The 57,671-nt window shown below is 53.8% G+C and carries 50 protein-coding genes and 1 riboswitch (2 of these 51 cut by a window edge); of the genes, 22 read left to right on the top strand and 28 right to left on the bottom strand.

Translation table 11 applies throughout. The annotated features are described in order from the left end of the window. The 4 genes in view from ccsB to G491_RS0110125 are tightly spaced (at most 43 nt apart) and all read right to left on the bottom strand, a layout consistent with a single transcriptional unit that may run on beyond the window. On the bottom strand, nt 1–690 hold the 5' portion of the coding sequence (gene ccsB / locus G491_RS0110110) for a c-type cytochrome biogenesis protein CcsB (protein ID WP_028314513.1). It extends 123 nt beyond the left edge of the window; only the first 690 of its 813 coding nucleotides appear in the window; its start codon is at nt 688–690; its stop codon lies off the left edge, out of view. A gap of 43 nt (nt 691–733) precedes the next feature. Continuing rightward, the gene (locus tag G491_RS33675) at nt 734–1,546 is read right to left on the bottom strand and encodes a retropepsin-like aspartic protease family protein (RefSeq protein ID WP_051327157.1); all 813 of its coding nucleotides are present in this window, start codon (nt 1,544–1,546) and stop codon (nt 734–736) included. After that, nucleotides 1,543–2,235, bottom strand: a complete 693-nt coding sequence (locus G491_RS0110120; protein ID WP_028314514.1) for a precorrin-2 dehydrogenase/sirohydrochlorin ferrochelatase family protein — start codon at nt 2,233–2,235, stop codon at nt 1,543–1,545. The genes G491_RS33675 and G491_RS0110120 overlap by 4 nt, the downstream gene beginning before the upstream one ends. Next, a complete protein-coding gene (locus tag G491_RS0110125) occupies nt 2,235–2,996 on the bottom strand; it encodes an MBL fold metallo-hydrolase (protein WP_028314515.1) in 762 nt (253 codons plus the stop codon). Before G491_RS0110125 ends, G491_RS0110120 begins: the two co-directional genes overlap by 1 nt. A gap of 187 nt (nt 2,997–3,183) precedes the next feature. Here G491_RS0110125 and clpB point away from each other — a divergent pair, with 187 nt between their 5' ends. The 3 genes from clpB to G491_RS30215 all read left to right on the top strand — a co-directional run bounded on the left by clpB (nt 3,184) and on the right by G491_RS30215 (nt 7,489). Further along, on the top strand, nt 3,184–5,772 hold the full coding sequence (gene clpB, locus G491_RS0110130; RefSeq protein WP_028314516.1) for an ATP-dependent chaperone ClpB: 2,589 nt from the start codon (nt 3,184–3,186) through the stop codon (nt 5,770–5,772). A gap of 134 nt (nt 5,773–5,906) precedes the next feature. Beyond that, the gene (locus tag G491_RS30210) at nt 5,907–6,248 is read left to right on the top strand and encodes a helix-turn-helix domain-containing protein (protein WP_028314517.1); all 342 of its coding nucleotides are present in this window, start codon (nt 5,907–5,909) and stop codon (nt 6,246–6,248) included. Between the two features lie 2 nt (nt 6,249–6,250). Beyond that, nucleotides 6,251–7,489, top strand: coding sequence for a type II toxin-antitoxin system HipA family toxin (locus G491_RS30215; RefSeq protein ID WP_051327159.1), 1,239 nt, complete (start codon nt 6,251–6,253; stop codon nt 7,487–7,489). A 15-nt stretch (nt 7,490–7,504) separates the two neighbouring features. On the opposite strand, the gene G491_RS0110145 is transcribed toward G491_RS30215, so the two are convergent. From G491_RS0110145 to cutA, 3 genes are all read right to left on the bottom strand, one after another. Further along, entirely contained in the window at nt 7,505–8,359 is an 855-nt protein-coding gene (locus tag G491_RS0110145; protein WP_157468160.1) for an alpha/beta fold hydrolase, read from the bottom strand. 150 nt (nt 8,360–8,509) lie between these two features. Continuing rightward, a complete protein-coding gene (locus G491_RS0110150) occupies nt 8,510–9,397 on the bottom strand; it encodes an alpha/beta hydrolase (RefSeq protein ID WP_028314519.1) in 888 nt (295 codons plus the stop codon). Nucleotides 9,398–9,484: 87 nt separating this feature from the next. Beyond that, nucleotides 9,485–9,799, bottom strand: coding sequence for a divalent-cation tolerance protein CutA (gene cutA, locus G491_RS0110155; protein ID WP_028314520.1), 315 nt, complete (start codon nt 9,797–9,799; stop codon nt 9,485–9,487). A 258-nt stretch (nt 9,800–10,057) separates the two neighbouring features. Between cutA and G491_RS0110160 the strand changes: the two genes are divergently transcribed. Together G491_RS0110160 and G491_RS0110165 are read left to right on the top strand one after the other, a co-directional pair. Further along, entirely contained in the window at nt 10,058–10,813 is a 756-nt protein-coding gene (locus G491_RS0110160; RefSeq protein WP_035218429.1) for a tetratricopeptide repeat protein, read from the top strand. Nucleotides 10,814–10,866: 53 nt separating this feature from the next. After that, entirely contained in the window at nt 10,867–11,169 is a 303-nt protein-coding gene (locus G491_RS0110165) for a hypothetical protein (RefSeq protein ID WP_028314522.1), read from the top strand. Between the two features lie 302 nt (nt 11,170–11,471). Here the strand turns inward: G491_RS0110165 and G491_RS36705 are convergent, their stop codons facing one another. The 6 genes from G491_RS36705 to G491_RS36090 all read right to left on the bottom strand — a co-directional run bounded on the left by G491_RS36705 (nt 11,472) and on the right by G491_RS36090 (nt 19,196). Continuing rightward, entirely contained in the window at nt 11,472–14,438 is a 2,967-nt protein-coding gene (locus G491_RS36705; protein WP_157468163.1) for an RCC1 domain-containing protein, read from the bottom strand. Between the two features lie 184 nt (nt 14,439–14,622). Continuing rightward, nucleotides 14,623–15,000, bottom strand: a complete 378-nt coding sequence (locus G491_RS33680; protein ID WP_028314523.1) for a hypothetical protein — start codon at nt 14,998–15,000, stop codon at nt 14,623–14,625. 289 nt (nt 15,001–15,289) lie between these two features. After that, nucleotides 15,290–15,961, bottom strand: a complete 672-nt coding sequence (locus tag G491_RS33685; protein ID WP_051327161.1) for a LutC/YkgG family protein — start codon at nt 15,959–15,961, stop codon at nt 15,290–15,292. Nucleotides 15,962–15,975: 14 nt separating this feature from the next. Then, nucleotides 15,976–17,412 carry a lactate utilization protein B gene (locus tag G491_RS30235; RefSeq protein WP_051327162.1) on the bottom strand — a complete coding sequence of 479 codons (1,437 nt, stop codon included), beginning with the start codon at nt 17,410–17,412 and terminating at the stop codon, nt 15,976–15,978. Between the two features lie 11 nt (nt 17,413–17,423). Further along, nucleotides 17,424–18,155, bottom strand: coding sequence for a (Fe-S)-binding protein (locus G491_RS0110190; protein ID WP_028314524.1), 732 nt, complete (start codon nt 18,153–18,155; stop codon nt 17,424–17,426). 177 nt (nt 18,156–18,332) lie between these two features. Beyond that, a complete protein-coding gene (locus tag G491_RS36090; RefSeq protein WP_051327163.1) occupies nt 18,333–19,196 on the bottom strand; it encodes a LuxR C-terminal-related transcriptional regulator in 864 nt (287 codons plus the stop codon). A 462-nt stretch (nt 19,197–19,658) separates the two neighbouring features. On the opposite strand from G491_RS36090, the gene fusA reads away from it, so the two are divergent. Both fusA and G491_RS0110210 read left to right on the top strand, forming a co-directional pair. Next, nucleotides 19,659–21,752 carry an elongation factor G gene (gene fusA / locus G491_RS0110205; RefSeq protein ID WP_028314526.1) on the top strand — a complete coding sequence of 698 codons (2,094 nt, stop codon included), beginning with the start codon at nt 19,659–19,661 and terminating at the stop codon, nt 21,750–21,752. A 125-nt stretch (nt 21,753–21,877) separates the two neighbouring features. Next, nucleotides 21,878–22,567, top strand: coding sequence for an AAA family ATPase (locus tag G491_RS0110210; protein WP_248635363.1), 690 nt, complete (start codon nt 21,878–21,880; stop codon nt 22,565–22,567). 37 nt (nt 22,568–22,604) lie between these two features. Here G491_RS0110210 and G491_RS0110215 read toward each other — a convergent pair whose 3' ends face one another. Beyond that, nucleotides 22,605–23,744, bottom strand: a complete 1,140-nt coding sequence (locus G491_RS0110215) for an MFS transporter (protein WP_015948163.1) — start codon at nt 23,742–23,744, stop codon at nt 22,605–22,607. 273 nt (nt 23,745–24,017) lie between these two features. Between G491_RS0110215 and G491_RS33695 the strand changes: the two genes are divergently transcribed. Genes G491_RS33695 through G491_RS0110235 form a run of 4 tightly spaced genes read left to right on the top strand, consistent with a single transcriptional unit; the run spans nt 24,018 to nt 30,652 of the window. Next, entirely contained in the window at nt 24,018–24,578 is a 561-nt protein-coding gene (locus G491_RS33695; RefSeq protein WP_084511475.1) for a MarR family winged helix-turn-helix transcriptional regulator, read from the top strand. Between the two features lie 57 nt (nt 24,579–24,635). Then, nucleotides 24,636–25,985, top strand: coding sequence for an efflux RND transporter periplasmic adaptor subunit (locus tag G491_RS0110225; protein WP_084511476.1), 1,350 nt, complete (start codon nt 24,636–24,638; stop codon nt 25,983–25,985). Continuing rightward, nucleotides 25,982–29,260 (top strand): efflux RND transporter permease subunit, encoded by a 3,279-nt coding sequence (locus G491_RS0110230; RefSeq protein WP_028314529.1) that lies wholly within the window; start codon nt 25,982–25,984, stop codon nt 29,258–29,260. The genes G491_RS0110225 and G491_RS0110230 overlap by 4 nt, the downstream gene beginning before the upstream one ends. 15 nt (nt 29,261–29,275) lie before the next feature. Further along, nucleotides 29,276–30,652, top strand: coding sequence for a TolC family protein (locus tag G491_RS0110235; protein ID WP_028314530.1), 1,377 nt, complete (start codon nt 29,276–29,278; stop codon nt 30,650–30,652). Nucleotides 30,653–30,794: 142 nt separating this feature from the next. On the opposite strand, the gene G491_RS0110240 is transcribed toward G491_RS0110235, so the two are convergent. Beyond that, nucleotides 30,795–31,637 (bottom strand): PDC sensor domain-containing protein, encoded by an 843-nt coding sequence (locus G491_RS0110240; RefSeq protein ID WP_157468166.1) that lies wholly within the window; start codon nt 31,635–31,637, stop codon nt 30,795–30,797. A gap of 175 nt (nt 31,638–31,812) precedes the next feature. Further along, nucleotides 31,813–31,963, top strand: a riboswitch (FMN riboswitch). Nucleotides 31,964–32,159: 196 nt separating this feature from the next. Between G491_RS0110240 and ribB the strand changes: the two genes are divergently transcribed. Both ribB and G491_RS0110250 read left to right on the top strand, forming a co-directional pair. Next, complete coding sequence (ribB, locus tag G491_RS0110245; RefSeq protein WP_015948157.1) at nt 32,160–32,807, top strand: 3,4-dihydroxy-2-butanone-4-phosphate synthase; 648 nt, start codon at nt 32,160–32,162, stop codon at nt 32,805–32,807. A 365-nt stretch (nt 32,808–33,172) separates the two neighbouring features. Further along, nucleotides 33,173–34,486, top strand: coding sequence for an EAL domain-containing protein (locus tag G491_RS0110250; protein ID WP_028314532.1), 1,314 nt, complete (start codon nt 33,173–33,175; stop codon nt 34,484–34,486). Here G491_RS0110250 and G491_RS30255 read toward each other — a convergent pair. The 12 genes from G491_RS30255 to G491_RS0110315 form a co-directional block, all read right to left on the bottom strand. Continuing rightward, nucleotides 34,483–35,313, bottom strand: a complete 831-nt coding sequence (locus tag G491_RS30255; protein ID WP_051327165.1) for an ATP-grasp domain-containing protein — start codon at nt 35,311–35,313, stop codon at nt 34,483–34,485. The two genes, G491_RS0110250 and G491_RS30255, sit on opposite strands and share 4 nt — an antisense overlap. Continuing rightward, nucleotides 35,310–36,203, bottom strand: a complete 894-nt coding sequence (gene era, locus G491_RS0110260) for a GTPase Era (RefSeq protein ID WP_028314533.1) — start codon at nt 36,201–36,203, stop codon at nt 35,310–35,312. Before era ends, G491_RS30255 begins: the two co-directional genes overlap by 4 nt. Then, nucleotides 36,196–36,813, bottom strand: a complete 618-nt coding sequence (gene yihA / locus G491_RS0110265) for a ribosome biogenesis GTP-binding protein YihA/YsxC (RefSeq protein WP_015948153.1) — start codon at nt 36,811–36,813, stop codon at nt 36,196–36,198. The genes era and yihA overlap by 8 nt, the downstream gene beginning before the upstream one ends. Nucleotides 36,814–36,892: 79 nt before the next feature. Then, a complete protein-coding gene (locus G491_RS0110270) occupies nt 36,893–38,035 on the bottom strand; it encodes a pyridoxal phosphate-dependent aminotransferase (RefSeq protein ID WP_015948152.1) in 1,143 nt (380 codons plus the stop codon). A gap of 41 nt (nt 38,036–38,076) precedes the next feature. After that, nucleotides 38,077–38,955 (bottom strand): ATP phosphoribosyltransferase, encoded by an 879-nt coding sequence (gene hisG / locus G491_RS0110275; RefSeq protein WP_028314534.1) that lies wholly within the window; start codon nt 38,953–38,955, stop codon nt 38,077–38,079. 66 nt (nt 38,956–39,021) lie between these two features. Then, nucleotides 39,022–39,441 carry a phosphoribosyl-AMP cyclohydrolase gene (gene hisI, locus G491_RS0110280; RefSeq protein ID WP_226992378.1) on the bottom strand — a complete coding sequence of 140 codons (420 nt, stop codon included), beginning with the start codon at nt 39,439–39,441 and terminating at the stop codon, nt 39,022–39,024. A 19-nt stretch (nt 39,442–39,460) separates the two neighbouring features. Next, nucleotides 39,461–40,399 carry a UDP-glucuronic acid decarboxylase family protein gene (locus G491_RS0110285; protein ID WP_157468169.1) on the bottom strand — a complete coding sequence of 313 codons (939 nt, stop codon included), beginning with the start codon at nt 40,397–40,399 and terminating at the stop codon, nt 39,461–39,463. A gap of 185 nt (nt 40,400–40,584) precedes the next feature. Continuing rightward, a complete protein-coding gene (gene folD, locus G491_RS0110290; protein WP_015948148.1) occupies nt 40,585–41,493 on the bottom strand; it encodes a bifunctional methylenetetrahydrofolate dehydrogenase/methenyltetrahydrofolate cyclohydrolase FolD in 909 nt (302 codons plus the stop codon). A gap of 322 nt (nt 41,494–41,815) precedes the next feature. Next, complete coding sequence (locus tag G491_RS33700) at nt 41,816–44,560, bottom strand: response regulator (RefSeq protein ID WP_051327166.1); 2,745 nt, start codon at nt 44,558–44,560, stop codon at nt 41,816–41,818. A 12-nt stretch (nt 44,561–44,572) separates the two neighbouring features. After that, complete coding sequence (locus tag G491_RS0110305) at nt 44,573–45,004, bottom strand: response regulator (RefSeq protein ID WP_028314536.1); 432 nt, start codon at nt 45,002–45,004, stop codon at nt 44,573–44,575. Further along, a complete protein-coding gene (locus G491_RS33705) occupies nt 44,988–46,856 on the bottom strand; it encodes a sensor histidine kinase (RefSeq protein WP_051327167.1) in 1,869 nt (622 codons plus the stop codon). The genes G491_RS0110305 and G491_RS33705 overlap by 17 nt, the downstream gene beginning before the upstream one ends. Continuing rightward, complete coding sequence (locus G491_RS0110315) at nt 46,853–47,857, bottom strand: ABC transporter substrate-binding protein (protein ID WP_028314537.1); 1,005 nt, start codon at nt 47,855–47,857, stop codon at nt 46,853–46,855. The genes G491_RS33705 and G491_RS0110315 overlap by 4 nt, the downstream gene beginning before the upstream one ends. Nucleotides 47,858–48,066: 209 nt before the next feature. Between G491_RS0110315 and G491_RS0110320 the strand changes: the two genes are divergently transcribed. The 3 genes from G491_RS0110320 to G491_RS0110330 all read left to right on the top strand — a co-directional run bounded on the left by G491_RS0110320 (nt 48,067) and on the right by G491_RS0110330 (nt 50,706). Continuing rightward, on the top strand, nt 48,067–48,822 hold the full coding sequence (locus G491_RS0110320) for a DUF362 domain-containing protein (protein WP_248635365.1): 756 nt from the start codon (nt 48,067–48,069) through the stop codon (nt 48,820–48,822). A 143-nt stretch (nt 48,823–48,965) separates the two neighbouring features. After that, nucleotides 48,966–50,267 carry a PhoH family protein gene (locus G491_RS0110325; RefSeq protein ID WP_028314539.1) on the top strand — a complete coding sequence of 434 codons (1,302 nt, stop codon included), beginning with the start codon at nt 48,966–48,968 and terminating at the stop codon, nt 50,265–50,267. A 145-nt stretch (nt 50,268–50,412) separates the two neighbouring features. Continuing rightward, complete coding sequence (locus G491_RS0110330) at nt 50,413–50,706, top strand: hypothetical protein (RefSeq protein WP_028314540.1); 294 nt, start codon at nt 50,413–50,415, stop codon at nt 50,704–50,706. 292 nt (nt 50,707–50,998) lie between these two features. Here the strand turns inward: G491_RS0110330 and G491_RS35405 are convergent, their stop codons facing one another. Beyond that, nucleotides 50,999–52,177, bottom strand: coding sequence for an SPL family radical SAM protein (locus G491_RS35405; RefSeq protein ID WP_157468172.1), 1,179 nt, complete (start codon nt 52,175–52,177; stop codon nt 50,999–51,001). An 853-nt stretch (nt 52,178–53,030) separates the two neighbouring features. Between G491_RS35405 and G491_RS36280 the strand changes: the two genes are divergently transcribed. From G491_RS36280 to hflC, 6 genes are all read left to right on the top strand, one after another. Then, nucleotides 53,031–53,294: a DUF4372 domain-containing protein gene (locus G491_RS36280; RefSeq protein ID WP_028314544.1), complete on the top strand. Its 264-nt coding sequence runs from the start codon at nt 53,031–53,033 to the stop codon at nt 53,292–53,294. A gap of 622 nt (nt 53,295–53,916) precedes the next feature. Then, nucleotides 53,917–54,219 (top strand): hypothetical protein, encoded by a 303-nt coding sequence (locus G491_RS0110365; protein WP_028314545.1) that lies wholly within the window; start codon nt 53,917–53,919, stop codon nt 54,217–54,219. Nucleotides 54,220–54,254: 35 nt separating this feature from the next. Beyond that, a complete protein-coding gene (locus tag G491_RS0110370; protein ID WP_028314546.1) occupies nt 54,255–54,581 on the top strand; it encodes a putative quinol monooxygenase in 327 nt (108 codons plus the stop codon). Further along, nucleotides 54,497–56,092, top strand: coding sequence for a B12-binding domain-containing radical SAM protein (locus tag G491_RS0110375; protein ID WP_248635367.1), 1,596 nt, complete (start codon nt 54,497–54,499; stop codon nt 56,090–56,092). Before G491_RS0110370 ends, G491_RS0110375 begins: the two co-directional genes overlap by 85 nt. Nucleotides 56,093–56,193: 101 nt before the next feature. Continuing rightward, entirely contained in the window at nt 56,194–57,243 is a 1,050-nt protein-coding gene (hflK, locus tag G491_RS0110380) for an FtsH protease activity modulator HflK (protein ID WP_028314548.1), read from the top strand. Next, nucleotides 57,240–57,671, top strand: the start of a protein-coding gene (hflC, locus tag G491_RS30270) for a protease modulator HflC (protein ID WP_035218435.1). The gene runs 546 nt beyond the window's last position; 432 of the gene's 978 nt are visible here — the first part of the coding sequence; it begins with the start codon at nt 57,240–57,242; its stop codon lies beyond the right edge, outside the window. The genes hflK and hflC overlap by 4 nt, the downstream gene beginning before the upstream one ends.

Consider the following 57,671-nt stretch of genomic DNA (forward strand, 5'->3'; position numbering starts at 1 on the left):
AAGGCGCTCGTGAAGCAGGGCTGCGTAAAACAGCCACGTCACCACGGACCAAAGCTCCTTGGGGTCCCAACTCCACCATTTGCCCCAAACCGACTGGGCGTAGATAAAGCCGGCTATCATGCCGAAGGTGAGCATGGGAAACCCAAAGGCCACGCATGCATACCCCATCTTGTCCAGAACTTCCAGGGAAGGAAGCCTGTGATATATAAAACCATGCTGCTTTTTCTTGATGGCTCTTTCCTGCATGAGATAGATAATCCCCACGCAGGCGGCCAGGATAAAGGCTCCGTCGCCCAAAAATATGGCCGTGATGTGCACAAATGTCCACACGCCTTTTAACAAATCCGGAGACACGGCGGACGAGCCTGAAAACAGGGAGGAGGCTATCATGATTCCGCAAACCAGAGGCGCCACAAAGGCGCCTAAAACCATCAAGCGGAAACGCAGATTAAAGCCCACGTAAATCAAGGCTATGGCCCAGGCCGTAAAGCACAGCGTTTCCCGCAGGTTCTCCACCGGCATGATCCCGGTAACCATAAAACTGGATAGAAGCACAAAGGTTTGAATGCCCAGCCCCAGGACAAAAAAGTAATGCCCGACTTTGTGGTAAATCTCCTGATGAAAAATCAGGTATCCCAGGTATCCGAAAAAACCCGTTACATAGGCTGATAAAGCAAGAACAAACAGCATATAAAAATCGCCTCCGTTAAACCGGAATAAACAACCTTAGCACTCAGGGCTGTCTTTCGCCGCGCCACCTTATGGTGAGAGCGTCGCCCTCCACCTCATATCCTTCCAGGCGGGAGAAAAAATTCATGCCGAGCAAAGACTCGTCCAACTCGGAATCATTAACATAGGCCGGCAGATTATCCAGGACAAAACCCGCAACCCGCAGTTCGTCCAACTCAATCCTGGCGGTGTCAACCAGCCCGTTGGCCGTTGAGGCCTGCCTGTCGTAAATCAAGTTATCCGTATCAAAACCGGCCCTTTCCGCGTCCCTTTTGGCCAGAACCACGTTCGTGGCGCCCGTATCCGCCAAAAAAATGACCGGAACCCCGTTCACCTGCCCCTGAAGATAAAAGTGACCGTTGCTGGCCTTTTTATAAACATGGGAGTTTTCAGAAACCGCCATGCCCTGGTCGGGAACCAGCACGGAAACCACCCTGTCTTTCACGGCGCCCAATTCCGCTTTATAGGCGTATAGGGTCACGCAGGCCAATATAATGCCAAACCAGGTCAGCGCCTGTTTGGCGTATGTTCTCAGCCCATTACCCGATAGAGACCGAACCCAGAATGCAATGAAAATTGTCATGGCGCCCGCCCAGACAACATCGCCCTTGTCAAAGCCTGTAACCGCACCCCGGGTTTTCGTGAAGAAAAAAATCAGCCCGAATCCAAAAATAAGCGTAACCACGAAAGCAATGGATCCTGAGCGGGAGGATTCCGGTTTTTCAGAATCCTCTATGGGCTCGGAAACGCCGGAATCCGTATACTTCGCCCAAGGGTTGGCGTCATCCCGGTTCTGTCTTTTGGGCGTCTGGCTCACTCAGCCTCCGTGCATTCAAATCTGTCGTTCAGACCTCCCACCAACTCGCGAATGGAATAGCCCGCTCCTAAAACTTGCTCCAACAGTGCGTCAGCCCCGTCTTCGTCCCGGGCGGCCAGAAGATCCAAAAGGCCGCCGCCGATCAACCGGTTGAACAGGCCTTTATGCTCCTCCGGGGCGTGGGATTGGGCCAGCAGCTTTTTTCTGACGGCGCCCATGAGTTCCAGGAAGACGCCGTACTCCGCCCCGAACATGCATTGCAGATCCTGGCGGATTTTCTTTGCAAAAGCCGGACTTTGCCCGCACGTGGATATAGCTATCACCAAATCCTTTTGATTGACAATGGACGGCAAAATAAAATTGCAGTCCCCGGGCCGGTCGGCAATATTGCATAACAGATTGTTTTGATGCGCGTCCCGGCTGATTTTTTCGTTTAAATCCGCGTCGTCCGTGGCGCCGATCAATAAAAAAGCCCCGTCCAGATCCGCGCTTTTGTACCCCCTGGCATGCAGGATGATTTCCCCCTGAGCGGCCAGGTCCACAAGGGAATCATGGGCCTGGGGGCTGATTACCGTAACCCTGGCCCCGCATTCCAGCAAGGTTTTCACCTTGCGGGCGCCCACGGCGCCGCCTCCGATCACCACGCATTTTTTGTCCGTGACGTCCAGCATCACCGGATAATAACGCATCAGATTAGGATCTCCATCAGGTCTTGAGCCAGGTCCAAAGGGCCGCTCCAGGTCTTTCGGCATTGGTCGAAAACGGGCGCCTCGTCGCATTCCGGGTAGAAATGCGTAAGAACCAGCTTTTTCACTTCCGCCAGGGCGGCGATTTCTCCCGCCTGGGAGGGCGTCAAATGCCCCGGAACCTTATTCTCGTCAGGCAGTGCGCACTCGCACAGCAAAAGGTCTGCGCCCCGGGCCAGATCGATCAGGTCCTGGCAATAATCCGTATCCCCGGAATACACAAAGGACTTGCTTCCGGCGTTGATTCGGAAGCCCACGCTTTGATCCGTATGCTCCATGGGCCGCGTTTCCACGGTAAAATCCGCAAAGTCCCGCCGATCCGGCCCGTCAGCGTCCACTTCCAGGATTTCCATGATTCCCGGATCCAGGACTATCCAGTCGCCAAATGCGCTTTGCAGGTTTTTGTAAAACTCTTTGAATCCCCTGGCGGCGATTATGGAAAAAGGCGTCCGCCGGCCGTATTCCCTCGGGTACTTGGTCGAAAATAAAAAGGGAACGAATTCCCCCACATGGTCCGGGTGCAAATGGCTGTAGAATATATGAGTCACGTCAAGGATCGTATGCCCCGTCTCCAATAGGCGGCGTATGGTTCCGGCCCCGGAATCGAAAAGCAGGCGGCTGCCCCCCACGCTGACCAGGGCGGAGCACGTGCTTCTCTCTAAGGACGGTACGCAGGTTCCTGATCCTAATATACTGATTTTCATAGACTTTATTCCAGTCATACGACCCATTTTGTTTTTGCGCACGAAATCCCCATGGAAAAACGCCTTTTTTACCACTTTACCCCTTATCGCGATTTGACAAGGAAACGCAAGTGATTATTTTTTGATGAAAGAAAGATAACTATCCGGTAACTTGGGATATTTCCATTTTATATAAGGAGTCGCACAAATGCGTTTTGACAAATTCACCATTAAGTCCCAGGAATTATTGGGCGAGGCCCAAAACCTGGCCGTTACCAAGGGACACCAGCAAATAGAGCCCGAGCATTTTGTCTCGGCCATGCTTATGGAAGACAAAGGCATGGCCCGGTCCATGTTTCGGAAAATGGGCGTTTCCCCCGACGGCGTAGCCAATGAGTTCGCCGCGTTGATAGAAAGGATGCCCAGAGTAAGCGGCGCCGGGGCGGGCGAAAGCTATTTGTCCCCCAGGTCCAAGCAGGTCCTTCAAAACGCCATGGCCGAAGCCAGCAAAATGAAGGACGAATACGTAAGCCTGGAGCACATTCTCCTGGCCATAGCCGACGAAAAGCATGGAGACGCTTCCCGCACTCTGGCGTCCCACGGCATTACCAAAGACACCCTTTTAAAAGTGCTCCAGAACATCCGAGGCTCCCAAAGGGTTACGGACCAGAACCCGGAAGAAAAATATCAGGCCCTGGAAAAATACTCCCGGGATCTGACCGAACTGGCCCGCATGGGCAAGCTGGATCCGGTCATCGGACGTGACGACGAAATCCGCCGCATTGTCCAGGTGCTAAGCCGCCGCACCAAAAACAACCCGGTGCTCATCGGCGAGCCCGGCGTGGGCAAGACCGCCATTGTGGAAGGCCTGGCTCAGCGGATTGTACGGGGCGACGTTTCCGAATCCCTGAAAAACCGCCGCCTCGTCGCCCTGGACATGGGTTCCCTGATCGCAGGCGCCAAGTACCGCGGCGAGTTTGAAGACCGGCTGAAAGCCGTGCTCAAGGAAGTCGAGGACGCCGAAGGCGAAGTCATCCTCTTTATTGACGAAATGCACACCCTGGTGGGTGCGGGCGCAACCGAAGGCGCCATGGACGCCTCCAACATGCTCAAGCCGGCCCTGGCCAGGGGCAGCCTGCGGTGCGTGGGCGCAACCACCCTGAACGAGTACCGCAAGTACATCGAAAAGGACGCAGCGCTGGAACGGCGATTCGCCCCGGTTTTCGCCGCCGAACCCACGGTGCAGGACACCATTTCCATCCTGCGCGGGCTGAAGGAAAAATACGAAGTGCACCACGGCGTGCGCATTACCGACGCCGCTATCGTGGCCGCAGCCACGCTTTCGGACCGGTACATTTCAGATCGGTTCCTGCCGGATAAGGCCATTGACCTGGTGGACGAATGCGCCTCCAAACTGCGCATCGAAATCGACAGCATGCCCCAGGAAATCGACGAGGTGCAACGCAGGATCACCCAGGCTCAGATCGAGCGTCAGGCTTTGAAAAAAGAAAAGGACGCCGCCAGCAAGGAGCGTCTGGCCAAGCTGGAACTGGAAATCTCGGAGATGGAAGAATCCATGCGCGAGATGAAATACCACTGGCAAAACGAGAAGGACGCCATCGACGAGATTACCAAGATCAAGGAAGCCCAGGAGCGCCTCAGCATCGAGGAGGAGCAGGCCGAGCGCCAGGGCGATTTGAATCGGGTGGCGGAACTCCGCTACGGAAAGGCCAACGAGCTCAAGCAGGCCATGGAGCGGGCCCACGCCAAACTGGCGGACCTTCAGAAGGACCGCAAAATGCTCAAGGAAGAGGTGGACGACGAGGACGTGGCCGAGGTCGTGTCCCGCTGGACCGGCATTCCGGTTTCCAAAATGCTGGAAAGCGAAAAGGAAAAGCTCGTCCGCATGGAAAGCCGTCTGGAAAAACGGGTGATCGGCCAGCATGACGCCATCGTGGCCGTTTCCAATGCCGTGCGTCGCGCCCGGTCCGGGCTCCAGGACCCCAATCGCCCCATAGGCTCCTTTATTTTCATGGGCCCCACGGGCGTGGGCAAGACCGAATTGGCCAAAGCCCTGGCCGAGTTCATCTTTGACGACGATCAGGCCATTGTCCGCGTGGACATGAGCGAATACATGGAAAAGCACTCGGTGTCGCGCCTCATCGGCGCCCCTCCAGGCTACGTGGGTTACGACGAAGGCGGATACCTGACCGAAGCCGTCCGCCGCAGGCCCTATTCCGTCATCCTGTTTGACGAAATCGAAAAGGCGCACCCGGACGTATTCAACGTGCTCCTGCAAATTCTCGACGACGGACGCATGACCGACGGACACGGCAAGACAGTGGACTTCAAGAACACCATCATCATCATGACGTCCAACGTGGGCAGCCAGTTCATCCAGGATCTGGGATCCAGCAATCCCGAGGAAATGCGCCGGCGGGTCATGGACGCCTTACGCGCCACCTTCCGCCCCGAGTTCCTGAACAGGGTGGACGAAACCGTGATATTCAACAGCCTGAGCGTGGAAGACCTGGCCCAGGTGGTCAGAATTCAGACCGACCGCCTGATCAAACGCCTCACCGACCAGCACGTGAACCTGGTCATCACGGAAGAGGCTTTGGTCCTCCTGGGGCAAAAGGGCTACGACCCCGCTTACGGCGCCAGGCCGCTCAAGAGGGTCATCCAACGGAGCCTGGAAAACCAGCTCGCCCTCCTGATCCTGGAAGGCAAAATCCACCCGGACTCCACCGTCACCGTGGACGCCCAGGGCGACGACATTGTCTTCAACTTCGGCTAACCCGCCGACAAAAATCCCGGGGGCTTCGGCCTCCGGGATTTGTCCTTTCATTCCCCGGTGATGCCTGCCATATATTCTTGACCACAGTAAAAATATAATATATTTTATACATAAAAGGATTTAATGTATAAAATATGAAACATTCACAGATCGCAAAAACCAGCCTTTCTCCTCGGGCCGCAGAGAATATTCAAACTTTGGGAGAACGCATTCGAATCGCTAGAAAGCGCCGAGGATGGACCATGGAGCAAATGGCGTCCAAGATGTACGTCTCAAGGCTCACCCTTGCCCGGCTGGAAAAGGGAGAGCCTGGCGTGTCTTTGGCGGTGCTCGCCTCGGCGCTTTGGGTGTTAGGCCTGGAAGATGATTTACTGAATGTCTCAGTCCCAGAGAAGGACGCCGTGGGCGTCTATCACGAGCGCCGCCGCCTGCCAAAGCGTGTGCGGGCGGCGCATACGGACGAATTGGATTTTTAATCATGGCGGAAAGAAAAACCACGGTTTTTGTTTATCTTCCGGGAGAGACGCAGGCCGTCCCGGCCGGAATCTTCACCCATAATGAAAGCATAGGGATAGGCGGTTTCGCATATGGGAGAAAATACAGGGAGCTGTCCAAAGCGGTTTCCGTGGACCCTATAGCACTTAGCCTTGCCGCTCCCATCAGGGAAGTTCGCACCAATAAAGGATTATATGGAGCGTTCCGGGATGCCGCTCCCGACCTTTGGGGCCGTCTTATCATTGCCAAGGGGCTGAAGGTTCCACCGGAGGCTCTTACCGAAATGGACTTCCTGATGGAAGCAAACGCTACCCGGGTGGGGGCCCTGGATTTCCGTCCATCTCCCGAAAGTCCGGAACCTGTGATGGAACTCCCCAATTTCAGCGTTTTGGAGGACATACAGGATGCGGCCCGATTAATGCAGGAAGGCAAAACGATTCAGGCCGACCTGCTGAATCTTATGCGGCAGGGCAGCAGTATAGGCGGGGCGAGGCCCAAATGCACGGTGGAATGGAACGATGCACTTTGGATAGCCAAGTTTTCCTCCGTCGGAGATACGATAAATTTGCCTCGTATAGAGTATGCGACAATGAAGCTGGCTGAAAAATGCGGGATTCGAGTCCCCCCCATGCAAGTGAAGGCAGTGGGAGGAAAAGACGTTTTTTTGATCAAGCGTTTTGATCGGACGAAAAGCGGCTCAGGCTGGCTTCGACAGGGCTTTTTAAGCGCTCTTTCATTCATGCAGTGGGATGAAACGGACTACCATTTGTGGAGCTATGGGGCCTTGGCGCAAACTATGAGAAAGCACGTTTCCATAAATGATATTAAAGAGTTGTTCAGCCGAATGGTTTTCAATATCCTGGTTCGCAACACGGACGATCACCCTAGAAATCATGGCTTTTTATGGAATGGAGATCAGGCCTTCCTTTCCCCCGCGTATGATATTACTCCGTCCTTGGCGCGGGAGGGAGTCAATACGGAATTCGGCCTTGTTATGCATGTGGGCAGCCAGGGAAAAATGGCGGACCTTAATAACGCGGTTTCCCAATGCGAAGGATTTGGCCTGTCCAAAGAAGAGGCTGTTATTATAATTGATCGATTACAAGGTATAGTTAAAGGATGGCTGGATGTCTTTTCTGAGTCGGGCGTTACTGAAAATGAAATATCGGCCCTGGCGCCGTCATTCACCCGCTGCTTCGACCCTCTTCCGGAAATAAAATAGCTTCCTAAAAACGCTCTATCCTCCAAATTTCAACAATTTTTCCACCATAAGCCGGCCGGCCTTGGCGCTGTGGGCGTCCTTGTTGGAGGCCATGAGGGCCAACTCTCCCTGAGGCAAAAGATCCACGGTTTTTTCCAGGGTGTCCAGGCCGTGGAGGCTGTCCGTTTCCGTGCCGATGATCACCACCGGGGCTTGTACCTTGGGCAATTTTTCCCACAGGCTGTAGTTCCGCAGCGCTAAAGCGTTGGCCTTGAGCCGGGCGGGTTCTGCGGCGTCCAATGTTCCGTAATACTTGGCGATCTGCTCGGGTTCCTTTTTTCTGTCCACGCGAAAGTACTTCAAATACCATTTGATGATGGGCTTGACCACAAGGTACAGGGAGGGATGAAAATACCGGATGACGGGTACGCCCCATGCCGGATACTGGAACTGGGGCACTGGTCCGACCAGTAGCCCAGTTGCCGGCTGCCGAAAATCCTGGCTCATAAGGTCCAGCACCACGGTGGAGCCCAAGGAACTTCCCCCATAGGCGAAGGCGCGATCCTCAGGGATCATTTCATCCACCACTTCAGCCACGTCCTTTGCCATGCGTTCAATGGAGAACTCCAGGTTTTTGAAATCGGGCAGTTCGGCGCTGATTTTTTCGCGCGTTTCAACGTATAAGGTGCGAAATTGAGGGGTTAGCTCCTGCAAGACTTCGGCCCAGCCTTTGATCATGGATATCCAGCCGGCCACAAAGACCATGATGGGCAGGGATTTATCTTCGTCCGGCGGGATGAATTCCACAACCTTCAGAGTCGCCCCGTCTGAAACCTTGACATATTCCTCCCGAAAGCTCACTCCAGGGACCGTATAAGGACTGTATGGCATGACCGCGCCTCGTTTATATGTCTCATTATTTTAAAAGGTTGGATCAGTTTTAAAAAGGCCGATTGATCAAAATAAAAACCGGGGCGGGGATGCATGCTTCCTCCCGCGCCCCGGCTGAAATCAATGGCGATCGCCGTATCCCGGACCGGCTTATGCCAGGTTTTTCTCCAGGAAGTCGGCTTCCGCAGCGGAGACCTTGTCAAACAGGTCGCCCAGATACAAGTCAAAATGGCCGCATTCCAAGGTCATGATTTCGCTGTACAGAGAGGCCTTGGCGAATCGTTTGGCCGAGTCGTAAGGGCACAGATTGTCTTCAGTTGCCAGCACAAACAGGGACGGGCAGGGCAGTTCGGCGGCTGCAAAGCCCGGGCGGTACTTTGCGGCTTCCAGCAGGCTGCGGGCGGTGACCTTGTTTTCCCATTCCGAGTCTTCGGGAATGATGGCCATGTAGCCTTCCAGGTTTCCTGGCTGGTTCAGGGCGGCCACTCTGCCGACTTCGCCCACTGCGGGAATGTAAATGGGATCGCCGAAGCTCACAACAGACCAAAGATCCTTGGAAATTGCCTTGGTGGCCTTTGCAAGAAACTGGGGCCCTAACATGCTTAAGGTGTCGAAACCGTCCGTAAAGGGCACCTGGGAGACCACGGCGCGGACGGCGCGGTCTTCGGCCGCCACTTTCAGGACGTGGCCGCCGGAAAAGGAAGATCCCCAAAGGGCGATTTTGTGGGGATTGACCAGGCCGGACTTGCGCACGTGCTCCAGGGCGGCGTGCCAGTCCTGGACGTGTTTTTTTGGGCTGGCGTGATGGCGCGGAAAACCGTCGCTTTTGCCGAACCCGCGGTAGTCGAACAGGAAGGCGGCGATGCCGCGTTCCAGGAAAACTTGCGCGAAATCATAGAGCCTAAAGGCTTTTTCAGCGCAAAAGCCGTGAGCCATAACCACCACGGGCGGATTTTCAACGCCCTGGGGCAGCAAAAATTCGCCGTCGCAGGTTACGTTTTGGGACCTGAAATTTGATTGTTCGGTTTTATACTTCATGCTTCCTCCAGTGCTTTATTGATAATCTTGGCCAATATTCAAAACGCGGGCCCGCCCGGCATTGGCTTCCGGCGGCCGGATTCATTCCTATAGGGTTTCCTCGCCGATCCAGGCTAAAAATTCCGAATTGCCTCCTGTGATGGGCATGGTTACGACGCAGGGGACTTCGTAGCTGTGCAGTTCCAGGACTCGTGCATTCAGCTTTTCCGCCAGGGAGGCCTTGGTTTTGGCGATGACCACCACCTCTGCGTCGTTTTCAATCTTGCCCTTCCATTGATAGACCGATTCCATCTGAGGCAGGATGTTGGCGCAGGCCGCCAGCCTCTCCTCTACTAAAGCCGAGGCGATTTTCCGGGCTTCATCCATGCTTCCGACTGTCATGTAAACCAGGACCGCTTCCACTTCACTCCTCCTGATCTTCCCGAAAAACTGCGCCGGGAAGAAAAAATCGGGCCTGAGGACGCCCATTATCTGCCGCAAGGTATAACATTACATCATGGCAGGCTTTACCACAAAGAGCCTTGGTGTCAAGTCATTTGGACGGCCGCCGCGCCGAAAATCCGTGAATTTTCCTGGTTTTCTTGCAGGAGAGCCTTGTCTTTGGTATTAGTCCATAAGCATTTGAATCTTCCTTTGAGAGTGCAGGAGGCCTTGCTTGTCATGCTCGAAATTTTGGTCACATTAAAAAAAAAAACGGCAAGATGCCTATTGGCCGCCGTCATTTGCGTATGGACGGCGTCCTGCGCATCCGGTCCGGCGAAGGACGGTCCCATACCCGGCGCATCCTATTTTGACCGCGCCATTTTTTCCGAGAGCAAGGGCCGCCATTTGGCCGCCATCGAGCAATACACGCGGTACCTGGAATTGAACCAAAATTCCCCGGAATACGCGGCGCCTGCGCTGAATAATCGTGGAACTTTGTACTGGGTGATCGGGCGTTATGACGAAGCGCTTCAGGATTTTGACAAGGCCGTGGATATGCAGCCCGACGCGGCTCTGAATTACATCAACAGGGGCAACGTATACGCGGACATGGGGGACGTCGAGCGCGCCATTGAAGATTATAACCAGGCTATCACTCTGGACCCCAAAAACGGCCTGGCCTATTCCAACCGGGGGCTTGCCTGGAGTTCGTTAAAACGGTTTGACCAGGCCATTCCTGACCTGGATAAGGCCATAGAATTTGGGCACGAGGGCTTGTACAAAAGCCTCATGAAGCGCGGGGTGATCCGATACGGAACCAAGGATTACAACGGGGCTGTGGAGGATTTTTCCCAAGTCATTGAGATGCATCCCGGATTGATCGAGGCCTATTATTTTCGCGGCCTGGCCCATCAGCAATTGAACGAAGCGGAAAAAGCGCAGACCGACCTCCAAACTGCCATGGACTTGCAAAAGGCCCTTGAAAAACAATAGGATGGATAAAAAACTGCGCCATGAAGGCGCTGCAGCCATTAAGGGAGTGTAGCATGGCCTTTGAAGAAGAAATGACCTGTTGCGAAAAGACCATTCTTTCCGAACTGCAGGGCGCCTGGGGCCTCTTGCGGGACGCCGTGGCCGAATCCCAGGACTTCCCTGAAGGGCGGCGGGCTCTGTTCCAGATTGACGAAGCCATGAGTTGGGAGATCGTGCGGGATTTAAGGCGCATGCCGCCGTTTCTTCTGGTGATCCGTAATATCTGCACCATGGGGGACGCTCCCCAGGAGGTCATGGATTACATCCGGTACGTGGACGAAATCCTGACCGAGGTTTTGGAAGAGTATCCCCAATAAGGCCTTGCCCTGCTGTTTTTTTATGCGGCCGGGAGAGATTGTTGAAATCGGGAAAGACCGACGGGTCTATGGAGTTGATTGGATTCTTGTTTTGTATGGTTTTACATGGACCGTTCGTTCGCACGGCATAATGGGTTTTAATGGTCATACAGGCCGCACCTACTGCGCTGGCGCGCCCAGGAAAGGAACTGCTTTGCCTGGGCCGCCCTGCAAAACCCAACGAAAAAGTCGCGGAATCCGCCTCGAAAAATTCGACCTGCCAGGTCTCAAACGTCAAACGTAGATTTGACCCCATTTTTTGACTACCTCAACCCAGCCACGCTCTGAATGATGAACAGGGCCTCTTCCATATCAAAGACTCCGTCTGTTCCCAGGGCGTTGTCCCGTCTGACGGTCCCCTGGTAGACATCCACCGCGATTTGCAGGCAAATGATGGCGTCCTCCAGGTTTACCGTTCCGTTGTTGTTGACGTCGCTGGAGTTCCTGCCCAAGCAGCGGTCGCCTATGCCGTCGTTGTTGTAGTCAGCCTGATCGACGTTGGGAGTGAACGGGCAATTGTCGCATGGGTCGCCAAAGCCGTCCCCGTCGGAGTCATCGTTGTTTGTTGCGATAAAACCGGGGCAATTGTCGCAGGCATCGCCCACGCCGTCGCCGTCCGCGTCCTCCTGGGCCGGATTATAAAGGGAAGGGCAATTGTCATACAGTTCGTCATCCGCCCCGTCAGCGTCCACGTCGAAATAAAGGTGAAAAACTTCACCGGATTGGAGCACTCGAACCGGATTGTCGATATAGTCGATAGCCTCTTCAGCGGCTATCTGGCCGGCTTCATTATTCCCCCAGGCCCACAGGGCGCCGTCCTCTGTCAAGGCAATAGAGTGACCGCTTCCTGCACTAAGCCCAACCACGTTGGAAATGACTATCACTTTTTGCGGCGTGTTTTCATCAGCCAGAGAGCCGCTTGTCCCAATCCCAAGCTGGCTGTCGAAATTATAACCCCAGGCCCATGCAAGGCCATCCTCTGATATGGCGATGGAGTGGTTACGTCCTGCAGCAATTGCTTTTATGTTGGAAATGGCTGCCACTGGCTGCGGCGTGTTTCTGTCATCATTGTCTCCCAGCCCAAGCTGACCCCGGGTATTATTTCCCCAGGACCACACAGACCCGTCCCGGGTCAGGGCCAGGGAATGTCTATATCCGGCAGCCATTGCAACCACATTGGAAATGGCGTTTACTTTCCGGGGCGTGTTTCTGTCATCATTATCTCCCAGCCCAAGCTGACCATAGGTATTATACCCCCAGGACCACAACGAGCCGTCTCTGGTCACAGCCAGGGAATGTCTATATCCAGCAGCCATTGCAACCACATTGGAAAGGGCGTTTACTTTCCGCGGCGTGGTTTTAGAAACATTGTCTCCCAGCCCAAGCTGACCATAGTAATTATACCCCCAGGACCACAACGAGCCGTCCCTGGCCAGAGCCAGGGAGTGACTGCCCCCGCCGGCAATGGCAGCCACGTTGGATATGGCGGTTATTTTCTGCGGCCTGTTTTCGGTTGAAAAGGTTCCACCGGTCCCCAGCCCGAGTTGGCCGGAGCTATTGGCTCCCCAGGACCATACCGAACCGTCCGGAGCCAGGGCCAGGGCATGAGAATTTCCAGCGGCTATTGAAGCCGTAGAAGGAAGGGCGTCCACCTTGGTAGGCGTGAATACATCATCATTCTCCCCCAGCCCCAGCCCGAGTTGGCCAGGGCCGTTGTCTCCCCAGGACCACACCGAACCGTCGGTTTTCAGGGCCAGGGAAAAATTCCCGCCCGCTGCAACCATGGGGTTGGGATTGCCGCAGCCGGAGAGTCCCGGCTGGATTTTGAAAAAATCCCCGGGACAGCCGTCGCAAAAATCTCCGGTTCCGTCGCCGTCCGCGTCCTCCTGGCCGGGATTGGAAACCCACGGGCAGTTGTCCGATTCGTCCAAAAATCCGTCAAAGTCCGTATCGTAAAACAGGTGAAAGTCCTCGCCCGAATAGAGCGTATGAACCGGCGTGAGCGTGGATTCAGGCGTCAGGCTTTCCACGCCCAACTGGCCGTAAGCGTTCCCTCCCCAGGACCAGACCGATCCGTCGGCGGCAAGGGCCAGGGAATGCCGTTGCCCCCCGGCAAAAGAGACGATGCCGGATATGATGGACACCTGAGCCGGCAGGCTTTGATCGCTGGTTGCATCAGTCCCCAGGCGGCCATCGCCATTATTCCCCCACGCCCAAAGAACGCCGTCACCGGTAAGCGCCAGGGAATGAAACCACCCGGCGGCGATTGCCGTAACGTCAGCCAGGGAGGAGACGCGCCCCGGCGCCTTGGGGGTTTCAAAATCCCCAAACCCAAGCTGACCGGAACCGTTGGCGCCCCAGGCCCACACTGAGCCGTCTTCCGCCAGGGCCATGGCGTGCCGCCTTCCCGCCGCGATGGCGACGATATTGGAAAGGGCCGTAATGGAAGCCGGTGTTGCCACGGCCTCCCCGGCGGCGCCGGTTCCCAACTGGGCGGATTCGTTGTTTCCCCATGCCCAGACCGTGCCGTCATTTTTCAAAGCCAGGGAGAAAAATTCTCCCGCGGCCACAGCCGAGACGCCAGTTAGCCCGGCGACCTGAACAGGCGTATTCGTGTTATCGCCGGTAAAGCCTAACTGGCCATAGTCGTTTCGGCCCCAGGCCCAGACCTCGCCGCTTCGCGTTACGGCCAGGGTATGAAAATCGCCCCCGGCAATAGCAGCGACATTAGATAGCCCCGGGATTTTGCAAGGAGTCAGGCGGTTATCATTGTCCCCCATACCCAATTGTCCGTAATAATTGTCCCCCCAGGACCACAAGGAGCCGTCCGAAGCCAGGGCCAGGGAAAAATACTTGCCCGCTGCTATGGAGACGATGTTGGAAACCACGGGCGCCTGTTCCGGCGCCATCCGGTTAATATCGTCGCCCAAACCAAGCTGGTTGTTGTCGTTACGGCCCCAGACCCAGACTGTGCCGTCGCCTTTCAAGGCCAGGGAGTGATCAAGCCTGGACGCAACCATGGGCTCGGCGTTGCCGCAGCCCGTAAAGCCCGGTTCGGTCTTGAAAAAATTGTCCGGGCAGCCGTCCAGGGAGTCTTCCACGCCGTCGCCGTCAGAATCCGCGGCAAAGACGGCGCCTGGGGCGATAATAAAAATGGCCGGCAGGAAAAAGATCAGAAAAAGGGCGAAAAAAACAGGACGGACGCGGACGGATGAAGCAAACAAACGCATGACAAAAACCTTTTCGGTCCGGAGAGCCGGGAACGCCTCCGGGCTGCAAACAAATATTTGGGCATATTGAGTATTGTTAATAATCCAGGGAGTTTTGGCAGGAACTCCACCCAAGCCGATATTTTTCAGTAGCAAATATCCACCTCAGAGGCTCAATACCATTAAAAATGAAACAGTTCAATCGTCATTTTATCAGGTTTTTGCCTGTTGTTGGATGAATTGCCTTGGGGATGGATAATATGGGGTTACATAGCCTGCGGCGCCTTAGAGAAGCGTAAAACACACCATTATCAGGGCAAGCCTTCCCCTGGGGCAGGGCAAGCCCTGAAACTACATTGTTTTGGAAAGAGCATTGGGATTGGGAGTGGGGATTGGCTTTGGAGTCCCTTTCGTCGGCATTGGGACGGCTATTGTTTGATTTGGCCATGCTTCCAGGAAAGAACAAAATGCCGTGGACATGATTGGGCATGATTATGAAGGCTTCCAGATTCACGCGGGAAAAACGCTCCGGCAGCCTGTTCCAAACGTCCAAAACCAGTTGTCCCGCCTGGTTCAGAATCATGGACGTTTCCGTAATGCGTCCGAAAATGCTTTTCCTATCCTGTACACAAATCGTTACGAAATACGCCCCCTGCGCTTGAATAGTCGTATCCTCTTAGACGCAACGGTCGAAAAGCCGGCTTGATATTCCTCTTAGCCATGTTGCTTGTCCTCAAATGCGTCAAATGGCTAAATTTATGCTCAAAACCTGTTCTACTTCCAATGCTGTGTTGCTTCAGGGCTTGCCCTGTTTTGTGGGCGATTGGCTTATTACAATTGTATTCATTGGGCCGGAAAAGGCCGCAATCCTCTTATCCCTCTCTTAAAATCACAAACAATTTTTGGGGGCCGTGCATGCCTTTGAAGGGCGTTGCCTGGATGTCGGCTGTCATGCTGGGGCCTGTGATGAATATGGTCTGGGACGGCGGGGCCTGGCCCTGGAAAACCTCGCGGACCATATGTTCGTAGGTGGGCTTTAAACGATCCAGGGGCAGTACGGCTATGTGAAAGATGGGGGCCAGAGAGGTCAGTCTTGGCATGTCCTCCCTGGCCAGCAGGCACAGGGTTCCGGTTTCCGAAAATCCGTAATCGGCGCCCGTAATTCCCGCCTGGACGGCTTCAAAGGCGGCTTTCTTGAAGTCATCCCGGGAGGAATAGTCCTTTTGGGTGGTTATTTCAAACCCTTTTCCCTTGCCCCATGCAGTCAGATCCAGGTCGGAGACGGCTTGGTCCGTGGAGGCCAGTGCATGGGTGACGCCTTCCTCCTTCAGGATTCCTGCCAGGGCTTCCAGGGCCTGATCCTTATCCTTCACTCGATGGAGCACCCCGGTCTGGGCTTCCAGCAGGGTTTTGAACTTTTCCACCATTTGCTCCTGGTCCATGTTTTCGTCGGGCATGAACACGGAACAGGGCTGTCCGGGAGGATAATCCTGAGGAGCTTTTTTGAGCCGATTCAAAATTTTATCGCGATTGCCTTCGAGCATGGCTTCCTCCCAGTTTATTTTTTATGCTTTTTGTATTCTTTGATCCACTGATTAAAGGTCGGCCTGCCCATGGGCGGCAGGTCGCGGGATGCGAACCAGCCTTCGGGCTTGCCGAACAATTCCTTGACCATGCCGCCCTGCTTTTTCTGGTTCAGGGCGGTGCGGGCTCCGCGAATCATAACGTTCCACACCTTGGGGCGCGAGGCGGCTAATGCAAAGGCCCGGTACCGGGCTTCCAGGGACGCTGGCGCGCCGGCGCCGTGGAATTGGGGTTCTTTCTCCCGGTTTCTGGCCCGATGGGTCAACAGGATCTTGGGGTGCTCCACGCCTCCGGGGCATACGGATTGGCAGTGTTTGCACAGGGTGCAGGAGTGGTACAGGTCCTTGGTTTTATCCAGGCCCAAAAGCATGGGGGAGAGCACCTGGCCCATGGGGCCGGAATAGGCCCAGCCGTAGCTGTATCCTCCGACCTTGCGGTAGATGGGGCAGAAATTAAGGCACGCGCCGCAGCGAATGCACTGGAGCGCCTGGCGGTAGGTCGGGTCCGCGTAGACCTTGGAGCGCCCGTTATCCAGGATGATGATGTGCAGCTCCTCGGGGCCGTCCGCCTCTTCGGCTTTTTTCGGCCCCGTATCCATGGACACGTAGGCGGAAATCAACTGGCCGGTTGCGCTGCGCGGCAGGTTTCTGAGGACCATCATAGCTTCTTCCATGTTGGGGAGCACCTTTTCCAAGGTCATGATGGAAACCTGGACCTTGGGCGAGGATTTGCACATGCGGATGTTGCCTTCGTTTTCCACATTGATGATGGTTCCGGTTTCCGCCACAGCCATGTTAACGCCAGTAACTCCTATGTCCAGGAAATGGAACCGGTCCCGGAGGTACTTTCTGGCCGCCCTGCCCAACTCCACGGGATCTTCCGTGGGTGCGTCCATCACGCCTTTTTCCAGAAAGACGTCCCGGATTTCCGCTGTGGGCACGTTAAGGGCCGGGCCGACAATATGGAAGGGAGGGCGTTTCAAAAGCTGGGCGATGAACTCCCCCAGGTCGGTCTCGTAGGCGGCGATTCCCACATCTTCCAAGGCTTGGTTAAGGCCCGTCTCCTCCGTCACCATGGACTTGCCCTTGGCCGCGTGCCTGGCGCCCAGTTTTTGAGCCAAATCCACAATATAGGCGTTGGCCTGGGCGCTGTCCGCGGCCCAAACCACCTTGGCGCCGGCCTTGACGGCCTGCTCCTCAAACTGCTCCAGCAGCTTGGGCAGCCTGGCCACCGCGTTGGCGCGGATATCCCGGCAGGCCTGGATGGCCGCCTGAGGATCTTCAAAACTCTGGTACACTGCGTCGCGCATGGCGCTTAGGATCACGGGGAAGAAATCCAGCACGGCGCGGGCGTTGGGTTCTTTCAATTGCTCACGGGCGATATCCATATATTCGTGGGTGCGGATTTTCATATAAGCGCCTCTCAGGAATCAATAGGACCGGCCAAAAGGTCGGCGATGTGCATGACTTTTCTTCCGGGATGGTTGCGGGACACGTATCCGCTGATGTTCAAAAAGCAGCCCGGCTCGCCCATGACCAGAACGTCGGCTCCGGAGTTGATGAAGTTCGTGACTTTCTCCTGGACCATGGTTTCGGAAATCTCTGAATACTTATGGGAGAACTCCCCGCCGAACCCGCAGCAGACGTCGGCGTTCTGCATGGGAACCAGCTCGGCGCCTTTGACGGAGGCTATGAGCTTCTTGGGCTGCTCGGACACGCCCAAGCCCCGCAAAAGGCTGCACGACTCGTGATAAGCCACCTTGCCGGAGAACTTGCCGCCCGCATCCTCTATGCCAAGGATATCCACCAAATATTGCGTGAACTCGTAGGTCTTGGACGCCATGTCCTGGGCCCGGGCCTTCCATTCCGGCTCGTCTTCGAACAGGGCCGGATACCTTTGGGTGATCATTTCCACGCAGGATCCGGAGGGTGAAACCACCACGGGGTCGTCTCCGAAAACCTCCATGAAATGCTTGGCGACCTTGCGGGCTTCCGGCAGAAATCCGGCGTTGGATGCGGGCAGGCCGCAGCAGGTCTGATCCTCGTGATAGACGAATGGAACGTCCAGCCTTTCCAGCAAGCGGACGACGGACTTGCCCGTCTTCGGCATGAACATATTCATGAGACAGGGGATATGCAGGGAGATTGGCGTCATAGGCTGTTCCTTGGATTGGGTGGGGCGGGCTCAGGCCCTGTTTTTTAATTATTAATGCGTCTGGTTTTGCCTGGTTGCGTCACGGCTAAGATTGGATGGTCGAAACTTTTTGCATCGACTGTAAGTATAATGGCTTGTCCTGCAATTTGTGTCAAGCGCGACTGTTTCAAGGACGGTTTACACCAGATTGTTTTTTGCGGCCCAGACCGCCGCCTGGGTCCGATCGTTCACGCCCAGTTTGTTGAAAACGTGAATCACGTGGCTTTTTACGGTATGGGGGCTGATTTCCAGCATGTCCGATATCTCGCCGTTGGTGAACCCCTCGGCCATCAAACGAAGCACCTGGATTTCCCGGGTGGTGAGGGTTTCTCCAAAAGGCGCCTGGACCGGGTCGTCCGCCTCAGCCGGTTCGGCGTTGCCCTGGGACGCACGGTCTTGGGGCGGGGTTTCGATTTCCACGGTGGAAACCACTTTTCCTTGCTGGTCAAAGACGGGATACACGACCGTGGAGGCAATGGGTTGGGTCAAGTCCGGGCATTGGTCCGGACCGGTCTTGTGTGCGCTCACCGCTGCGGCGAAGGCCATGCAGGTGGGATAGCCGCACTTTCGGCAATTGGTCCTGGGCAGGATTTTAAAGATGTCCAGCACCGGGATGTGTTTGTAAATACGGTGGTTGGGAGTAATGGAATCCTTTCGGGCTTCCAGGTCGTTTAAGAAATCCACCAGTTTCCAGGCGGCGGCCAGGGCTTCGTCGCGGTCCTTGTACAGGCCGATCACCGCCCTTTTGGGGTAGAGGGCGCAGCCGGACTCCCCCTTTTTGGGGTAGAGGGCGCAATCCGGCTTGTCCCAGTCCTCCTCCCCCCAATGAAAGTGGATGTAGTGGGGCCTTTCAAAATACAGGGCGTCCTCTTTAATTCGGTTGATGTAAGGGAACAGCCCCGAAACATCCTGATCCAGGTTAAACATGGCGTTCCAGGCGGGCCGGCTCATGCGCCTGGGAGGCGGGACGAGTTTGAAGTCGGTGAAACCCTGGACCAGCATGTGTTCTCCCCATAATGCGGTAAGGTCTGATAATAAAGGCATGCAAACCATACATCCCTTTAATGATCTTTTTCAAGGCGGCGAACAAAAAAACCTTCTCTTTGTCCATTAGGAAACCAGGAAAAGGCTGGCCTACAACCTGTTTTTTTTTAGCTGTCGTCCTTATGTTTTTGGCGCCGAATCGGCGAAATTGTTCTTGCACCGTTTGGTTTGGGGCGTTTTTTGCAGGAAAACATTCGCAGGCGGCATTTCTTCTCGCCAACAAAATTTGCGCAGTATTCTAACCTGTTTATAACCAAAGGGAGATAAAGCCAGCCAAACCGGCTAAAAGGAAAAAGCACAATTTTTCCCAAGGCGGTAATTTTTTTATTTGACAAAAAACAACAGATGATCATATAGATTCAGTTTCCCCTGCCTATGTGGGCGGGGGTTATCATTTTTTACGAACAAGGAAAAACACTCATGAAGCCCGACATTCAGAAAACAAGGAACATAGGAATTTCCGCGCATATCGACGCCGGAAAGACCACGCTCACCGAACGCATTCTTTTCTACTGCCAAAGGATTCACGCCATCCATGACGTGAAAGGCAAGGATGGGGTGGGCGCCACCATGGATTTTATGGAACTGGAAAAGGAGCGCGGCATCACCATCGCCAGCGCAGCCACGTACTGCACCTGGAAGAATCACGAGATCAACATCATCGACACCCCAGGCCACGTGGACTTTACCATTGAGGTGGAACGCTCCCTTCGGGTTCTGGACGGCGGGATTCTGGTCCTTTGCTCGGTGGGCGGCGTGCAAAGCCAGTCCATTACCGTGGACAGGCAAATGGCCCGCTACAAGGTTCCGGCCGTAGCTTTCATTAACAAGTGCGACCGCAGCGGCGCCGACCCCTTTAGGGTTATCAGGCAGTTGCGGGATAAACTGAGCCACAACGCCATCGCCGTGCAGGTTCCCATCGGCCTGGAAGCGAATTTTGACGGCGTGGTGGACCTGGTGACCATGAAGGCTTTGTATTTTGACGGCGATTCCGGCGAAACGATCCGCGAGGGGGAAATCCCCGCCGATCTTATGGACATGGTGGAAGAACGCCGCGAAGAACTGATCGACGCAGCCAGCATGTATTCCGACGATCTCATGGAGCAGGCTTTGGAAGGCGAGGTGACTCCCGAGGTTCTGATGGAAGCCATTCGTTTGGGAACCCTGGAAAGGGGCATCACCCCTGTTTTCATGGGATCCGCTTACAAGAATAAGGGCGTTCAGCCCCTTCTGGACGGCGTGACCAAATACCTGCCCAATCCCGCGGACGTCACCAACACGGCCGTGGATCTGGAAAACAACGAAGAGCCCGTGGACTTGGTCACCGACTCCTCCAAGCCTTTGACGGCTCTGGCCTTCAAACTGGAAGACGGACGCTACGGTCAGTTGACCTACATTCGGGTGTATCAGGGCTCCGTTTCCAAGGGCGACACCATTGTAAACGCTCGCACCGGCAAAAAAGTCAAGGTGGGCCGCGTGGCCCGCATGCATGCCGACCAGATGGAAGATCTGGAAAGGCTGGAAGCCGGAACCATCGGCGCCCTGTTCGGTGTGGACTGCGCGTCGGGCGACACGTTCTGCAGCCCGGACATCACCTATTCCATGACCAGCATGCACGTGCCTGAACCGGTCATCTCCCTGGCCATTGTGCCGGAAGACAACAAAGCCCAGATCAACATGTCCAAGGCTTTGAACCGCTTCACCAAGGAAGACCCCACCTTCCGCACCAAGGTGGACCCGGAAACCAGCGAAACCATTATTTCGGGCATGGGTGAACTGCACCTGGAAGTGTATGTTGAAAGAATGCGCAGGGAATACAGCGCGGCCGTCACCACGGGCAACCCCCAGGTGGCTTACCGCGAAACCATCACCCAGATGTCTGAATTCAACTACACCCATAAAAAGCAGACGGGCGGTTCGGGCCAGTACGGCCGGGTTGCCGGGTTCGTCGACCCCGTCCCGGGCGAAGACTTTGTCTTTGAGAGCAAGATTGTGGGCGGCGCCATTCCCACCCAATACATTCCTGCGGTGGAAAAAGGCTTTCAGTCCTGCATGGAAAAGGGCGCCCTCCTGGGCTTCCCCATCACCGGCGTAAAAATCGTCATCAACGACGGCCAGTCCCACTCCGTGGACTCTTCGGAAATGGCGTTCTCCGCCGCCGCCAGAGGCGCTTTCAGAGAAGTGTACAATAGGTGCAAACCCGCCATCCTGGAGCCCATTATGAAGGTGGAAGTGGAAACGCCGCCTGAATTCCAGGGCGCGGTTATGGGCTTGCTGAATCAGCGCCGAGGCATTATTCTGGGCACCCAGGAGCAGGACACCTTGTGCTTTGTGGAGGCTGAGGTTCCCCTGGCGGAAATGTTCGGGTATTCCACGGTGCTTCGCTCCTCCACGCAAGGCAAGGCCCAGTTCACCATGGAATTCGCTTCTTACAGGAAAGCTCCTCAATCCGTGGCGGACGACCTGATTGAAAAGGCCGCCAAGGAAAAAAAGGATAAAACCAAAGTAGCATGAGCCCTGACATAGAGCCTATACGCCTCGCACGGAAATTTTCGCGCGGGGCTGAACTCCCATCCGGCGGCGGCCGGGTCATATATTTGAGGGAAAGATCGCTTTCCATGCTCAAAAAGGAGATTGTCTTGAAAAATCCTTTGCGTTTGATTGGCGGAGAAGCCGGCCACATCCTGCCGAAAGGCGGCTTTGGGGCCGTGTTGGCAAGGGCCGGGGTGGGTAAAACCGCTGTGCTGGTGCAGATCGCCCTGGACAGCCTGCTGCGGGAAACCAATGTGCTGCACATCAGCCTGGATCAACCCGTCAGCAAGGTTTGCCTCTGGTACGAAGAAGTATTCAACCACGTGGGCAAACACTACCAGTTGAACAACACGGTAGATCTTTGGGACGCCATTCTACCCCACCGGTTCATTATGACCTTTAATACCGAAGGCTTTTCCATTCCCCGCCTGGAAGAACGGATCACCGACCTCACCGAACAGGGAATCTTTTACCCCCAGGTGGTGCTGGTGGACGGCCTTTCCTTTGATCAGGAAGTCCGGGAGCTTTTAAATGAAATGAAACTGGTGGCCAGGGAAAACGAACTCAAAGTCTGGTTCGCCGTGCGCATTCATCGCGAGGACATTTCCGAAGAAAAGCCCGTGCCTGACAACTTTACAAACGTGGCCGACCTCTTTGACGCCGCGCTTCAGCTTTCGCCTCAGGGCCCCCAGGTCATGGTTAACCCCATCAAGACCCCGGGCGAATTGGACGAATCCATCAGCCTGTACCTGGATCCCGCCTCTCTGCTCATCAAGGACGGTCAGCCGGGCGAGTAATATCAGTTTGGATCAAATCAACCGGGCATTCCCTGTTTTATGGGTTTTGCCCGGTTTTTATTTTTTGGACGGCCGCCAGGGAAACCAGGCTCATCGCCGCCCCTGCAAAAAACGGAATGCGGTAGTCAATCATCCACATCAAGCCCCCCAAAACCGGTATGACAACCGCGGCGATATGATTGATGGTGAAACCTACGGCCATGGTGGGGGCAATGTCCTGAGGATCCCCGATTTTTTGAAAATACGTCCTTATGGCGATGGAGCAGTTAAAGAATATATGATCCAGGACGTATAAAACCCCCACAACCGCCTTGGATTGCGTGGTTGCGTAGGCAATAAACACCAGAATCAGGCTGCCGTACTCCACGCTCAACACCTTCCGCTCCCCAAACCGGACAATAGATTTTCCGATGAAAGGCGCCAAAAAATAGTTGATCAGGTTGTTGAGCATGAACAGGAGCGTGACCTCCTTAATGGCGTAGCCGAAATGCTGAACCATGAGGAATACGGCGAAAGCCATGAAAATCTGCCTTCTGGCCCCTGCCATGAAAGTCAAAAAATAATACAATCCGTACTCCCTTTTCAGGATCATTTTTTTCTTTTGGAGCGGGACATCCTTGCTGGTGGGGTTTTGCCCAAAGGCCCATAAACCGGCCATGAACGCAATCCCCCCGAAAATCAGATATATTTCCCTGTATTCTAAAATATACGCCAGACCGAAAATGGCGCCTCCCACAAAGATGTTGGCTCCGGAAGCCAGGCTGCGCAGCCGCCCAAATACGCGCGGGCTGGTGGTCTGGTCGAAATATTGGAGGGTCAGGGACTGGTTGGTGGTTTCAAAATAATGAAAGCCGAAACTCATGATCAGGGTGGTTATAATCAGGCCGTAAAACGAGGGGAAAAAACCCGTCAACGCAACTCCGCCGCCCAGGAACAAAATGGACAAGGCGGAAAGCCGGTGCTCTTTTATAATCAGCATCACGAAAATGGCCAGCAGAGACAAAAATCCGGGAATCTCCCGAATGGACTGGATCGTCCCCACATGCTGTCCGTCCAGGCCCACGCGCTCCACGGCGAAGTTGTTGAACAGGGTCATCCAGGTCTGCAGGCTCAATGCCGAGGCGATGGTTAAGACCATCAGGAAGACGTACATTTTTTTTGAGTCGGACTGTTCCATGATTTTCTCCCGGGCTCATATCAGCCCTAAATCTTCATAGCACACAATGGGAGAGGTTCCCCCAACAAAAAAATAACAGAAAGATTGCCTGTGTATATATTCCATGAAATCTTATTGTTATGTCTGTCCGGGCGGGGGCTGTATGGGGGCCGCGTATAGACGGGCGTAATTACACGTTGACAAACGTAGTTTTTTTTAATTATTAGACTATCTAAATATTTTATGTTTTTTAATCATTAGAGAATTTAATTTTTTCGAGAGGTATAAATAATTATGCATAGTGAAGAAGTATTGGAGCAGGCCCGGTTTATTTTTTCCAGCGTGGTCATGATGCGGGACCTCATGTTTCGGGCTCAGAGGAAGTCGTCCTGGTTCGCCAAACGCAGCGGCCTGGAAAGCCTGACTTTGCCGCAGATGCATGCTGTTTTTGCGGTTCAGGCCCGTGGAGAGGTGACGATTTCCCAGTTGGCGGAGGCGTTGGACGTCTCTCCGCCTTCGGTGTCGGTCATGGTGGATCGTCTTGTGGAAAAAGGGGTGTTGCAGCGGCGGCATTGTAAGGAGGATCGCAGGCGCGTCATGGTCTGCATGTCACCGAGAGTCGACGGCGCCATGAAGGAATTCGAGGACACGGGGTTAACGGTGTTTGCGGGCATTGTGGAAAAGATAGGCCCGGAAACCAGCCGGAAGTGGGTGGAGGTTTTTGAGGAAATCCGACAATCGTTGGACGACGGGGACCTGGTCGGATGGGAAAAAATTTTTAAGACGCAAATGGAGCGCCGGGGATCCATGCATTATACCGGCGGACGAACGAAATCCGGGGACGTGGACTCCTGACAGGTTTGGTGGACGGGGGTCTTTGAGGGAATAATTTCAGACTGGCAGGTGTGAGACATGGAAAATCGAAGTGAGCCCAATCAAGAAGTTATGGTCGTTACCCGCGTGGTGCTGTGCATTTTAATTCTTGCAATCGGCGTGGGGGCGTTTTTATTTTTCAGCGCCATGAAAAAGCCGCCCAAAGAGGCTGAAAACCTGGAAAAAGCTATCAAGGTGGAGTTGCAGACAGCCCGGCTGATAGACAAAAGCGTTGCCATTACGGGCACCGGGCCCGCTAAAGTGAAGGATATGGTGAAGATTGCCCCGGAAGTGGGGGGAAAGGTGGTAAGCGTGCATCCCGACCTGGAGTTAGGGCGGCGCATTCCAAAGGGAGAGATTTTGTTTGCAATCGATCCCGTCAACTATCAGGCCGCTTATGACGTGGCGGCGGCTACGGTGGATCAGACTCGAAACACCATTGAGCGCTTAAAGAAGCAGCAAACCATCGACACGGAGCGCCTTTCCACCATTATCCGAAACCGGGATCTGGCCCGGGCTGAATACGAAAGGGTGCGTACGCTGTTTGAAAAGAACAACGTGGGAACCCAATCGGGCGTGGATAAGGCGGAAAGCGCCTACAACCAGGCGGTGGATCAGGCGGACCAGGTGGGTCTGGCCGTGGATTTGTATCCTATTCAAATCCAGGAGACCTATAGCGCTCTGGAATCGGCCAAAGCTCGATTAAAGATGGCCAAAGCGGATTTGGAGCGCACCAAGGCGGCCGCGCCTTTTGACGGCAGGGTGGTTTCAAAAAACCTGGAGCCCGGACAGTTTATCCAGCCCGGCGCCGCGATTTTGACTCTGGCGGACGACTCAGTGCTTGAGGTCCACGTGCCCATTGACAGCCGGGACGCCCGGGACTGGCTGCGCTTTAAAAAACAGGAAGGCCCCAAGGACGCGGCTTGGTTCAGCGCCCTGGAACCGGTCCCCTGCGAAATCCGCTGGACCGAGGATAAGAACGGCCATTACTGGGAGGGCGCTCTGGACCGGGTGGTGGCCTTTGACAGCAAAACCCGCACCCTGACCGTAAGCGTCAAGATTCCCGCGGAAAAGGCTCTTTCCAAGGATGATGACCAGTTGCCTCTGGTGGAGGGCATGTTCTGCAGCGTGAGCATACCCGGAAAAACTATGCAAGGCGTGGTGGAGCTTCCCCGGTGGGCGGTCAGCTTTGAAAATACGGTGTACATCAGCAACGATGACCGGTTGAAAACCGCGCCGGTCAAGGTCGTCCGGATTCAGGGGGAAAAGGCCTACGTCTCCGAAGGATTGCAGGATGGGGATCAAGTGATTGTCACTCGTCTGATCGATCCGCTTGAAAACTCCCTGTTGGAGGCCATGAACGAAAACAAGGGGGATGCCGCGTCATGAGAAGCATAATGGAGGCTTTCGCCAGGAACCGGGTTTTCGCTAACGTGATCCTGCTCATCATTTTAATAGGCGGGATTGTTGCCGGATTCAGGATGATCAAGGAAACCTTTCCCGAGTTCTCCCTGGACATGATCACCGTAGAGGTGGTCTATCCGGGCGCTGACCCGGAAGAAGTGGAGGAAGGCATATGCCGCAAGATTGAAGAGGCTATCGACGGGGTGGAAGGCATCAAGCAGTACACCACCTATTCCGTGGAGAATGCGGGCACGGCGCTCATTGAAGTGAAGGAGAACTGGGACGTCCAGGAAGTCCTGGATAAAGTGCGCAGCAAGGTGGACGCCATTTCAACCTTTCCGGGCGACGCGGAAAAGCCGGTCATCACGGACCTGCCGCTTAAGGATATCGTTTGCCTGTTGTATCTTTCCGGAGATCTGTCGGAAAGAGGCCTTAAGGAATGGGCCAATGACGTGGAGGATGAAATCAAGAACCTGCCCGGCATCTCCCAGGTGGGCGTCTTTGGCGCCAGGGAATACGAAATCAGCATAGAGATTTCCGAAGAGCGCTTGCAGGAATACGGGCTCAGCTTCGATCAGGTGGCAGGCGCGGTGGCCCGCAGCAATCTGAATTTGGCCGGCGGCGCCATCCGCACCCAGGGCGAGGAAATCCGGGTGCGCACCCTGGGGCGGAAATACACGGGCAAGGAGCTTTCGGAAATCGTGGTCCTGGCCAGCGAGAACGGAGATATCATCACCCTGGACCGCATTGCAGCCATTCGGGACGGCTTTGCAGAAGACCCGGTGGAGGCGACCATAGACGGGGAACGTGCCGTTTTGGTGCATATTTTCAAGACTTCGGAGGAAGACTCCCTGGGCATCTCCAAAACCGTGCACAAATTCCTGGAGGAGAAACAAAAGGTTCTGCCTCCCGGCGCCAAGATCGGCCTCTTGTACGAAAGCACGGACATTCTGAAAGCCCGCATCAATCTGCTTTTGAAAAACGGATTGGTGGGGTTGATTCTCGTGTTGATTCTGCTGTTCTTGTTTTTAAACGCGCGGCTTTCCTTCTGGGGAGGCATGGGCATTCCGGTTTCCATGGCCGGCGCCTTGATCATTTGCTGGAGCCTAGGCGCCACCATCAACATGATATCCCTGTTTGGCTTTATTTTGGTCCTGGGCATCGTGGTGGACGACGCCATTGTGGTGGGGGAATCCATTTATCAGCATCGCCAGAACGGCGAAGGCCCCTTGGAAGCGGCGGTCAATGGAGTCCTGGAAGTGGGCATGCCGGTCACGGCGGCCGTGATCACAACCGTGGTGGCTTTCATTCCCTTGATGTTTGTCGGGGGGATCATGGGCAAATTCATTGCGATTTTGCCCGTGGTGGTCATAGCCTGTTTGGCCATCAGCTTGTTTGAATGCCTTTTCCTCATGCCCGCGCATTTGTCGCATTTGCCGGACCCGAACGCGGAGGATAAAAGCCGTTTCGCCCCGATCAGGGTCTGGAACGCTTTTTTTAACGGTTTTTCCCGAGGCCTGGAAGGCTTTGTCAAGCGCGTTTACATGCCCGTTTTGGAAAAAGCTTTGACCTGGCGCTATGTTACCTTATGCATCGCCATCGCCATCCTGATGCTTACCATGGGATTGGTTGCCGGCGGGCTTATCAAGTTCCAGGTCTTCCCTGATATCGACGGCTTTGTTATGACCGCCAACGTGGAACTGCCTCAGGGAACGCCTCCCGCGGTAACGCAAGAGGCTGTAAAGCGAATAGACGACGCCCTGCTTCGGGTTGCGGAAAGAACGCCTACGCTTACCGGGGAGCCCATGATTAAAAGCCGGCTTTCCCTGGTGGGGCAGACTCTTGAAGATATTCCGGAAAACGGCCCGCATTTGGGGGGCGTGCAGGCGATCATGCTGGAGTCTGAATACCGGGGCGTGCATTCCAAGGACTTGATGGTGGAGTGGGAAAAGGAAATCGGCCTGATGCCCGGCGTAAAGTCACTGACTTTTACAGGTTTGAGCGCCGGGCCTCCTGGGGCGCCTATTGAGATTTGGCTCCAGGGTAGAGACATGAACGAGATTATCGCCGCCTCCGAAGAACTCATGGAAAAGCTGGCCACTTACGAAGGCGTCAACCAGATCCGTTCGGACTATGCCGCCGGGAAGAACGAAATGCGCCTGGAGCTTAAGCCTGAAGCCCGGACCCTGGGCCTGACAGTTAACGATCTGGCCCGGCAGGTGAACTCCGGGTACTACGGGTATGAAGCGGTCAGGCTCCAGCGGGGACGGGACGACGTGCGGGTCAAGGTGCGTTACACCCAGGACGAACGCAGTCGTTTGTCGGATTTTGAGGAAATGCACGTCCGCACTCCCGACGGCTCGGAAGTGCCTCTGTACTCCGTGGCCAACGTCAGTTTTTCTCCGGGATACTCCAGGATCACCCGGACGGACGGCTTGCGCAGAGTGGCCGTAAGCGCAGGCGTGGATTCCAATAAGGCAAACACCACCGAGATATTGGTGGATTTGAACCGGTCCTTTTTTTCCGGGTTGAAGGAAAAATACCCGGGATTGCTGGTGGCGGTCCAGGGCGAGCAGAAAAAAATGCGGGAGTCCTTTGGCAGCCTGATGATCGGTTTTCCCGCCGCGTTGCTGGGAATATTGGTCATCATCGCCATCATGTTCCGTTCGTACCTGCAGCCTTTGATTATTATGGTGACCGTGCCTTTCGGCATTATCGGAGGCATTTTCGGGCATTTACTGCTGGGATACGACCTATCCATGATGAGCGCCTTTGGCGCCGTGGCCCTGGCCGGCGTGGTGGTGAATGACGCCATTGTGCTTATAGAAAGGATCAACGAAAACATCGCCGAAGGCATGGGATTCCGGGAAGCCATTATTAAAGGCGGCGGAAGGCGCTTCCGCGCCATATTCCTGACCACCTTGTCCACGGTGGGCGGTCTGACTCCCTTGTTGATGGAAACCGACCTCCAGGCCAGATTCCTGATTCCCATGGGAATTTCCCTGGCCGCCGGCGTGGCTTTCGCCACATTGCTGACCTTGCTGCTGATTCCTTGCTTGCTCATGATCCTCAACGATTTTCGCAGGACCGTCCACTTCTTCTGGAGAGGGTACTGGCCCACGCGCAGGGAGGTGGAACCGGCCATTAACAGACCTGTGCAGTCATACGCCCTGAAAGAGGAGTGTGAACCGGCCGAGCAGGAAAGTCCGCTTCCTTCGCCTTTGCCCCATGAAGAGGAACCCCCCCCGCTTACTTTGTAGGATGGAGAAAAGATTATGTTTCGTTATGTGGTTGCCATATTGCTGATTTTAACGTGTCCGGCCTGGGCCGCCCAAGGAGATTTGGAAAAAAGCCCGGCCTGCCCGGATTGGAAAAACGTGGATGTGCTTGACCTTACTACGGCCAAGCAAATTGCACAGGCTAACAATCCAAGCCTGGAAGCGGCCGCCCAAAGGGTCAGCCAGGCCCGGGAGAGGGTCAAGCAGGCTACGTCGACCTATTGGCCCTGGTTGGATCTTTCCGGGTCCGTGGCCCATGTGGACATGGCTGAAAACGAGTATGATGCAAACCTGGCTCAGTTGAAAATTTTCAACCCCAGGGCTACATTGGCTAATCCTGAGGACTATAACACGGCCAAGGCCGGCGTAAGCTGGCTGCTGTTCGACGGATTCAACCGCGAATTCTCCCGCAAGGGGGCCAAGCACGGAGTCCAGGCCTTCACCCAGTCCGAAGCGGATGTCAGACGCCAGCTTTTCAGCGCGGTGGCGGGGGCTTTTCATAACGCACAATCCGCCAGGGAGGATATCGCCATTGCCAGGGCGGATCAGGATTTTAACCAGCGCCTGATGGAAGAAGCCAAGGTCCGCTACGACGTTGGGGCGGGATCGTTGTCCGATGTTCTGAATTTTGAAATAGCCGTACGGAGCGCCCAGACCCAGCTTATCAACAGCCAGAAAAGCTACCAGGTGGCCATGATCGGCTTGGCGGCCCTGTTGGGATTGGATGATCAGGAATTCGTATCCAAGACCTGTCTGGCCCAATTGGAAAAGGAGACGCCCCACGACCTGACTCCTCCCATAGCGGCGGAGTATACTGACTTGGCGAAAAAGAACCGGCCTGACATCTTGCAGGCCGAAGCGGCCGTCGCCCAGGCCAAAGCCTCCGTGGGCGCGGCAAAGGGGGCGTTTTATCCCACGCTTCGCCTTTCCGCGTACTCCGAGGCGTCCCGGGCTAATGATGCGGGCTTTGAAGAGGAAGACGTGGAAAACAGCGTGGCCGCCAGCCTGAGTTACAACCTGTTTGCAGGCGGATTGAACAAGGCCCAGTTGGCCGAAGCCAGGGCCGCGGAGCGGGAAGCCAAGGCAAGCCTCGTCCAGAAGGAACTTTCGGTAATTCAGGACGTGAATGAAGCCGTGGCCAGCGTCAAGGCCGCCCAGGAGCAGGTCAAGCTCCAGGAGGAGACCGCGGGGCTGGTGCAGCGGAACCGGGATCTGGTGCAGGAGGAATATAAGGCGGGCCAGACCAGCCTGGTCCGGCTTAACGAAGCCCAGAGGGATTTGATCCAGGTCCGCAGCAACTTGTCCAGGGCCAGGGTTTATCTGCGTCAGGCCTGGCATGATTTATACATGGCCGCGGCGTACATGCCTGAGTAAGAGAATCCAAATAGAATGAAACAAAGGGGCGGCCGGCAATGGCCGCCCCTTTGTTTTCAGGGAAAACGGAGTGAGGGGGACACGATCCTTATCTCAATACTAATGCGCCGGAATTCAACACTTTAATTCCTAAAAGTTATGGCTATCTGTCCGGGCAGCCGGGGCCGACGATGGTGAACTTCCATCCGGTCAGGCTGGAAACCACAGACACATTTTTTTGCTGCTCCACGTTTTTTAAACAGGGCAAAACTCCGGTTGTCCGGCACGGAGGAGCGGTTCTTTGATCCAGGCCGGAGCAAAGCGCCAAAACATTTGTTTTATCCACGGCGACAATAACCATGGAGTCGGGGACGGGCATGGCGTTTTCCATGGCTGCCGCGAAATTCTCAGCGTAAATCGCAGCGCCCACGGCGCCTGTTACGGCGCCGTTGTTAGTCACAGGAGCGCCGACGATGAAGGATTTTTTGCCCGAGGTTTTTCCCACGACAATGCTTCCCACAACCTCATCGCCTTTCATCAAGCCGGGAAAATAAGCGCGGTCTGACAGATTCTTGCCGGTAAGCCCCAGTTCGGCGGTATAGTAAGAGCCGTCAGGGTGGATGTAAAAAACCAGCAATTGCGGGTTTTGCTCCTGAAAGGCGGATATCAGGTCCCGCATTTTTTTCCAGTCGCCGGAACGCACCTGGGGAGTGAGGGCCAGGGTCTTGAGGTTTTGCAAAACCGCTTCCAGCCGCACGTCCGCCTGGGACGCGTAGGCCGCCAGCATGCTTTCGGCCAGATACTTCATCTGGGCGATTTGAGCCGTCTGGGGGCCATACGATCCCTTTAAGCATGGCGGGGCGTTGGGCTGTCGAGCGCCAATGCATGGGGCGGACTTAGGATTGGCTATACATGGCGGTTCGGCTGCAGCCGGGGCCAGGGACGCACAAAGAAGAACCAGTGCGGCCATGACGATCAGGGTGCGGAGATTTGCTTGCAAGGTCATATTTTTCCTTTCAATCAAACTGGTTAGGTTTATTATCGATGATTGCTGAATAATTGTGACATGCTGTTTGCTTCCCCAAGAATAGCAGCACAGGGCGAGTGGGTGCAAGCCCCTTGCTTGCCGTTTCCTAACAAATTGATTGACTTTCCCCCTAAAAAGAGTGAAAATTTTCATGACTTATTCTCAGGGCGGGGTGGAAGTCCCCACCGGCGGTATTCCAACATAAGTTGGAGAGCCCGCGAGCGCTCCCGAAGGATTCGGGAGGTCAAGCAGATCCGGTGAAAGGCCGGAGCCGACGGTAACAGTCCGGATGGAAGAGGATAAGGCAGTTTACAACCTGCTGCAGCCGGTGATTTTTCGCCGGTCCATGCTGTTTGCCTGAAAGCCTGAGGGAGACGGGCCGCCTGTTATGTTCTGACGCGTCCAGGCGTTCGATAAGCTCATTTTCGGCTTTTGGGGAAACTGTCTATTCCCACGCCCTGATTCTGGTCAATCTAACAATTTTGCTTTAGGAGGGTTGCCATGAATCAGACTTTACTGGAACAATTTGGAAACGCCCGGGAACGGGTGGAAAAAGGGCTTCAGGCTTTGCGAGACGGGCAAGGCGTCCTTGTGGCGGACGATGAAAACCGCGAAAACGAGGGCGACTTGATTTTTTCCGCGGAGTCTTTAACGGAAGCCCAAATGGCGATGTTGATTCGGGAGTGCAGCGGCATCGTCTGCCTGTGCATGCCGGACGAAAAAATCCGGTCCCTGGAGCTTCCCATGATGGTGGAAGACAACTCCAGCCGCTACGGCACGGCCTTTACCGTGTCCATAGAGGCGGCCCAAGGCGTAACCACCGGGGTTTCCGCCAAGGATCGGGTCACTACGGTCAAGACGGCGGCCGCTGATGGCGCCAAGCCTGCGGACCTCAGCAAGCCGGGCCATGTCTTTCCCTTGCGGGCCAGGCCGGGCGGCGTTTTGGAGCGGCGGGGCCATACCGAGGCCACCGTGGATATGATGCGTCTGGCCGGCCTGAAAAATCCCTGCGGCGTGTTGTGCGAACTGACAAATCCTGACGGAACCATGGCCCGCCTGCCCCAGCTGGCGGATTTCGCAAAAAAGCACGGCATGGTTCTGCTGACGGTGGAAGACTTGGCGGCCTACCGGGAAAGCCAGGAAAACTAGTCCAATCGAAAAAAGGCCGGGCTCTCGTTTTTACAAGCCCGGCCTTGATCAATCATTTTTTGGGATGGGGCGATAATGGCTGCACCGTTCCCATTTTTGAAAAATTGTTGCCATAGATCTTAAAACATCCTTATCTTTGAGTTCTAATTACAGGATATCCTGCCTTTTTTTGATATTGGGCGAGTGTTGAAAAATTTGGGGTTGCGCTCGCATAGTATATCCTGCATAGTATGAAATAGATCACATCTTGCCCGGTGCACCACACTCCTTTAGGCCTTGTTATCCGTGGGTCGGCGCCGGAAAAAATTCGGGGGGCGGCGGGATGCATTCTGCATTCTGGCGCAGTACGTTTAAGAGGACGTCCAATGCTGAAAAAAATAAGCGACCAAGACAAGGTATGCGTCGACATACATGAGGGGTTTTACTACAACCGCACCTTATCCCTGCCGACGGTAATTCAGGAATATGAGAAAGTGGAGTCCATCTTAATTGATCTCCAGTACATGGCCTGCATCACCGTGCAAATCGAGCAGCTCAGCAAGGTGGAATACCTGTACGGCAGCAATTCGTACAACTATTTGCTCCTTCAACTTACCGACATACTCAAAGATATCAAGCGCAAGGAGTTCCGGGGGCGGGACATCTTTGTGGTGGACCTGTATGACGCCGACACCTTTGTGATCTTTTTATCGGCGCCTCGGGACGACAGGACCCAACTGGTGTATCACCTGGAGGCCATTTCCGAACGCATCCGCCGCGGGCTGGAAAAAGCGGTGTTCGACCTGTTGTATCCTTACCTGAAGGAGTTTGTCCGCCCCAACATCGGGTACGCCCTTGAGATTCAAAACCCCATGGTCAGCAATATGCGGCTGATCCGCCAACTGGTGCGCAACTCCAAGAAAATGGGCGAATTCATCGCCGCCAAGCGCGACTACCTGAGCCGGTACGGGCTGCAAAAAATCATTATCGAGCAGGATATCCGGACGGTTTTCCAGGCCATCGTGGATTTCAACACCCTGGAAGTGATCGGGTACGAGGCGTTATCCCGCGGTCCGGAAAATTCGGAATTCGCCAGCCCGACGTTGATGTTCCTTATGGCCTCGGAATGCGGTCTTTCCTTTGAGCTGGACCGGCTTTGCCGGAGACGGGCTTTGGAACGGGTCCGCACCATGTGCACGGACAAGAAAATTTTTGTCAACACGCTTAGCATGACCATTCATGATCCGGAATTTCGCGGCCTGTATTTGAAGGAACTCCTGGAGGACCTGGAAATCAAGCCGGAGAACGTGGTTTTTGAAATCAGCGAAAAGCTGGCCATCGACAACTACGACCTGTTCCGGGACGCCATGCGGGACTATACGGACGTGGGCATTGTTCACGCCGGGGATGACATGGGCACGGGATACTCCGACCTGGAGCGCATCATGGAGTTGACGCCCGGGTACATGAAAGTGGACATTTCTTTTGTCAAAGACGTGCACAAGAGTTACTTAAAGCAGGAAATTGTCAAAGCCATGGTCAACCTGGGAAAAAGCATCGGCTCCCACGTGATAGTGGAGGGGGTGGAAACCAAGGAGGAGTACGAGAAATTGAAGGAGATAGGAGTTCCCTTCGGCCAGGGATATCTTTTTGACGTGCCGTCCAGGGAGTTGAGCCCCGTGAATCTGGATTGGTGCTAAAGCTGTTTTTCCAGCCAGGCCTTAATGCCTTCGTGAAGCAGGATGTAATATTGCTCGGATCCCCCCAGGCCTCGCCTGCCGAAAAAGTAATTCACCTCTAGAAATTGGGGCGTGGGGTCTGGTGAATCCAGATCGAAAATCAGGTCGAATCCCGCCAGGTTAATGCCGGTTTTCCTGCAAAGATCCCTCACCGCCTGCTCGCCTTTTTTCATGAGTTCCGGGTAGGACTTCTGGTCCACCCGGGCGCCGTGGGCCATGCTGACGCCGAATCCTGCATTTTCCGGGGCGACCCTCCAGTAAGTAACCAGCGTTTCGTTGATGGCCGCCACCCTCAGGCTTCGGCCTTGAGTCTCTATATACTCCTGGAATAAAAATCCCTTTTGTCCGGTGTCCTGGCAGGCTTGCGCTTTGGCCAGGGCGAAAGCCACGTCATCGTGGTTTTGCAGCAGATACACCGAACTGCCTTCTCCGCCCCAATTGAGCTTGAAAACGGTGGGAAACCGCAGCGGCAAGGTGGGCTCCGCCTTGTGAATGTGCATGAAGGCTTCCAGGCTGTCGTAAGCGAAGGTGCGGGGATGGGGAGCGCCCGTTTCCTGGAACAGCCTGATTTGGCCGACTTTGCCGGGAAACCTGAACCGGGCGTGGTAATCGGGAAACACCCTGTCGCAGTTTTCTACAGCCATGGTGTATAAGGACTCTTTGCAACCCTGGGGGAGAATGACGATTTTAGCCCTTTTGATAGCGGCTTGATCCTCTTCATTGGGGTCGCGGCCGGCGCACAGGCGGTTCTCATCTCCGACAATTATGGGATGAAAGGAGAGAATCATTCGTAGCCAAGCCTCCGCATGGCTTTCGTGTCCGTGCTCCAGTTTTTTTCCACCCTGACAAAGAGTTTGAGAAAAACCTTAACGCCCACCATCCTTTCAATTTCCTGACGTGCGCTGGTTCCGATTTTTTTCAGCATAGCGCCTTGTTTGCCGATGATGATGCCCTTCTGGGAATCCCGCTCCACGTGGATGACGGCGGAGATCTTCACCATGGGCGGCTTTTCCTGCTCGGTGAAGGAGTCCAGGGTCACGGCCACGGAATAGGGGATTTCCTGGGAGGTCATGCGGAAGACTTTTTCCCGGATCATTTCCGCAGCCACAAATCTCTCCGGCATGTCGGTCAGGCTGTCCTCAGGAAAGAAAGGAGGCCCCTGGGGGAGCTGTTCCTCCAAAATCGCAATGAGCTCTTCCACCTGTTCGCCCGTCTCGGCGGAAACCGGAACAATGGCCTTGAAGTCGGCCAAAGGCTCCCACTTGGCGATTAACGGCAGCAGGGTTTCCTTTTTGATCAGGTCAATTTTATTCAGGACCAGGATCACAGGCATTTTTTGCTTGGCAAGGCCTTTTAAAGCCAGCCTCTCCGAGTTCGGATCCGGCTTGGAGGCGTCCACCACAAACATGATCAGGTCCACGTCGCCCATGCACTGCATGGCCACGTCCACCATATGCTTATTAAGGGGCGACTTGGCGCTGTGAATGCCCGGCGTATCGAGCATAACAAGCTGGGCTTTCTCCCGGTGCACAACGCCCAAAATCCGGTTGCGGGTGGTCTGGGGTTTGGATGAAGTAATGGAAACCTTTTCCCCCAGCATTTGATTCAATAGCGTGGACTTTCCCACGTTGGGAGCGCCGATCATGCCGATAAATCCGGATTTGAAATTTTCAAACATTGTCATCGTCTCCCTGCTCGAAGTCGTCAATTTCGCATAAATCCAGGATGGACTCCCACAACTCGTCTCTGCCCTGGCCGGTTTTGGCCGAAAAAACGTGGATCACATCCAATGGAATTCCAAGGGCCTTTGCCATTTCCTTTTGCTGGGCCAATTGCCGCTGGCGGGAGAATTTATCCGCCTTGGTGGCCACCAGGATTACGGGGATGTTGTTCAGGTCGAACCAAGCCAGGTTTTCCCGCTCCTGCCCTCCGGGAATGCGCCGGAGGTCCAGAATCAACACCACGCCGTGCAAGGTCTTGCGGGTGGTGATGAACGTTTCGATCATCTGGCCCCATTTTTTCCGCATTTCCTTGGAAACCTTGGCGTATCCGTACCCAGGAAGGTCCACAAAAACCAGGGATTCGTTAACTTCGAAAAAATTCAAAAGCTGAGTCCGGCCCGGCGTGGAGCTGGTCTTCACCAGCTTTTTCCTTTTGAGCAAGCTATTGATAAGGGACGATTTACCAACATTGGAACGGCCGGCAAAGGCTATCTCCGGCAGTTCGGGAGGAGGATAATTGCCAGGCTTGGTGGCGCTGGACATAAATTTTGCGCTTTTGATTATCATGGAAAATCAGCCGGGAAATACGCCTTGCCCGGCGGCGGGCCGCCGGGCAAAGCGTTTTGCTAAAATTATAGGGTTGGCGTTATAGGCTGTTTATGTACTTTTCAAGGCGGTTCATGCCTTCTTCGATATTCTCCAAAGAGTTGGCATAAGAGAAGCGAATATACCCCTCCGCCTGCTGGCCGAAATCGATGCCCGGGGTGACGCCCACGTGGGCGTTTTCCAGGATGTCGAAGGCCATTTTATAGGAATCGGAGCCTAAATGCCTGGCGTTTGCCAGCACGTAAAAAGCGCCCGTGGGCTCCACGGTGATGCCTAAACCGATTTCCCTGAGCCTGCGAATCATAAACCGGCGCCGTTGGTCGTAAATCTCCCGCATGCGGGCCACATCCGGACCGGCTTCCTTAAGCGCTGCAATGCCCGCCATCTGGGTCATGGCGTTGGCTGAGATGAAAAAGTTCTGCTGGAGCTTTTGCAGCGGCCTGATAAAGCGTTTGGGCGCGATCAGATAGCCCAGCCGCCACCCTGTCATGGCATAGGCCTTGGAAAACCCGTTCAGCACAAAGGCTTCATCCGTAAACTCCAGGATGGACCGTTCCTTCCCCTCATACACCAAACCGTGGTAGATTTCATCGGAAACCACCACCTTGCCCAGGTCGGCCACCTGCTGCATCCTTTCGGGAGAGAGCAAATTGCCTGTGGGGTTGGAGGGCGAGTTGATCATGACCGCCTTGGTGCGGTCGGTCATATGCTTTTGAATTTGTTCAGCCCGATACTGGAAGCCTTCCTCTTCGGTCACCGCGACCTTGACAGGCTTGGCGCCGGCGAATTCAATGAAATTCGGGTAGCACGCGTAATGGGGGTCCGAGACGATCACTTCGTCTCCGGCCTCCAAAAGCGCCGCAAAGGTCATGAAGATTCCCGGAGAGGTGCCGTTGGTCACCACAATGTGGTCCGGGTTCACCTCCACGCCGTATTCATTGTAATAATGCTCGGCGATGGCCTCCCGCAATTCAAGAATGCCCAGGCTGTGGGTGTAATGGGAGTATCCGTCCCTAAGAGCTTTGATCCCGGCTTCCGTTATGCACTCGGGAGTATCGAAATCGGGCTCGCCCACTTCCAGATGGACTATGTTCACCCCGTCCCGCTCCATGGCCTTGGCCCGTTCCAGGACCTCCATGACGATAAAGGGGGTAATTTGATCAACCCGTTTGGAAACTGTCACTGCTAAACCTCCGCCGAGGCCGTAGCCCGGCTTTAAATCTATTAGAACATTACCTTATTCAGGGAGTATTCAACAATCCCTTCGGCGCCTTTTTCCAAAAGTTGGGGAATCAGGTCCCGGACGACCGACACGTCCACGACGATTTCCACAGACAGCCAAGTGCTTTTATACAGGTGGGAAACCGTGGGCGCGTTCAAAGAAGGCAAAATGGCGATGACGTCGTCCGCTTTTTCCTCGGGCACGTTCATCTTGAGGCCCACCAGAGTTTCGGCCACCAGCGCGCTTTTGAGCATCATGGCCAACTGATTGATTTTTTTCTGTTTGAAAGGATCTTCCCAGGCTTTTTTGTTGGCGATGAGCTGGGTGTTGGTCTGCATCATTTCGTCAATAATGCGCAGGCCGTGGGCGCGGATGGTGCTTTCGGTCTCCGTGACCTCCACGATGGCGTCGGCCAGGCCGGAAACCACCTTGGCTTCCGTGGCACCCCAGGAGAATTCCACTTCCACGTCGATGCCGCGTTCCGCGAAATATCTTTTGGTGAAGCCCACCATTTCCGTGGCGATTTTTGCGCCCTGCAGGTCTTCCAAGGTTCTAACCGGAGAGTCGCCGGCAACGGCCAGAACCCAGCGGGCCGGCCTGGAGCTGACCTTGGAGTAGACCAGGTCCGTCACCACGTGCACATCGGATTGGTTTTCCGCAATCCAATCCTTGCCGGTAAGGCCGGCGTCCAGGGTTCCGTTTTCTACGTAGATGGACATTTCCTGGGCGCGGCAGATGGCGCAGTTGATTTCAGCGTCGTTGATGTCAGGAAAATAGTTGCGGCTGTGGACGTTGATTTTCCAGCCGGAGCGTTTAAACAATTCGATGGTGGCGTTTTGCAGGCTGCCTTTGGGCACGCCCAGTTTCAGTGTATCCGTCATTTTTTTTCAACCTCTGGCGGACTTTTTGTCCGCAATGGGTCCTCGCGGTGGGCCCGTTCTTGATGATTACTTTTTGTAGACTTCCTTGGGGTCGAACACAGGTTCGCCCACTACAGTCAGTTTGTCGCCTTCCACCAATTTATGAAAACAACTCCTATGACCGGTGTGGCAGGCAGCGCCGCCAATCTGCTCCACTTTCAGCAAAATGGTGTCGTCATCGCAGTCCACGCGAATTTCCTTGACCTTTTGCACGTTTCCCGATGTGAGTCCTTTTGTCCAGAGTTCCTGACGGCTGCGGCTCCAATAGGTGGCCATGCCGGTTTCCAGGGTTTTTTCCCATGATTCCTTGTTCATAAAGGCGAGCATGAGAACCTCTCCGGTTTCCGCGTCCTGACAGATTGCGGGAAGCAATCCGCCTGTCTTCTCGAAATCCAGTTCAATCATAATTTCCTCTTGTTGGCGGCTTGACGTTTCAAAACCCCGAATGGCGCATTAAAACGTCGGTTTACTTGATCCTGCTTTTGAAATCCTCGATGACAAGGCCCAGGCCCGCAACGAGATCGGTTGTGGGGGTCCACCCCAGTAATTGTTCCGCCCGCGTGATGTCGGGCCTTCTCCTGATTATCTCATTTTCCGGCATGGGCTGAAATACGATCTCAGATCTGGAGCCGGAAATTGCGATTATTTTTTTGGCCAGATCCAGGATCGTCACTTCAACGGGGCTTCCCAGGTTGACCGGTTTAACAGCGTTTTCGGTTTCCATGAGCCGGATAATTCCGTCCACCATGTCGTCCACATAGCAAAAGGTCCGGGTTTGGGCGCCGTCGCCGTTGATATATATGGGCTCGTTTTTGAGCGCTTTCATCACAAAGGTGCTTACAACCCTTCCGTCGTCCAATGCGAGCCGGGGGCCGTACGTATTGAAAATCCTGGCGATTCGCGTATCCACACCCCTTTGGTTATGGTAGTCCATCACCAGGGTTTCGGCCACGCGTTTGCCTTCGTCGTGGCAGGCCCTCAAGCCGATGGGATTGAGGTAGCCCCAATAGCTTTCCTTTTGCGGGTGCTCCCGGGCCTCTCCGTATACTTCGGCGGTGGAGGCCTGCAGCAGCCGGGCCTTGCAGTGGGCGGCGTTTTCCAACATGTTGATGGTTCCCATCACGTTGGTCTTGACGGTCTTGACCGCGTTTTTTTGGAAAAACACGGGCGAAGAAGGACACGCGAGATTATAAACCCGGTCCACGTCCAGCAGGATAGGCTCCACCACATCATGGCGGATCAGCTCAAAATTTTTTTTGTCCAGCAGATGCCGGACGTTATTTTTGGCGCCGGAAATGAAGCTGTCCACGCAAATTACTTCTGCGCCCTGTTCCACAAGCCGGTCACAAAGACGGCTTCCTAAAAAACCGCCTCCCCCTGTCACCAATACTCGGATTTGCCTCATTCCGGCCTCACCATAAAATAACGAAGGTTGAACTGAGGTTTCCGTTGCTCGGTGAGCACCGGGTTTGCATTCTCAATCCAACCTGATTTTTCAAAGGCCGAATTCGGTTCGGCCGCCCGTTTCCGGGGGATGTTTTCGCCGGAAAGAAAGGGAGAAGCCCCGAAACGGAGCTCCTCCCCAAAAGACTACATCAAGCCGTTAGCGAACTTGAAGGATTTCAGAGTGTTGACCATGAGCATGGTGATGGTCATGGGGCCAACGCCGCCCGGCACGGGGGTGATGGAGCCGGCGATTTCCTTGGCGGCGTCGAAGTCCACGTCGCCGCGAAGCACGGCAATTTCCTTGCCGGTCTTTTCGCTGATTTTGGTTCCCACGCGGTTCACGCCCACGTCGATGACGCATGCGCCCTTTTTGATCCACTCGGGCTTGACCAGTCCGGGCACGCCGGCGGCCACGATCAGGATGTCAGCGCGCTGGCAATGAGCGGCCAGGTCTTTGGTCCGGGTGTGGACGATGGTCACGGTGGAGTTGGCGCCGGGGCCTTTTTGCACCATCATGTTTGCGATGGGCTTACCGACGATGTTGGAGCGGCCCACAACAACCACCTCTGCGCCGCTGGTTTCCACGCCGGCGCGCACGATCATTTCCTGGATGCCTGCGGGGGTGCAGGGAGCGAATTTCACTTCGTCTCCGCCAATCATCAAACGGCCCACGTTCACGGGATGGAAGCCGTCAACGTCCTTGTCAGGATCGATGGCGTTGAGGATTTTTTTGTCATCAATGTGCTTGGGCAGGGGAAGCTGCACCAGGATGCCGTTGATGGAATCGTCATTGTTGTACTTATCGATCAGAGCCAGGAGATCTTCTTCAGAGATGTCCGGGGACTGGTTGTCCTGAATTTCGGTGAAGCCAACCCTGTGGGCGGTTTTAATCTTGAGGGTTACGTAAGACACGGAAGCCGGATTTTCGCCGACCAGAATGGTCACCAACCCGGGAACCTTTCCGGTTTTTTCCTTGAGTTCAGCAACTTCCTTGGTTACTTCTTCCAGGATTTCTTCCCTGATATCCGTTCCCTTAATGAGCTTTGCAGACATGTTTTTCTCCTTTCTAGAGGTTTTGCCTTGTTCGCCTGTATCCAGGTCCAGAATTCTATCCCCCTGATCCCGGGGGTTATGTCCTTTTTTTTTCGCGCACCGTCTCCTGAGACGTTACTCAGAATCCATTTGTATTGAACAATTTGTCCGGTTCGTCAACCATTATTCGGACTTAAAATGGTTAGGAAAGGATGAATTCAGGCAAAAAGACCCAAAAAGGAGGTGAAAAATCGAAAAAATTCCGGCTTCAAACGGCGTTTTTCCTCGCCGTCTTCGCCTATGGAAAGGCGGCGGTTAAGGCGAAACCGCGGCATAGCGCCTGTTACGCGCTTCGATCCAGGACTTGCCGGACCTTGGCCGCCAGAGCCTGTCCGGTGAAGGGTTTCTGAATAAAATCCACGCCATTTTCCAAAACGCCCTCATTGGCTATCATTTCGTCGTCATATCCGGACATGTAAAGGACCTTGATTTTCGAATCGCCGGACAACTGGTTAAAGAGATCCCTGCCGCTCATTTCGGGCATGACTACATCCGTCAGCAACAGGTTGATGGGGTGGGCCTGTTCTTTGATCATTTCCAAAGCCTCGGGGCCGTCTGCGGCGCCCAATACATTGTATCCCCTTCTTTTTAAAACCAAGCGGGCCAGATTGCGCACTTGGGGATTGTCTTCCACAAGCAGAATGGTTTCCTGGCCGGCTTCGTCCGTTTGCTGCTTGACGGGGGAGGCCTCCTGTACGGCGGCGGCATCCTGAACGGGGAGGAATATTTTAAACTCGGCGCCGGCATTGAGTTCGCTGGAAAGGCTGATTTGCCCATTGTGCTGCCTGACAATGCCGTATACCGTGGAAAGCCCCAGCCCGGTGCCCTTGTCCTTGGTTTTGGTGGTATAAAAAGGCTCAAAAACGTTTTGCAGGGTTTCCTGGTCCATTCCCGCCCCCGAGTCCTTGACGGATAGGACGACATAACGCCCTTCAGGAAGTTTTTCCCCCGCCATGGGCGTTTTTCCGTCGTATTCCGCGACAGAGGTGCTGATGCGGAGCTTTCCGCCGCCTGGCATGGCGTCCTGGGCGTTGACAGCCAGGTTCATGATAACCTGTTCCAGGTGGCCTATGTCTCCTCTGATTAGGGGCAGCGAGGGCGCCAGCTCCATTTCAATGGCCACGTCCTCCCGGATAGTCCGCCGCAGCAGCTTTTCAAATCCGGACAGCACCTGGTTAAGGTCCAATAATCTGAACTCCAGAATTTGCTTTCGGCTGAAAGCCAGGAGTTGGGCCACCAGTTCCTTGGCCTTTGCGCCTGCGCTGATAATTTCCTGGACGGAACCCCTGCGGTCGTCGTCCGGTCCAAAATCCTCCATGAGAATTTCGGCGAATCCCAGGATAGGCGTTAGCATGTTGTTTAGATCGTGAGCCACGCCGCCGGCCAGCCTGCCCACGGATTCCAGTTTTTGGGCCTGTTGAAACTGCTCCTGCAACTGTTTTTTTTCTTCTTGAGCGGTTTTGGACGCGGTGATGTCCTGAAAGGTTCCAAGCAGTCGCACCACTCTACCGTTCTCAATCACCGGCGAACATTTGGTGTGGGTCCATAACTGCCGCCCCTTTGCCGTTGTGAAGCGAAGCTCCATGTCATAGGGTTCGCCGTTTTCCACGGCGCTTTTAATCGCAGTTTCCAACTTGGGACGATCTTCTTCGTGGAAAAAGGAGACGGCTTCTTCAAGGGTGGGCTTGTAGGCCTTGGGAATTTCATGAATATCATAGGTTACGTCGGTCCAGCGGAGATCCATGGTTGCAACGTCGATTTCCCACCCACCCACTTTGGCCATTTTTCCCGTGGCATTCAGAAAAGCCTCGCTTTTTTTTAGGTCCTGCTCCGCTTCCTTGCGTTCCGTGATGTCCATGATATTTCCAATTATCCGGACAATTTTTTTGCCCTTATACATTGGCTGGCCGGTGGTTCTAACCCAGATTTTTTTCCCCGTCGCTTTGATAAAAGGAATTTCGAAATCGTAGGGAACGCCTTTTTCCATGCATCGATTGAAGGCTGACTGGATAATGTTTCGATACTCAGGAGGATAGCAGGCCAGGCTTTTTTCCAAGTGCTCCTGAGAGTTGACCGGATACTCCTCTTCCTTGAACCCGTGGATGTTATATACTTCCTGGCTCCAATACACTTCCTGCTTATCGATATCCCACTCCCAACCGCCGATTTTTGAAAGGCGCTGGGTGTTATTTAAGAGGGCTTCGCTGCGTTGCAGGTTTTCCATGGCCTGGATGCGCGTGGTCACATCCGCCAGCGCCACCAGAACTTTGGGTTCGTTATTCAAAATAATTTGGGCCGTGGAAACGCTCAGGTGGAGGTCTCGCGTTTCTTTTCCATCGGACACGGGAAGCATGGTTTCAATGTTTTTAAGGGGGGCGCCGGTTTCCAGAGTGTGCAGTATTGATTCTTTGATCTTGCATTGATCGCAATTGGGGGAGTTGCCGCAGCCGGCCTCGTTTTGAAGGGCGTAAAGGCATCGAAGGGCGTCCCCGCCCCGAAGCCCCAGGTATTTTATGTTTTTCCTCTGGCCTGAGATGGAGGATAGCTGGTTGAGCCGGAGTATTTTTCTGTCCTTATCCACCAGCATCATGAGCACCGGGGCGTTTTCATAAATGGCGGAGAGTTCGTTTTCGGTATTTTTTCTGTCTATGGCGTATCGAATGGCCCTTATTATCTGGTCCGGTGAGATTTTGCCTTTGACAAGATAGTCCTGGGCGCCTTCACGAATTGCCTGCAGCGCCGTCTCGTCGTCGTCTCTTCCTGTAAGAGCAATAATAGGAATGGACGGGCATTCCTTCACCATGCGGGATACTGTTTCCACCCCTTGGGAGTCCGGCAGGCCAAGGTCGAGCAAGACAACGTCAAATTTGGAGTTCCCGAGCTGGGTAGACGCATCTTCGATGCTGGTCGCGGACTCCACGCAAAAGTCATGCACGCCCATTTCCAAGTATTCTGTGACCAGATCCAGGTCGGCGGGATTGTCCTCCACCACCAGAACCTGAAATTTTTTTTCTTTCAAAAACGACATAGTCAAGACCCCTTAATCCGGCGAAAACTGCACGATGGAGAACCAAAAGCACTTAATGCCTTTCACGATTTTGCCAAAGCCTTCCAGGTTCACGGGTTTGGTGATGTAGGCGCTGGCTTGGAGATCATAGGATTTGACCACATCTTCTTCCGCAGAAGAAGATGTTAGCACAATCACCGGGATGCGCTTGAGATCCTGGTCCGCCTTCATTTCCGCCAGAACCTCCCTGCCGTCCTTTTTCGGCAGGTTCAGGTCCAAGAGCACCATGTGGGGCTTCGGAGCGCCGGAATATCGGCCTCGCTTTTTGAGAAAATCCATGGCGGCCACTCCGTCGGGAACAGTGAATAACTCGTGGAGAATTTTAGACGCTTCCAGGTTTTCCCTGGTAAGGTCCACGTCCGCAGGATTGTCTTCCACCAAAAGAATTTTAACCTTGTTGTCCATGGATATGCTCCTTGTTCTGGTCTCTTTCCGGGATGGAAAAGAAGAATCTTGCGCCTTTCCCCTCCTGGGATTCTATCCAAATGCGGCCTCCGTGCCTTTCCACAATTTTTTTGGCGATGGCGAGGCCTATGCCTGTTCCGTCGTATTTGCCTCTTTCGTGCAACCTCTGAAAAATCGTAAAAATGCGTTCATGGAATTTGGGATCAATGCCAATGCCATTGTCCCTGACTTGAAACACCCAGGCCTCGTTCTGCTTCTCGGCGGTAATGCGGACTTGGGGCGGCGCCTCCCCCCGAAATTTTACGGCGTTGCCAAGCAGGTTTTGGAAAACCTGGCCCAATTGAATGGCGTCCGCCTGGACAACCGGCAGATCGTCAATGACAACCCCCGCTTTTGTCTCCGCTATGGTGCGTTTCAAGCCCTTCAGAACCTGCTGAACCACCTCATTGCAGTCGGTGGGTTCAAACGGCGCCCCGCGGGTTCCAACCCTGGACAACTGCAACAGATCGTTGACCAGGTGTTGCATCCTGGTCGCTCCCTCCACAGCGTAGCTAATATACTTTTGCGCCTTTTCGTCCAATTGGCCTTCATAACGCTGGGCCAGCAATTGGGTGTAAGAAGCCACCATGCGAAGCGGCTCCTGAAGATCATGGGATGCCACGTAGGCGAATTGCTCCAGTTCCTTGTTGGATCGCTTCAGATCGGCCATAGCCGCCCTGCGGCGGGTCGCTTCCCGCTCAAGTTTATCTTTGGAAACCAGTGTGCTTTTTAGTTCCTTCCTCATCTGATCCAGGCTGCGGGCCAGGCTTCCGATTTCTCCCTGGGCCGACAAAGCGATTTCCGTCTCCAGGTCGCCCTTGCCCATCACCCCCGCGCTTTGCGCCAGTTTCGCCAACGGCCGGGTGATGGTCCTGGCGAAAGTCAGGCCCAAAAAAGCGGCGGCAAAGGCTATGACCAGCCCGAAAAACGCAATGGTTTTTCTAAGTCTGTATATTGGCGCATAGGCTTCTCTCTGATCCACTTCCGTAATTATGGCCAATTCCTTGTCGGGGACCCAACGATAGGCTCCTATAACAGGCGTCCCCCGGTAATCTTCGTAAAAGGCGAAGCCCTCCGACTTTTCCAAGGCCAGGGCCACCCCTTCCGTGTGGATGGTTTTTTTTAGGGCGTAGTTCTCGCCAAACAGGGGTTCCGTAATAAAAAAATTGAACTTGTTGACCAGGTATGTGTCTTCCGTTTTCAGCATGCTGCTGCGTCTGCTAATGATATTGGAGAGCGTTGAAATGTCCACCCTGGCCGCAAGGACTCCCATTAATTTTCCATCCAGGGATTTTAAAGGCGCGCTGATGGTAATGGCCGGTTCCCTGATGGACATGCTGTAGTATACGTTTTGAATGGATGTTCGGGTTTTTCCTTCCCTAAAAAACGGCCGGTCCTTTTTGATTTTGCCTTCCTGGGTTTGATCTGAGGACACAATAACGCTTCCTTTTGCCGGCTCCATAATGAACAATTCAAAAAAACCGCCATTTTTCAAATAGGGGGCAAAAAAATCTCTTCTAAGTTGATTCTTCTTCTCCATTCCAAGCTGGGGAAAATCGTCGTTTATCAACATATTTTCGGGGAGATGGGTCTTTACATAATGGGAGTTGGCCGATAGCTCCAGGAAAGCGGCCTTTTCCTGCAGCCATGCGTCCAGTTCGGCCTGCTTGAGGATATTGGTGGAATAAAGGTGGTTAATGGCCTGGGTCTGTATGGTTTGGCGCCCGCTGATGTATGCGATGGCGCCTACAGTCAGCAAGGGAATGAGTGAAATGAAAAGAAAAAATATCGAGAGCCTTTTTGAAAGCGTCATGATTTATCGCTCCCATATACGGATTGCAGGAATTCCATGGAAAAGACGGATTTCACATCCAAAGGGGTCGGCAGTATTTTTTGTTCGTATAGGCGGTCGCACATGGCGCGCCAGACATCCTCCTTCATCCAGCCAATATGATGCTCGCCGGTATGGATCAGCGGGATTTGCGCCTCCATCATCCCGGTTTGAACCTTAATATCTTTGACTTTAGCGTATTTCATAACATCCTGGACGGCGGCTTCAGGATTTCCTATGGCCGTCCTCCAGCCCTTTAGCGTAGCCCTTAGGACGCGCTGCACCAATTCCGGCTTTTCCTTGATCAAGGCGTCCGTCGTCACGAAAACATCGGAATAGGACTTCACTCCAAAATCGCCCGGCCAGATTATGTTGAATTTTACCCCTTTTTCTTGAAGTTTGATGACTCCTCCGGTCAGATAGGCCGCCGTAACGTCAATATCGCCATTGATGAATCCTTTATAAGAAGGGTCGTATTCCAGCATGTGCATCTGGGACGGTTCCAATCCGTATATTTTTATCAGAGAATTAAATTGCAGTTCAAAATCCCGGACGCCTCCGGCGGATCCGGCCGCGGCAATGGTTTTGCCGACAAAATCCTGGGGACGGAGGATGCCCGAGTTTTTTTCGGACAAATAGACCACGGCGCTGCGCCGGTAAATTGCGGCAATGGCTTTTAAAGGCGCGCCCTGGGAACGCTTGATCATGACGTCTTCCGGCGCAAAAACCCCAAACTGGGCTTGCCCTGAAATAACGGATTTCGCCAAATCCACGTCGTTCCCGCCCGCCAGAAATGACACGTCCAGATTTTCTTCGGCGTAATATCCCTGCTCTTTGGCTACATAAAATCCGGCGAATTGGGATTGATGCACCCACTTGAGTTGAATTGTGACTGGGTCTGGCGGCGGTTTTTCTTCCTGGGAGGTGCATGAGGCGATCGCCAGAAGGGCTGTCAAAATAATGGCTGTTTTTTTGAAGTTCATGCTATGGACTCCGTTCCTAAATGGGATTTATTTAAAAAGAAGAACATGGAATTGCGCCTTTGGGATGGGCTTTTGGCATCATCCCCTCAACCTTTTAATATTGCGCCTAAAATTCAGCCAAAACAGGCTGAGCAAATTTCCCCTTTCTTGCCGAAGGCAATTAGGATATGATGCCTCCAAAGCTTGGGAGAAGAGAGAAAGGGCTGAATTTGAGCTGCACTATTTGTGATTTTGATACTTATGCAAAGTCCGTGCCCAAGGCTCTGAAGGAGTCCGGCCTGCCGGATTTGCTGCAAGGCGTGAAGAAGGTCCTCGTCAAGCCCAACCTGGTTAACTCCTCGCCCTTTCCCGTCACAACCAGACCCGAGTGCTGCGCGGCCGTTGTGGATTTCGTCCGGTCCTGCTCCAATGCTTCCATTGTGATCGCCGAGGGATGCGGCGAGCCGTCCATGGAGACGACGGACATCTTTCGTCGTCTTGGTTACCATGAGATTGCAGGACGGCTTGATGTGGAGCTGGTGGACCTCAACTACGCCCCTTTAAGGCGGCTAACCGATCCGGAGTGCAATTTCTTCCCTGACATTTTCCTGCCTGAAATGGCTTTCACCCACTTTATACTTTCCGTTCCCGTGCTTAAGGCCCATTCACTCGCCGGCATTACGTGCAGCTTAAAAAGCATGATGGGTTTTGCACCGCCCCAGTATTATTCGGGCAGTCACGGCATTTGGAGAAAAGCCGTATTTCATGAGAATATGCATCAGTCCATCAAGGACTTGAACAAATACCGAACCCCGGACTTTACCCTGGTGGACGCCAGCGTGGGGCTTGCGGACTACCACCTTGGCGGAGAAACATGCAGCCCGCCCGTCGGCAAACTGGTTGCAGGCGCCGACGCCCTTGCCGTGGACCGGGAATGCGCCGCGCTGCTGGGTTTGGACTGGAAAACCATAGATCATTTAACATAAGGCAGCAGGCTTTGAAGGGCTCCATCAGAGTCTTCGGCAAGCCGGCTGAATAAATCTTTCTAACAGAACCTTAATCCAAATTTTGTATGTAGGCGTGAGGCTGGTTTTCGTTTAATCCCTAACCCCCGGAGATGAAACCCCTAATGCAAAAAACCTATGTACTGGACACTAATGTTCTACTCCACAATCCTGAATCCCTTTTTGCTTTCGAAGACAATCACATTGTAATTCCCTTCGCCGTCATCGAAGAACTGGACAATCAGAAAAGACGGCAGGATGAAGTGGGCCGGCACGCGCGCATTGCATCCCGCAGGCTGGACGCTTTGCGTCAGAACGGCAATTTGGCGGAGGGCGTGGCCTTGCCGGGAGGCGGCATTTTGCGGGTGGAGCTGAACCATCACTCAACCCACGACTATCCGCCGGGGCTTTCGCTGGACAAGTACGACAACCGCATCCTGGCCGTGGCTTACAACCTGTCCAAGGAAAGCGAAGGGCCGGTAATCACGGTCACCAAGGACCTGAATTTGCGGATCAAGGCGGACGTTTTGGGCATGACGGCCCAGAATTTCACCAACGACATGGTCAATTACAGCAACCTGTATCAGGGCGTTCGGGAAATTCAGGCCACGGCCGAGGACATTGAGCAATTCTACCGCGCCCAGAGTCTTGCCTGGGAGGCGGAACCTCCCCTCATGCCCCATGAATTCGTTATATTGAAAAATCCCGCCAACCCCTCGCAGTCCGCCATCGCCAAATACGCGGACGGCTACCTGATTCCGCTTAATTTCAGCGATTCCATCAACTGGGGAGTCAAGGCCAGGAATAAGGAACAGAAGTTTGCCCTGGAGCTGTTGCTGGACGATTCCATCCGGGTGGTGACCCTGGTGGGAACGGCCGGAACGGGAAAGACCCTGCTGGCTTTGGCCGTCGGCCTGGAAAAGGTGGTGGAGCAAAACGAGTATTCCCGATTTCTGATTACCCGCCCGGTCACGCCCATGGGCGAGGACCTGGGGTATTTGCCGGGATCCAAGGAGGAAAAGCTCAAGCCGTGGATGCTGGCGGTGTACGATAACCTGGAATACCTGTTCCAAAAAGCGGACGAACCCCGGGACGTGCTCGAAGAACTGGTGGCAAGGGGCGTTCTGGACATGGACACCCTGACCTACTTGCGGGGGCGCAGCATCCCCAGGCAATTCATCCTGTGCGACGAGGCCCAGAACATCACGCCCAAGATGATCAAAACCCTGGTGACCAGGGTGGGAGAGGGAAGCAAGATCGTGTTCACCGGAGACCCGGAACAGATCGACCATCCTTATTTGGACCAGAACTCCAACGGCCTGACCTACCTGGTTGAGCGGATTAAAGAGCAGGAAGTGGCCGGGCATGTGACCCTGGTCCGGGGCGAACGCTCCGCCGTAGCCGAGATGGGCGCCAAGCTGTTATAGTTAGTGTCTGTCCATATAGGATAACTTATTAGTATCAAAACGAAAATCGTGCAAAATGGGATGGATTTTTCTTGATGGATATGGTATTTAGAAAGCGCCAACCAACTAAAATCATAACCAAAACAAAAAAGGAGCCAAAACCAGAATGCGCGAAATCCGTCAAAAACAAATGCCGCTGACGCCCGCCTGTCACAAGGATTTTGAACAAGCCAGGGAGTTGGCGGCTATCAGCCATATTTTGGATCTGCATCCTGCCATTTATGAGGAGGCTTATCAAGATCTTTGTGAGTGCGAGGCCAATACTCCCGGAACAGGCGCTCAGGGCATGAGCGCGGAACAAGTGGTGCGGGCGGCTATCGTCAAAGTCCTGTTCGGCTGCCAGTACAGGCCTCTTACCATTCCGGTGGAAGGAAAGTTTGGAGAGGGTAAGAGGCGATAGGGTTGGGCAGGGACATGACCAAGCTGGCCTGCACCAGCGAAACAGGATTCATGCGGACTTTTCTTGTGATGAATTTGAAAAAAATGGCTAACCGCCATTTTTTTGCGCCTGTTTTTTGGGGCGGGCATGAGTGGCGATGGAGTATTTGGGAGCGGCATGGAAGACCATAGGCCTTTTGGAGGGGGCGTGGAAAGTGATGGGATGGAAAAATCCGTACACCTCCCGAGCCCAAAAGCATACCTGCGCCTTGCCTTTTTTGATTTTTTCAGGAAGCATTAGGTAATATAAGCCATCAAAATGGACAATTACACCGTCCTTGACTTGCAGACAACCCGACTTTGTTCAGCACTTCCTCCTCTTCAAGGCACAATGCGACGTCCAGGTCGGGCCGAACTTCACGAGCCGCATCCAACAATGCGCTATAGAGCTTTATCCTCAATTCCTTCGAAAATCTGGCCCGATGATCCGCCTGACGCATGGTGGTTGAATGGATGGACTGGCTGATCAGGTTGTCCTCCCCAATGCTCTCCTCCATCAGGCGTTTAGCGTCCGGGTAGGTGCAGATGCCCCCCATTGTCAACCGCTGCAGGGGCACTGACAGCAACAACTCACGAAGGAATCTGCCGTAGATTTCCTCCCACCCCTCAATCGGTATGATGGGCATCAACACTGCGCGCACAGGATATCCGGCTTTAGCGCATCGCTGCATTGCTTGTATCCGCTGATACGGGTGAGGAACATCGCGCTCAAAGCGGTCGTGGATTTCCGGTGGATTCACACTCCAGGAAAGGATGGTGTGGCCTTGGTGATCAAGGTTAAGAAGGTTGTCCACGTCAGTGCTTTTGGTCAGCAGAGTCATGCGGGCGAATGGATGTGCGGCGAAAAATGGCGCCAAGACGCGGGACGTCCCGCATAAAGGGTCCAAGGCCAGGCCGTCTTGCAGTTTTCCCAAATAAAAAGCGCACACATTGCCCTGCTTATACGCCTGCCGGTCTATTTCCTTCAGAATTTCAGAAAGATTGACAAACACTTTAACTGCCGGTGAGAAAACAAATGTTCGCGTTCCGGAAAGATAGCAGTAGGTGCAACCATAAAAGCAGAATCCGTAAGGGGAAAAATGCCAGTAGTTCGGGCAGATATTGCTCGCTTCATTGCTGAAACGCACAGCACTTTTATGCTCCCCGAAAACAAGGGTTTGCTTCCCCAGTCTAAGGCGAGATGCGAGATTTTTGTGATTAGGAGCAATCCGGTTGTGGGGCGTATCCGGCTTTTCGATGATTTCCGCCTCAGGATACAAGGCAATGATCTTGGCAATATAGTTTCTTCGCTCTTGGGTCGTGCGGGCGCCCTTTGCAAGTACGATTCGGCGAACACAAAAATGTTCGGGCCGCCTTGGCGTGTAATCCGCAGGGAGTGCATAGGGACCAGTATGCTCGAAGAACATGGCATAATCTTCATGATTGTCCGGCAATTGGCGTCATCTTCGTCCACCGCCATAGAATGACAAGTCTCAAACGGGATTGCTAAGTAAACCATGGAATCTGAAGACTATGCAAGGCTTTTTGGAATAATGCAAAAGAACGATGCCAGACAAATTCTTCATACTTCCGCAGCTTCTTTATGGAGAGTACGGCAAAATGCACCAGCGCCCCCTTGAACCTATGACAAGCGGCCTTTCAGGCAGCCATGTATCCAATTGGGTTGTTTTTTAGTTTATCTATCTGAAATCATGATAAATACAAGAATTAAAGAAAAATGAATCTTGAAATTCTAACAAAATATGTCTTAGATATCACCCCTGGACTGAATACGATAATTTATCAAATATATTAAGTGGTTATATATTAATCAAGAAATGTTATAAATGGCTTGATAATAGGGCTTATGGCAGCCCATTGGCAGCCGGGCAAGAAAAAGGGCGATGCGGTGATTTTCACCGATCGCCCAAGATCTTCATTTTGCTTTGTTTTTTTGGTCGGGGCGAGAGGATTTGAACCTCCGACCCCTTGAACCCCATTCCGAAAAAATCGGGCAAAAAATTTTCATATAACCATTTAATTTTAAACGCTATTCTCTCGTCGAACTGTTTCAAAATCGGCCTTGTGCATGGTGTGCATGGGGTCTGTAATTTCAGCATGTTACGCATGTAGTCGGCACGGAATGGTAGCCCATTGGTAGCCGGAAAACTTACTCATTCCATCACTCTTGTCCAAAATAAGGATTTGAAAGGCAAGTCATAATAGTCATTGAAAAAATCCTCCTTAGAGGGCATGTTTTTGTTGCCACACAGAAACACGATCCCACAAACCAAGGAGGATGCAGACATGATACGTCATGCAAGCCTGTTCAGTCAACTCACCGGATTGTTCAATCGGAACCAGTTTCACGCCCTGGTGCTTCATCATGGCTCGGAGAAACATGCTAAAGGATTCAGTTCCTGGGATCATTTTGTGGCGATGCTTTTCTGCCAGATGCCCCAAGGACATATTCTGGTCGAGGACAGGGCTTATGTGGATCTCACTTGGCTTAAAAACTGGCATGGAAACAAGCAGTTTTTCGTGAACCGCCTCAAAAAGAACTTCAAGTAGAAAGAACTCGAACGCCGGGACATCCCAAAAAACCAGGGGATTACATCGGAGCAGGTCATCAAGTTAACATGTAAAAATGCTGTGGATTGACCCGAATGCTTAAACTGCTTCAACTCACGCCCATGGACCGGAAAAATCTCTATGAACTCTTTAAATCGCCTGATTCAGGGTCTATACGCGGCGATCTATATCAATTATCCTTGAATTTTAATAACTTTTAACCGGACAGCAGTCACTTCGATTCGACCTCTTGATTTCGTTGGCGCCACACTATTTTTACCTTTGCGGATAGCCATATGTAATTATGCCCATTGAAAAAGCTATTCCCACCACTGCCAAAGGCAGGGTAAACGGGAGGGCTTTTTTATGCACATAGAAGCCGCAAGCCGCCCGCTGGATTTTCCTTGTCTGCGGAAGGGTCATATATGACCATGGGTTAAATGTGACCTAAACTCCAAGACCAATCAGATTAGCCCCGCAAGTATTTTCAATAATTGTTTCCCATATAAATCAGCATGATGCGACAAAATGTGCCAATAGTCTATATTTGGCACGAAGATTGATCTTAGTAGTAACAGATCAAAGCCCTAAATTTCCTTTTTGGAGAGGCCGGTTCACCCAAATGGAGCAACCGCTGGTTCGCCCCATAATTATAGGATTAGACATGGGGGAGAGTAAATTATCTGCTGATCCAGACCAGCAGCATGAAGCGGCTTATGATGCGCATTACAGAGCGATAGACCTTATTGCAGCCCATTCGAGGGCTAATGAGGAGGGGTGCTCAGACTCTCGAGTTCAAAACACAATGAATGCCTTGATTCCAAAAGAGGAAATCATAGACTCGTTAGTGGAGTTGGTTCGCATTTATTTTGACCAACGAGCGCCATTGGATGCCGAACAGGCTTTGATTGAAATCGTGGACTAATGGAAAAGGCCGGCATTTTCAGAGAGGTTAGCATAATGATCATCATTAAAATCACCATGAACGCCATCCCAAGTAAACAATTGGAAGTGACGCAAACCCTTCTCTCCATGATCGAGCCGACGGAAAATACGGCAGGGTGCATAAGCCATGGCGTTTTTATTGACATTGAAGATCCAAATCGTTTCTGCCTGCTGGGGGAGTGGGAAACACGTGAAAAACTGGATCATCATATAGCGTCTCATCAATTCAGCGTTTTGTTGGGATCACAAGCGCTTTTATGCAACCCGTTGGAAACCCGCATTTTCACGGTATCCCGTGGAGAGGGAATGGATGCCGTTTATTCGATCAGAGACCACAAATAGAATTCCGCTGTGCGGCAAAGGAGCCATATGAAATGAACATTCTCCTTATATACCCTAAATTTCCCGATACGTTTTGGTCTTTTTCTTACGCGCTGCGCTTTATCGGAAAGAAATTGGCCTTCCCACCGCTTGGCCTGATCACGGTCGCGGCCTTGCTGCCGGAACAATTTCAAATGCGTCTTGTCGACCTCAACGTGGAAGCTCTTGGCGACGACGATCTGGCATGGGCCGACATGGCTTTTATCAGCGCAATGGCTGTTCAGCGCGAGTCAGCCGTTCAGGTCATCGATCGGTGCAAGGTCAAGGGCTTGAAAATCGTGGCGGGCGGGCCGCTTTTCACATCGCAGCCTAACGATTTCGGGCAGGTGGACCATTTGGTTTTAGATGAAGCTGAGGCCACGCTGCCCGCATTTCTTACAGATCTGAAAAACGGATGCCCGAAACAGCTTTACCGGGCGGAAGATTATCCTGAAATACGCTCCAGCCCTATCCCGTTGTGGAGCTTGATTGATATCCGCAGCTATGCGTCGTTGAATATTCAGTACTCCAGAGGATGCCCTTTCAATTGCGAGTTCTGTAATATCACGGCGCTTTTCGGACACAAGCCGCGCACCAAGACTCCGCAGCAAGTAACCGCTGAACTGGACGCAATTTACCGGGAGGGTTGGCGCGGCAGCATCTTTTTTGTGGACGACAATTTTATCGGCAACAAACGTTCACTTAAGCAGCATCTGCTCCCGGCCCTTATCAAATGGCGCCAGGACAAAAAAGGGTGCGCTTTTTTTACTGAATCATCAATTAACCTCGCCGATGACCCGGAACTCATGGACATGATGGCCGAGGCTGGATTCGATGCCGTTTTTATCGGCATAGAGACGCCGGAGCCTGACAGCCTCGCCGAATGCTGCAAGACGCAAAATACAAACAGGGATCTGCTTTGCGACGTTAAAAAAATACATCGCTCAGGATTGCAGGTTATGGGAGGCTTCATCGTCGGCTTTGACAGCGATCCGCCTTCGATTTTCCAACGCCAGATCGATTTTATTCAGCAAAGCGGGATTGTAACGGCCATGGTGGGCATGCTCCAAGCCATTCCGGGAACCCGGTTGTTTGAGCGCCTTGCAGGGGAACAGCGCGTATACGAGGATTTTTCCGGCGATAACGTGGATGGCCGAACCAATATCATCCCGGCTATGGGTTTGGAAAAACTTACCGATGGTTACCGAGCAATCATGCAGCATATCTACTCGCCCAGAAACTATTATCAGCGGGTCAGGCATATTTTAAAGGAGCTCAAAGAGCCCTCGGTTACCTCTTCAGCAGATTGGCAGCGAGTCTTCGCGTTTTGGCGCGCCTGCCTGCGGTTGGGCGTTTTGGGGAAAGAAAGGTTCCAATATTGGCGGCTGTTGGCGTGGACCCTGACGCGGAGACCCCGGCTCCTTTCCTTGGCGGTCACCCTGGCCATATACGGTTACCATTATAGGAGGATATGCGAGCTGCACATTCTTTGAACAAGAAAAGTGAATATTCAATGGGAATTAGGATTCGTGTTATTCCCTTGGACCAAACACGCATCGATGAAGTCGATCGGTTCATGAGCGGGAGGTAAGTTATGACTGAATGGAATCACCCCGTAAAGGGATCCATAACGCCGCTGGAAGACGTGCTGGAGAGAATACGGCAGCAGTTAAAAAGATACAAAGGGGGGCCGCTCCTCATCCTTGCCGCCGTTTTGGTGGTGATGGTCTTATGGACCGCATGGTTCACCGTTCAACCCGAGGAGACGGGGATCGTACAACGTTTCGGCAAGGTCATACGCACGGCTGGTCCGGGACTGCATTTCAAATTGCCTTATGGCATCGAAAAAGTCCGTCTGCTGCCCACCGCTCGAGTGCTCAAAGAGGAGTTCGGGTTTCGGACGGTCTCGGTTTCCACCGTCCCTGGTGAAAAGACCCGCTATGATACGCGCGGCGAATACAAGGATGAGTCGCTGATGCTCACCGGAGATCTAAACGTCATCGATGTCCAGTGGATCATCCAATACCGCATCGAAGACCCGATCCGTTACCTTTTCCAGGTTCGCGACACATCGAAAACAATCCGCGACACCACAGAGGCGGTGATGCGCCGGGCGGTGGGCAACCGTCTGGGCAGCGATGTGCTGACCACCGGAAGAGTGGCGGTTGCCAGTGAAGCCAAAACCGAGATCCAGAAAATTCTGACGTCCTATGAGTCCGGCGTGCGCCTGGTTACCGTGGAACTGCAGGATGTAACTCCACCTGATTCGGTCAAGCCGGCTTTCAATGAGGTCAACGAATCGCGCCAGGACAGAGAGCGAACGATCAATAAAGCCCAGGAACAGGCCAACCGCGAAATCCCCAAAGCCCGGGGTGTGGCTACGCAAAGCATAAGCGAGGCCGAGGGCTACGCACTGGAACGTATCAACCGGGCTGAAGGAGAGGCCACCCGTTTTGAGGCCATTTTGGGACAGTACCAACAGGCGCCGCAGGTCACTCGCCGACGGTTGTACCTGGAGGCCATGACAGGATTCCTATCAGATATGAAAGGACTCTATATCGTGGATCAGGACCAGAAGGCCATGGTGCCATGGCTTCCAATTGAGTCCGGCACGCAACCACCGGCAAAAGGGGGACAGCCATGAAGTTTACCGTCAAAGCAATAACCATCGCGATCGCGATAGTGATCGTTTTCGTCCTCTATAGCAGCCTATACACTTTGGAAGAGGGCCTGCAGGCCATTGTCGTGCAGTTCGGCCGGCCTGTTGGGGAATCGGTGACCGAGGCGGGCTTGCACATGAAAATGCCCTTTATACAGGAGGTCCGGCGCTTTGAAAAGCGCCTGCTGGTCTGGGACGGTGATCCGAACCAGGTTCCCACCAAGGGGCGCGAGTTCATCTGGGTGGACACCACCGCCAGATGGCGGATTTCCGACGCGAAAAAATTCCTGGAGAACGTGGCCAGCGAAGAAGGCGCTCAGTCGCGACTGAACGACATCCTCGATTCCGTGGTGCGCGACCAGGTGTCGAGCAGCGAACTCGTGGAGCTTGTGCGCAGCGCCTCGTGGGAAGCG

This window comes from Desulfatibacillum aliphaticivorans DSM 15576, from assembly GCF_000429905.1.
Lineage (GTDB): Bacteria > Desulfobacterota > Desulfobacteria > Desulfobacterales > Desulfatibacillaceae > Desulfatibacillum > Desulfatibacillum aliphaticivorans.

What these genes read in the sequence shown, in the direction of transcription:
- G491_RS33685 (WP_051327161.1), bottom strand. Translation starts at nt 15,961, where the DNA reads ATGCTCGAAGGCAATCGCGATAAAATTTTGAATCGGCTCAAAAAAGCT.
- G491_RS0110370 (WP_028314546.1), top strand. Translation starts at nt 54,255, where the DNA reads ATGATCATCATTAAAATCACCATGAACGCCATCCCAAGTAAACAATTG.
- G491_RS36280 (WP_028314544.1), top strand. Translation starts at nt 53,031, where the DNA reads ATGATACGTCATGCAAGCCTGTTCAGTCAACTCACCGGATTGTTCAAT.
- G491_RS0110225 (WP_084511476.1), top strand. Translation starts at nt 24,636, where the DNA reads ATGGAAAATCGAAGTGAGCCCAATCAAGAAGTTATGGTCGTTACCCGC.
- G491_RS0110120 (WP_028314514.1), bottom strand. Translation starts at nt 2,235, where the DNA reads ATGCGTTATTATCCGGTGATGCTGGACGTCACGGACAAAAAATGCGTG.
- yihA (WP_015948153.1), bottom strand. Translation starts at nt 36,813, where the DNA reads ATGATAATCAAAAGCGCAAAATTTATGTCCAGCGCCACCAAGCCTGGC.
- G491_RS0110165 (WP_028314522.1), top strand. Translation starts at nt 10,867, where the DNA reads ATGGCCTTTGAAGAAGAAATGACCTGTTGCGAAAAGACCATTCTTTCC.
- G491_RS33700 (WP_051327166.1), bottom strand. Translation starts at nt 44,560, where the DNA reads ATGTCGTTTTTGAAAGAAAAAAAATTTCAGGTTCTGGTGGTGGAGGAC.
- G491_RS36090 (WP_051327163.1), bottom strand. Translation starts at nt 19,196, where the DNA reads ATGCTGGTCCAGGGTTTCACCGACTTCAAACTCGTCCCGCCTCCCAGG.
- ribB (WP_015948157.1), top strand. Translation starts at nt 32,160, where the DNA reads ATGAATCAGACTTTACTGGAACAATTTGGAAACGCCCGGGAACGGGTG.
- G491_RS30215 (WP_051327159.1), top strand. Translation starts at nt 6,251, where the DNA reads ATGGCGGAAAGAAAAACCACGGTTTTTGTTTATCTTCCGGGAGAGACG.
- G491_RS0110145 (WP_157468160.1), bottom strand. Translation starts at nt 8,359, where the DNA reads ATGCCATACAGTCCTTATACGGTCCCTGGAGTGAGCTTTCGGGAGGAA.
- G491_RS36705 (WP_157468163.1), bottom strand. Translation starts at nt 14,438, where the DNA reads ATGCGTTTGTTTGCTTCATCCGTCCGCGTCCGTCCTGTTTTTTTCGCC.
- hisG (WP_028314534.1), bottom strand. Translation starts at nt 38,955, where the DNA reads ATGACGGATACACTGAAACTGGGCGTGCCCAAAGGCAGCCTGCAAAAC.
- G491_RS0110375 (WP_248635367.1), top strand. Translation starts at nt 54,497, where the DNA reads ATGCAACCCGTTGGAAACCCGCATTTTCACGGTATCCCGTGGAGAGGG.
- G491_RS0110330 (WP_028314540.1), top strand. Translation starts at nt 50,413, where the DNA reads ATGCGCGAAATCCGTCAAAAACAAATGCCGCTGACGCCCGCCTGTCAC.
- G491_RS33705 (WP_051327167.1), bottom strand. Translation starts at nt 46,856, where the DNA reads ATGACGCTTTCAAAAAGGCTCTCGATATTTTTTCTTTTCATTTCACTC.
- G491_RS0110315 (WP_028314537.1), bottom strand. Translation starts at nt 47,857, where the DNA reads ATGAACTTCAAAAAAACAGCCATTATTTTGACAGCCCTTCTGGCGATC.
- hflK (WP_028314548.1), top strand. Translation starts at nt 56,194, where the DNA reads ATGACTGAATGGAATCACCCCGTAAAGGGATCCATAACGCCGCTGGAA.
- G491_RS33680 (WP_028314523.1), bottom strand. Translation starts at nt 15,000, where the DNA reads ATGATTCTGAACCAGGCGGGACAACTGGTTTTGGACGTTTGGAACAGG.
- G491_RS0110215 (WP_015948163.1), bottom strand. Translation starts at nt 23,744, where the DNA reads ATGGAACAGTCCGACTCAAAAAAAATGTACGTCTTCCTGATGGTCTTA.
- G491_RS0110365 (WP_028314545.1), top strand. Translation starts at nt 53,917, where the DNA reads ATGGAGCAACCGCTGGTTCGCCCCATAATTATAGGATTAGACATGGGG.
- G491_RS0110305 (WP_028314536.1), bottom strand. Translation starts at nt 45,004, where the DNA reads ATGGACAACAAGGTTAAAATTCTTTTGGTGGAAGACAATCCTGCGGAC.
- G491_RS0110160 (WP_035218429.1), top strand. Translation starts at nt 10,058, where the DNA reads ATGCTCGAAATTTTGGTCACATTAAAAAAAAAAACGGCAAGATGCCTA.
- G491_RS30255 (WP_051327165.1), bottom strand. Translation starts at nt 35,313, where the DNA reads ATGATTCTCTCCTTTCATCCCATAATTGTCGGAGATGAGAACCGCCTG.
- G491_RS0110235 (WP_028314530.1), top strand. Translation starts at nt 29,276, where the DNA reads ATGTTTCGTTATGTGGTTGCCATATTGCTGATTTTAACGTGTCCGGCC.
- G491_RS0110125 (WP_028314515.1), bottom strand. Translation starts at nt 2,996, where the DNA reads ATGAAAATCAGTATATTAGGATCAGGAACCTGCGTACCGTCCTTAGAG.
- G491_RS30210 (WP_028314517.1), top strand. Translation starts at nt 5,907, where the DNA reads ATGAAACATTCACAGATCGCAAAAACCAGCCTTTCTCCTCGGGCCGCA.
- clpB (WP_028314516.1), top strand. Translation starts at nt 3,184, where the DNA reads ATGCGTTTTGACAAATTCACCATTAAGTCCCAGGAATTATTGGGCGAG.
- G491_RS0110240 (WP_157468166.1), bottom strand. Translation starts at nt 31,637, where the DNA reads ATGACCTTGCAAGCAAATCTCCGCACCCTGATCGTCATGGCCGCACTG.
- G491_RS0110250 (WP_028314532.1), top strand. Translation starts at nt 33,173, where the DNA reads ATGCTGAAAAAAATAAGCGACCAAGACAAGGTATGCGTCGACATACAT.
- G491_RS30235 (WP_051327162.1), bottom strand. Translation starts at nt 17,412, where the DNA reads ATGAAAATCCGCACCCACGAATATATGGATATCGCCCGTGAGCAATTG.
- fusA (WP_028314526.1), top strand. Translation starts at nt 19,659, where the DNA reads ATGAAGCCCGACATTCAGAAAACAAGGAACATAGGAATTTCCGCGCAT.
- folD (WP_015948148.1), bottom strand. Translation starts at nt 41,493, where the DNA reads ATGTCTGCAAAGCTCATTAAGGGAACGGATATCAGGGAAGAAATCCTG.
- G491_RS0110230 (WP_028314529.1), top strand. Translation starts at nt 25,982, where the DNA reads ATGAGAAGCATAATGGAGGCTTTCGCCAGGAACCGGGTTTTCGCTAAC.
- G491_RS0110285 (WP_157468169.1), bottom strand. Translation starts at nt 40,399, where the DNA reads ATGAGGCAAATCCGAGTATTGGTGACAGGGGGAGGCGGTTTTTTAGGA.
- G491_RS0110325 (WP_028314539.1), top strand. Translation starts at nt 48,966, where the DNA reads ATGCAAAAAACCTATGTACTGGACACTAATGTTCTACTCCACAATCCT.
- G491_RS0110150 (WP_028314519.1), bottom strand. Translation starts at nt 9,397, where the DNA reads ATGAAGTATAAAACCGAACAATCAAATTTCAGGTCCCAAAACGTAACC.
- era (WP_028314533.1), bottom strand. Translation starts at nt 36,203, where the DNA reads ATGTTTGAAAATTTCAAATCCGGATTTATCGGCATGATCGGCGCTCCC.
- G491_RS33695 (WP_084511475.1), top strand. Translation starts at nt 24,018, where the DNA reads ATGCATAGTGAAGAAGTATTGGAGCAGGCCCGGTTTATTTTTTCCAGC.
- G491_RS0110190 (WP_028314524.1), bottom strand. Translation starts at nt 18,155, where the DNA reads ATGACGCCAATCTCCCTGCATATCCCCTGTCTCATGAATATGTTCATG.